Raw genomic sequence first — 57671 nt, forward strand, 5'->3', positions numbered from 1 at the left:
TAACATCAATAAAATTGCAGGAAGTACAATGTCGCCAGGAAATCATGAAATGATCAGGTTTGAAAGACTCTCATCTTTGAACGGTTTGCCAATCAACGAACCGGGGTATTGGGGCCATAACGGTTATGTTTCAGGATCAGTTTTCGAAGTAACTTCCCGGAGCGCCGGCGAAGGAGCTTCTTTTGAACTTAAGCTGCTTCCATTGCCGTCTGTTTTCCGGAAAGACTGGACAATAACGGAAGAAGATTGGGAAGAATATGCAACTTTGATAGCGGAGGGTTATTCTTTTGCTGCATACGATGGAACCAGGGTAGCCGGAATGATCATCTGCGCGGCGCAACAATGGAATAATACCTTGCATATTGAGAACCTGTTGGTGGCCAGTCAATACCGGAAAAAGGGAATTGGCGGCGCGCTGATAAACAGGGTTATAAAGGAGGCTTCGCAAAGTAAATTCAGACAGGTAACGCTGGAGACGCAGAACACCAATGTACCGGCGGTCGCTTTTTACCGGAAACAGGGTTTCCGCATAGATGGTCTGCGCCTGGGACTTTACGACCCTTCGGAAAACCCGGGAGAAATTGCCATATTTATGGCATACAGGATCGGATAAAAACATTATTTTGCTGAAATACCGGGAAGGGCAGATAAATCGGCAAATTTTCTCCTAATATTTCCTCAATGTTATATTTTTATATCCTGGTATAATTGCGCGATTAATTTTCTATTCTTGCGGTCGTATTTTCATAGCATGAATCAGTATTGTCAATATTCCGATGCAGACTTATTGGCGTTCCTCAGGGAGGACAGTAAGGAGGCGTTTACTGAGATCTATGACCGTTACTGGAAGAAATTACTTGCCATCGCATATATGCACAGCCGTGACAAGATCATGGCCGAGGAAATTGTGCAGGATATATTCATCAGTCTATGGAACAGGCGTAACGACCTGTTTATTGACAATGTAAGCGCTTACCTGGCTACAGCCGTCAGGTTATCTGTTTTCAAACAGTATGTCCGGCAGAAACGAAGAAGCGAACTTGCAGAACAGGCAGCCGATCCTCTACTGGCATCCTGGGACGAGGAAAAGATCTTTTCCCGCTTCATGCAGCAATATATTAACGGGATCGTGGAAGAACTGCCGGAAAAATGCCGCCTGGTCTTTAAACTGAGCAGGGAAGAGGGGCTTACCATCCCTGAAATTGCCCGGCGCATGGAGATAGCCGAAAAAACGGCGGAAGCTCATCTTACCAAAGCGCTGAAAGTACTTAAAGTTAACCTTGGCCGCCCATACATCTGGATCTTGATCCTCCTGTTCTTTTCTCAGCGTTAAAATCAAAAAAAAATCATTGGCCCCACTAAGGGTAATTAGGTCTCTTATGGTACATATTACCGTAAGATCCATGTTATGAAGGGTAAAGAACGGAAACACGTTTACCCAACTACCTGTAAAATGAAAGGGCGCCGGCAAGAACCTGATACAGCTTTACTATTGTCTCTACGCGGAGACAGCAGGGAGGCGTTTGCCGAAATCTATGAACGTTATTGGAAACCTATGCTGGCCATCGCCTACCTGCATAGTCGTGATAAGACCATTGCCGAGGAAATTGTACAGGAAGTATTTATCAGCCTGTGGAACAGGAGAAAAGATATATTAATAGATAATATCAGCGCTTACCTGGCAACCGCTGTACGATTGTCGGTATTTAAACAATACGTCAGGCAGCAAAGAAGATCCGAACTTGCGGGGCAGGTGGCTGCTCCGGCAGTGACAACTTGGGATGAGGAAAAAATACATACCAGGTTCCTGCAACAGCAGATCAATGGGATCGTGGAGCGGCTGCCGGAAAAATGCCGGATGGTTTTTAAACTAAGCAGGACAGAGGGACTCACGACCCGCGAAATCGCCCGCCGTATGGGCATTGCGGAGAAAACAGCGGAAGCGCATCTCACGAAAGCATTAAAAGAATTGAAGTTAAAACTCCGCTAAAAAAAATTTCTGTTAACACTAAGGGTAACGATATAATTAAGGAACATATCACTGTAACGATAAAATACATCCGTTGAAAAACAACATCATTCAACTCATTGAAAAATACCTGGATGGCGCCATCACACCTGCCGAAGAAGAGCAGCTGATGGCCTGGTACCAGGAATACAACGAAGCTGATGCCGAATGGTTATCGGAAAATGCCGACGAGGAAGAGCAGGTTCGTTTGCGCATGTTTGCACAGTTGCAACGGCATATAACTGTTTCTTCCGGGAAACCGGCTACGAACAGGCGCTGGTATTATTTCGCGGCAGCGGCATCTGTATTGCTGATAGTAGGACTGGCAGGATATTTTTATTTCCCGGCGAAGCAGCAACCGCGGAATAAAGGCAATGTTCAATTTGCACACGATGTTGGACCTGGCAGCAACAAAGCTATCCTGACGCTGGGCAATGGAGAAAAAGTTGTGCTGGAAGACGCCAAAGACGGCGTGATCACAGAGCAGGGCAATGCGGCGGTAAATAAAACAGACAGCGGTCGTCTTCAATACAATAACATCAGCCAGGCCGAAGGCGCACCGATCGTCTATAACACGCTTGTTACGCCTTATGGCGGCCAATACCAGCTTACGCTGCAGGATGGAACGAACGTTTGGCTGAATGCAGGATCTTCCCTGCGCTTCCCTGCTTCCTTTCCCCGTAACGAAAGAAAAGTGGTGCTCAGCGGGGAAGCTTATTTCGAAGTAAGCAAAGATGCGAAAAGACCTTTCTATGTCAGCATCAATTCCGGCACCGATACCGCTATGGACATCCGGGTATTGGGTACGCATTTCAATATCAAAGCGTATCCTGACGAACAGCAAAGCGTGGTGACCTTGCTGGAAGGCGCTGTGAATGTGAATTACCGGAAGGCCAGCGCCCTGCTGACCCCGGGCAAGGAAGTGGTACTGAACAAAACTTCAGGCAAAATGAATATAAGCGAAGTAGATACAGAAGGAGCAGTTGCCTGGAAGAATGGCTATTTCTTATTTGATAATGAAAAAATAGAAGACATCATGCGCCAGGTGAGCCGGTGGTATGACGTGGAGATCCGCTACCAGGGCAACCTTTCAGGCAAAGCTATTGCAGGTAGTTTGTCGCGCTACAAGAATGTATCAGAAGTATTAAATATGTTGGAATTAACAGGTACCGTTCACTTTAAACTAGAAGGAAGGAGGATTACAGTTATGCCTTAAAAAAAATTAAAGAACAGGGACCAAAAAAACCGGGAGCGTTCCAGCGCCCCCGGCAACAATTTGAGCTACCCTGTGAAAGACAAATTCTTGCTTATCGTAGTCACAGTTATTAGATTTTTAACTCAAACATCCAAATGTAATGAAATTTTACATACCTGTCGTACGCCAGGTGAAGGCCGGCGCTACGCGCAAAAAAATCCTGTTGGTTATGAAACTGACCGTTGTTTTAATGATCGCAGCATTAATGGAAGTCAGCGCCACCGGCTTTGCACAGAAAGTAACATTATCGGCAAAACAGATCACATTAAAAGATGTATTCCGCCAGATCAGGAAGCAGACCGGCTATAACGTTTTGTGGAATGTAGATATACTGAAAGATGCCAGGCCGGTAGCATTGGAAGTAACCGATGCCAGCGTGGAAGAAGTGCTTAGAAAAAGTTTTGCAAACCAGCCTTTCACATATACTATTCGTCAGAATACCATTGTAGTGACCCGTACTTCAGAACAGGCCAGGGCAGCTGTTACCATTAAGGGCCGGGTTACCGACACAGAAAAGAACCCCTTGCCGGGAGTAGCGGTAAGGTTAAAGAATACACAAACCGGAACTGCTACATTACCCGACGGTACTTACTCTCTCAACGTTCCCGACGGAACTGGGGTACTGGAATTCAGGCTCCTGGGATATACTCCTAAAGAAGTGTCTATCAACGGGCAAACCGTGATCAATGTACAACTGGAAAAAGCATCTTCCCAGTTGGGAGAAATAGTAGTGGCCTACGGCAGGCAGAACGCCCGCGAGATCGTAGGTTCAGTGAGCAAACTGAATGCCTCTGAAATGAAAGACCAGCCTACAGGTACTTTTGCTGAAAGGCTGCAGGGTAAATTGCCAGGCGCACAGGTAGCGCAAACAACAGGAAGGCCAGGCCAGGGAATGGACCTGCGTATCCGCGGCGCTGCTTCCCTGACTTCAAAAGTTCGTCCTTTGGTGGTGGTAGACGGGCAGCCGATGATAGGCGACCCGGATAATATCAACAACATCAACCCGGATGAAATAGAAACATTTACCATCCTGAAAGATGCGGCAGCTACCTCCTTATATGGTTCAAGAGCGGCCAACGGGGTGATCATCATCACTACCAAACGTGGTAAGGCCGGCGCTACTCAGATCAATTTCAACTCGTATTATGGTACCGCCTCGCTGATGCGTGAACTGATCCCTCCTGTAATGAACGCCCGTCAACTGGCTACTTACATGAAAGGGTTTTATGAAGATAAGATCAAATATGAAGGCTATACAGGCGGCATACCAGCCGTTTACCAGAATCCTGAACAGTATGGAGAAGGTACCGACTGGTTCAGCGAACTTACCAGAACAGCGCCTGTGCAGAATTACAGCATCGCTATCAACGCCGGTACCGAAAAAGCTGCGTATAGCGTTATAGGCGGGTTTTTCGACCAGCAGGGAATCCTTAAGAACACAGGCTATAAACGTTTTTCGCTGCGTGTAAACGGTGATTTCAATCCTGGCAAAAGGGTGAAGATCGGTGTTGGCGTAGCGCCATCACTGCAACTGGAACATAATAACAGGCAGGGTACAGGATTTAATGTTGATGGACAACGGGCTATTTTCGCTTCTGCATCCATGATCCCTACTATGGGTTCTCCTTACAACCCGGATGGCTCGCTGGCCCTGGGCATTACAGGGTTTACCAACCAGTTTGTTTGGGCTAATCCTTTGCGTCAGTTGCTGGAAGTAAGCGATGATGCCAACCGTTTGCGTGTATTGGCTAACGTGTTCGCGGAAGTGAAGCTGACAGATAACCTGACTTTCCGTACTTCCGGAAGTACAGATCTCGCTAACATGAACAGGAAAAGGTTCATTCCTTCTACTTCCATGGGAGGTTTCAACGCATTGCCAATGGAAAATCCTCCTCCGGGAAATAACTCCGCTTACGGGCAGTCTACTGTAAACAACGACAACACATGGCTGAACGAAAATACATTGAACTACCAGCAGCAATTTGGGAAAGATCATTCGTTGAGCGCCTTGGCCGGCTTCACTATTCAGCGGTCTACAGGTTATTTCAGTGATATGGTTGGCCGCGACTATCCCGACAACAGCGTTCCTTATCTCAGTGCCGCTACCCGCTTTACTACCAATACTTCCAACTTTAACGCCTGGTCTATGGTTTCATTACTGGGAAGGGTGAACTACAGCTTTAAAGACAGGTACCTGGTACAGGCAGCGGTAAGACGCGATGGTTCTTCCAGGTTCGGCGACAATAACAAATGGGGAACATTCCCTTCCATTGGCGCAAGCTGGATCGCCAGCGACGAGCCATTCCTGAAAAATATCAAACAACTCAGCTTCCTGAAACTGAGAGCATCTTACGGTTTAACAGGTATGAATGAAATCGGCAACTATACCCCCGCCGCCAGGATCGACAATGCCAACTATACTTTCTCCGGAAGTCTTGCGCCCGGTAAGGTACAGAGCACCTTTGGCAACGCTGACCTGGCCTGGGAACGCAACCGCCAGTTCGATGCCGGTATCGATATCGGGTTGCTCGATGGTCGCCTCACCCTGACCTACGACTACTATAACAAACTCACAGAAGGGCTGTTATATGAGCTTCCTCTGCCTCAGAGTTCTGGTTTCAATAAAGTACAGGACAACCTGGGCGATATTCGCCAGTGGGGCCATGAGATCACCGTTAGCAGCAAAAATATGGTTGGAAAATTCAAATGGAACACTGACTTCAATATTTCCTTCAACCGGAATATCGTGAAACGTATAGGCCTGAACAATATTCCTTTTGCTGCAGATCCTACTATCACATTATCAGAGTTTACAGATTTCCGTACCCTGGTGGGCAAGCCTATCGGCCAGTTCTATGGATATATATTCGACGGTATATTCAAAAACCAGGCGGAAGCAGATGCTGGACCTAAATATTATGGCACCGGTTCTACCACTACCTCCCAGGCCGGAACTGTACGGTTCAAGGACCTGAACGGCGATGGCAAGATCACTTTCCCTGAAGATCAGACAGTGATCGGCGATCCTAATCCTAAATTCATTTTCGGTTTAACCAACAGTTTTCAATACCAGCACTTCGACCTGAGCATCACCATGTCTGGTACCTATGGCAACAAACTTAAGAATGGAATGCAGGAAAGTACCTATAACCTGGATGGCGTGTTCAACGGACCTCCTGAACTGCTGGAACGCTGGCGTTCAGAATCCGATCCCGGTAATGGCAGGGTAGCCCGTACTTTAGCCGGTACAACAGCAGCCTATCGTACAGATAACACCCTGTTTGTTCATGACGCTTCCCACCTTACCATCAACAATATCACCCTGGGTTATATGCTGAGGAAATTCAGGACTCCATACATCAAAAGCTTAAGGATATATGCGTCAGCACAGAACGTATACATCTTTACCAGCTACCCGGGCAACCCTGAAGTTAGCGCAGGCGGCGGCCTGGCATACGTGGCACAGCAGGGACAAGACCTTGGCGCTTACCCGCTGCAGAGAACATTTACGTTTGGTTTGAACCTTGGCCTCTAAATCCAGTAAAAATGAAAAAGATTGTTTTTTTAATATTATCAATAGTTAGTTTGGCAACGGTCTCCTGTAAGAAATTTCTCAACGAGATCGATCCAAACAGAGTCAACCTGAATAGCTATTTCAAAAACCAGAATGATTTCGATCTGGCGGTTAGCGGCGCCTATAACCAGTTGCGCGGCTTATATAACAATAAAAGCGCCTGGGCAATGGGTGAAATGCGTTCAGACAATACGCATTATGATTATAAATCTTCCGACCAGGCGGTTGCTACGGTAAACCGTAACGCCATTGCCGACTTCCTGGATGATAAATACAACAACCAAACGCCTCCTAAATGGAACGCGGCTTTCGGCGCTATTTCGGCAGTTAACATTATCATAGATCATATCGACGACATCAAACTGGCAGAAGCCAGCCGCAACTCCATCCTGGGCCAGGCGAAGTTTATCCGCGCCCTTGCATACTTCGACCTGGTGCGATTCTACGGCGGCGTACCTATTTACAAACGCGCCCCGCTCACCCGTGAAGAAACATATATTCCCCGTGCTTCTGCACAGGAAGTATATGACTTCATCATTGCGGATGCCTCAGATGCTGCCGCTAAACTGGATGCAACTACTTTCCCGCAGACCGGCCGCGCTACCCAAGGCGCTGCATTAACCCTGCTGGGCGATGTATACCTGACATTGAAAAAATACGACCTGGCAGAAAAAGCATTGAAAGATGTAACTAAAATGGGTTACTCCCTTTACCAGAACTATAGCGATGCTTTTGAGCCGGGCAACAAGAACGGAAAAGAATCGGTTTTCGAGATACAGTTCAATACAGGCCTGGCAGTGCCGCAGGCGAATACAGATGCTTCTGTTTACAACTTCCTGCCAAGAATGGCTAATACTTCAATAGTGACCGGCGTAAACTATAACAACATTACAACGGTAGGAGGATTTAATACCCCAACGCAGGACCTGATAGATGCTTATGAAAACGGCGATCGTCGCCTGGATGCCTCAATTGCTATCGTGGAAGGTACTTTTAATGCCAGCGATGATTTTACCGCCAGCGCTGTTAAATCGGTAGTTAACTATACGCCGGCTCCCGGCAAAGTTGGCCGCCCTTTTCCTAAAAAATACCTGCATGCGCATACTATCGGTAACCAAACGAACGACAACTGGCCGGTTTACCGTTATGCAGAAGTGTTGTTGCTGCTGGCAGAAAGCCTGAATGAACAGGGGAAATCCGGGGAGGCTTTACCATACCTGAACGCGGTAAGAGAACGCGCTTTCGGCGATGCGACACACAACATTACCAGCACAGATAAAACAGTTTTACAGGCGGCTATACTGAAAGAAAGAAGAGTAGAGCTGGCGTTCGAGAACAAACGCTGGCTGGACCTTGTTCGCACAGGCAAAGCCATTACCGTAATGACGGCATTTGGAGTAAAACAGAAAGCGCAATATAGTTACCTGCTGCCTGGCAGTTACAATGTTACCGAGAACAGGCTGCTGTTCCCGATTCCTAACGCAGAAATATTGCTGAACGAAAAACTGACACAAAATCCTGGCTACTAAATAAATCTTTTTACCATGAAGAATTGTATGCTTAGGGTAGGTATATCCTGCCGGCGGGCGATCCATGCCTCCTGGTTGCTGGTAGCAACAGTATTGATCGTTTCCTGTAAAAGGGAGGCCAACAATGTACAGGTAGAAAAACCGGTACCCGAAATAGCAGGAACTGTGCAGGCAGAAACAGCAGCAAGCTGCTGCTGGGTAGCGATCACCAACCAGGCTACCAGGAAGATCGAAGTATATGATCCGGCGGATGCATCGTGGAACAGCTCTACCATCAAATGGAGCTGGATGCCTACCACTGCGTTGTCGTACAATGCGTCCAGCGAACTTCCCCTGTGGGAAACGCCTACCGATATTAAGGTACGCAACAATACGGTATTTGCATCCACTGCCCAGGTGATCACGGCTACCTCTTACAGGCTGGCCACGATTGCCCGGTATACGGGAACGGGCACACGAGGACAGAAACTTTGGGTAATGGGATTTAATGATACCACCAGCCTGCATGCCATGGAAATACTGCCGGATGGCAACTGCGTAGTGGCCAGTGCCGGCAAAGCATGGCCACAGGGTTGGATTCGCGTATATTCTTCTTCCCAGCCTTCTCCCAACCACGGTGTAAATACCCAGTATTATTTTCCCTCTGCACATGCAGTGCTATGGGATCAGACGCACCAGGTGCTTTGGGCGCTTGGTAATGAACTGAGAAAATACGGGTACAACACTGCTGTTTCCGGCGGAACTATTACCAACCCTAAGCTGCAATTACTGGGTACTTATTCCGTGTTGCCAACGCCATGGGGGCACGACTTGTCGGCGGATGTAAATAACCCCGACCAACTGTTGTTGTCTACTAACGGTGGCGTATATGTTTTCAAGATTTCTACCGGTACTTTCACCAGCATTCCGGGCGCTGCGCAACAAACCTTTGTAAAGGCGGTCAGCAGTCAACCGGCGCAGAATACCCTGGTGGAAACCATCCCCAGCACCGGCTGTCCTCTTTATCCCGCCAATACCTGGTGTACCTCCGTTGTGAATTTTTATAACGCCACAACCGGTGCAGCAGCCGGCTCCCGCACTGTCAGCGGCGCCGCTATCTATAAAGGCAAAACATTCGACCCAAACTATTATTGATACCATGAGGAAAATAATTCTAGGTTTGTTAGTAATGCTGACTGCATGCAGTAAGAACCCGGGAGCTGATACAGCTCCCGATCCTACTCCCGATCCGCCCGCCGTGAAAGATCCGGAACCCTATCCCGGCAACCCGCTTGCGCTGACGAACAATTCTACCAGGCAGATAGAGATCTATGATCCTGCGAAGGTTGACTGGAATACGGCAGAAGCAAAAAAATGGCGTTGGTCGCCGTTGCCTTCACAAGGCTTTACCACGGAGGAAGCGAATAAATTCGGAGGAGGAACAGATTTTAAGGTAAGAAAGATGAGCGTCTGGCAAAACGCTACCTATGCCGCGATCAGCGACAACAGTTTCGCCGCCATTATCGCTTATCCATCCGGTGAACGCAAATGGTCTAAGATCCTTTCCGGTAACCTGCACTCGGCGGAGCTGCTTCCAAACGGCAACCTGGCGCTGGCGGCTTCCGATGGCAACTGGATCAGGGTGTATGCTACCTCGCAGGGCGCCAACAACAACACGTATGCGGAGTTCCCGCTTGGCGCGGCTCATGCAGTCCTGTGGGACCCTAAGCTCAATTGCCTGTGGGTAACAGGGCAGGATCAATCCAATAACGCGCATATTCTCACAGCCCTCGCTGTAGGAGGTACAGATGCACAGCCGGAACTGACGGAGTTGAAAGCATACAGGGTAACCCTGCCAACGCCATGGGGGCACGAGATCAGCGCCTATTATGGCAATACTAACCTGCTTTGGGTAACGACCAACGGCGGTGAATATGTCTTCAACAAAACCACCAAATCCCTTTATGTTTCTCCAACCAACAACCTGACCTTTGTAAAGGGAATAGGCAACCAACCCAGCGGGCAGATAGTACTGGTACGGCCAGATACGAATAAGAACCCAAGGCCGTCGGCCTACTGCTCCCTCAATGGCTGGGCTACCAGCTGGGTAGATTTCTATACGGCAGGCGGAGAACTGCAGGGGTCCAGGTTAGTGAAAGGAGCCTGCTTTTATAAAGTGAAAATAGTTTACGACAATTACCAGTAATGTGCTTTAGCAAAAAAATTATCATACCTATTCTATCCCTGGCGCTGTCAGTTAGCACCGGGGATGCCGTGGCGCAGCAAACTATCATACCTATGCCACAGGTATTGCAAACCGGTACGGGGAATTTTGTTTTCAATTCCAATACCCTGATCCGTACAGATGGAACGGAGCAACCAGCCCTGGCTTATTTCCGGGAGCAATTGCTGCGTACAGGCAGGATCAAAAACCGGGTGGCGATTGATACAAAGGCCACAACAGCGGGAAGATCCGAATTGCTCGTTACCTCCAGGGGGGCGGAAGATCTCCCGGCGGAAGGATATCGTTTAACCGTTACCCCTTCAGGCATCCGCCTGATCGGCAAGGGAGCAGGATTGTTCTATGGATTGCAGACATTATTACAACTTTTGCCGGCATCGGCCAACGGAAGTGCGGTAATCCCCTGTGTTGCGATTGAAGATGCACCCCGCTTCAGGTACCGCGGATTAATGCTGGATGTTTCCCGGCATTTCTTTACCGTTGAACAGGTGAAAGACCTGTTGGACCTGATGGCCCGTTATAAATTGAATCGTTTCCATTGGCACCTCACAGACGACCAGGGATGGCGGCTGGAGATCAAAAGTTATCCTGAACTTACAAGGGTAGGAGCCTGGCGCGTGCCGCGCATTGAGTTCAGCGGCAATACCCTGCCTCCTCAACCCGGCGAAAAGGCCACCGATGGAGGATTTTATACACAGGAACAGGTGAAAGAAGTTATCCGGTATGCGGCAGACAGGCATATAGAGATCCTGCCGGAAATAGATGTACCTGGCCATTCTATGGCTGCTATCGCCGCCTATCCTGAACTTTGCGTTACACGCGACACCTCGATCAAAGTAAGCCCCGGAAGCAGCTTCGCTAAATGGTTTCCCGGCGGAGGTTACGAAATGTATGTAGATAATTCACTCAATCCCACTTCCGAAAAAGTTTATGAATTCCTCGACAAAGTATTTGGCGAAGTAGCGGCATTATTCCCTTATCCCTACATCCATATCGGGGGAGATGAGTGCTTTAAAGGATTTTGGGAGAAAGACCCGGCAGTGAAGCGGTTCATGGAGCAACACCAGATCAAAGACGCCCACGAATTGCAGGGGTATTTTATTTCCAGGCTGAATAAGATCATTCTCTCCAAAAACAAAAAGCTGATCGGCTGGGATGAAATAACAGAAGGAAACCTGAAAGATAATGTAGCGGTGATGAACCGGTTTGGAGAAAAGGGAGCGAAGGAGCAAACCGAAAAAGGAATGGATATCGTGTTGGCGCCTGGCGGCAATGGTTTATATTTCGACTATGCACAAAGCGCTTCCGACCAGGAACCTTCCAGTCATGGCGGTGATGCGCCTGCCTGGAAAGCCTATGAATACAACCCTGAATACCCGTCTTTATCGGCGGACCAACGCAAGCATATTATGGGAGTGGAAGGTTGTGTGTGGACAGAAAATATCCCGGGCATTTCCAAGCTGCAGTATATGATTCTGCCGCGGATGCTGGCCCTGGCCGAAACTGCCTGGACCAACCCGGAGAATAAGGATTACCGGCGTTTTGCCCAAACAGCGTTGCCGGCGCATTTGGCGGATTTTGACAGGAAAGGAATGAATTACCGGGTGCCTACCGGATTCAGTTATATCGATACCACAATAACAACGGAACAGTTTACATTGACTATACCCCAAACCCCGGTGCCGGGATCTAAGGTATTTTTTACCTTAAATAACCGGCCACCGGGTGATTTTGATCATGAGTACAAAGGTCCTGTTACCATAGATGTACCTAAAGGCAAAAGCATCCCGCTTAAAACCATTGTAATTACTCCTGCTGGCCGCAGAAGTATTATTACACGTACACTCCTTGATAACAGCGATAAACCAAAAAAATAGGATCAGCTATGCGAAAGAAGATTTATAAGGCGCTGCTCATGGGCATATTGATGACTGGCAGTGTTCGCGCACAGCAGCAGCAACGGTTCGAGGATATTGCTGCCGGCTTTAGTGCGCCGGGCAAAGATTTTGGAACCGTACCATTCTGGGTATGGAATGCCAGGGTGACAAAGCCGGTTATTGATTCTATGTTGAATGATTACCGGAAGAATGATTTCGGGGGAATAATCATTCATCCCCGCCCGGGACTGATCACAGAGTACTTGTCCAAAGAGTGGTTCGACCTGTTCAAATATGCTATGGAGCAGGGAAAGAAACTGGGACTGGATATCTGGATCTATGATGAGAATTCATATCCTACCGGTTTTGCCGGCGGATTATTGGGCGATCAGATGCCGGAGGCCTATAACCAGGGACAGATGTTGTACATGGAGGAAGCCAGCAGGTTGCCGGCAGATGTTTCGCCTTATTTCCTGGTCCTTAAATCCGTGAATGGACAGTATGCAGATATTACCGGCAACCTGGCAGCGGAGAAAGATAAGGAGGGTGTTTACCGGTTATTCAGGAAGGTAAATTACCAGCGTTCGAACCGCGGTTCTGTAGCCGGCCCTATTGGCGTATCGTATGTAGACCTGATGGCGAAAGGGGTTACCGAGAAATTCATTGATATTACTTACAGGGGATATGAAAAAGTAGTGGGTAAAGAGTTTGGAAAAACGATCAAAGGCGTATTTTCAGATGAACCAACCATTATTAACGAAGGACGTAATTGCGTGCGCTGGACCCCCGACCTGTTCAACGTATTTTCCAGGACCTGGGGCTATGATCTTCGTTTGCATCTGCCATCGTTGTTTAAAGAAACGGGCGACTGGAAACGGGTACGTCATAATTATTACGAGGTGCTGCTGCAGTTGTTTATTGACCGCTGGTCTAAGCCCGTGGCGGCTTATATGAAAGAGAAGCGCCTGACCTGGACGGGGCATTATTGGGAGCATGGATGGCCCAGTCCATACCATGGGCCGGACAATATGGCCATGTATGCCTGGCACCAGATGCCGGGTATTGATATGCTGTTTAACCAGTTCAATGAGGAAAAGCCGGTACAATTCGGGAATATACGTGCGGTGAAGGAACTTGGCAGCGTAGCTAACCAGTTGGGTAAAACGCGCACTTTATCCGAAACTTATGGAGGCGCAGGATGGGAGCTGACATTTAAGGACATGAAGCGGCTGGCCGACTGGCAATATGTGCTGGGCGTCAACTTTATGAACCAGCATTTGTCGTTTATGACATTGCAGGGGGCCAGGAAATATGACTACCCGCCAAGTTATTCCTATCACGAACCATGGTGGCCCTATTACAGGGATATGAACCATTACTTCGCCAGGCTGCAATACCTGTTGTCCAAGGGCCGGCAATTCAATAACATCCTGGTTATTGAACCGACTACATCGGCCTGGATGTATTATGCCCGTGATGCGGAGAACAAACGCTTCTTCGACATCACGAAAGACTTCAACAACTTTGTAACAGCCATGCAGAAGGCGCACCTGGAATATGACCTGGGTTCTGAGAATATAATCAAAGATCATGGCCGGGTTAGGGCAAAAGAATTTGTGATCGGCCAGCGGGGTTATAAAGTAGTGGTTATACCTCCGGGTATGGAAAGTATCGATAGCCCAACTTTCCGTTTGCTGAAACAGTTTATGGCGGCAGGCGGCAAAGTGATCTGTTTTGAACAGCTTCAGTTGGTAGACGGCGCTGCAAATAGCGAACTGGCAGCTATGAAACTGCCGGTGATTACTAACGTTAACAGGCAAACGTTGTTGCAGGAACTGCACAATGAAGGGTTCAGTATACAGCCTTCACAGGGCGACAGCATCGGCGGTAATATTTATCACCAGCGCCGCAAACTGGCGAACGGGGAATTATTGCTGCTTACCAATGCCAGTATGACGGATGCTTCGCGGGGCAGGATCAATATGCCGGGGAAAGATGTGTTGGAACTGGATTTAAAGAATGGCAGTATTGTACGTTATGCACATCGTACTGAAAATAAAGATGTAACTATTGACTTTAACGTACCTCCGGCAGGAAGCCTGATGTTGTTCGTTGCCGACAGGAAGATGGAGGGATACAGGGAGCCGGTTAATTCCAACCAGTGGAAGCCTGTTAATACTTCTGCAACGGTGGTGAACAGGCCGCAGTTCAATACCCTGACCATCGATTTTTGCGACCTGCAATTGCATAAGCCGGATACAAGCTATGCTCATCTGCATGTAGGCGCCGCATCGAATATGGCGTTCAGGCATTTTGGGTTTACCGATGGCGTAGGCAATCCCTGGAACAACCGTACCCAATATAAAAATGCCATTGTAAGCCGGGATACTTTCTCTGTTGGCACCGGCTATACCGCAGTTTACCATTTTAACATAGGGGCAGGCGCAGATAGGCGCAATTTCCAGGCGGTGATCGAGCAGCCTGGCCTCTGGCAGCATGTAAAAATTAATGGTGTTGAAATTAAAAACGAACCAGGCAAATGGTGGCTGGACCGTTCATTCGGGGTTTACAAACTAGGCAACTACCTGAAGACCGGCGACAATGAACTGGCTGTAACCGTATCGCCAATGAGCGTATTTGCAGAAATAGAGCCGGTTTACATCCTCGGCGATTTTAACCTTGAATCGGCCCCGCAAGGCTGGAATATTGTTGCACCCCAACCTTTACAGCTTGGGTACTGGAATAAACAAGGTTTGCCGCTGTATGGAGAGGGCATTACTTACAGTAAAGCATTTGATGCTGATCCGGGTAAATCCTATGCTGTAGAAACAGGAGCCTGGAAAGGAACTGTGGTTGCGGTAAGGGTTAATGGCGTACTGGCCGGAACCATCGTTTATGAACGAGGCAGGCTCGACATCAGCAAATTTGTAAAAAAAGGAGCTAATCATATAACCCTGACCGTTATAGGCAGTCTGAAGAATGTGCTCGGGCCATTCTACAACAAACCGGTTCCTGGATTGGTTGATCCGGGTAAGTGGTATAACATCAAAACACAGCCGCCGGGCAAGCAGTATGATCTGTATGATTATGGATTGACAGAAGATTATAAGATCGTAACTATGCCTGAATAAAAGATGCAGGTCATTGTACTTGCCTGAAGGCCTCAACCTGGTTGGGGCCTTTTGTTATTATTTCTCATCCAGGCGCTGCAACCCTTTAATAAATGTAGGCAGCTGGGTATCCATATGATCGAGGTTGGAATAAATATCAGCTTTGAAATTTACCTGGCCGGAAGACAGGCTTGTAGATAGTTGTTTGATAAGATCCGGTAGTTTGATTGAAGTAGAATCTGTGTTGGCCGGTTCTTCCAGGCCCCCGAATGTGATGTACGAACTGACCTTCTGGGGCGAGGGATTGGCGTAGTTTAATTTCGCCAACTCGTTTAACAGGTAATAGTTATTGTAATGGAATGAGGGACTTGCAGCTATGTAATGAGTGAATGAACTGCCCGCGCCTTTAAGTTGTTGAAGCATTGCATACATAGTAAAATAACCGCCAAGGGAGTGCCCCATCAATACACGTTTGGTAGTATCCGGATGATAGTTGTGATTGATGAACGGGACCAGGTCTTTGTTGATAAATGACAGGAACTTATCAGCTCCGCCGCTTGTACTCATTTCGTATTCGGGGATGGCAACAGGGTATGTATAATCCCGGTTCCGGAGCGAATCCATTGCAGGGAAGTCCTTGTACCCGATACCTACCAATATAACATCGGGCGCCAGTCCCACTCCCGAATAACTTCGGATCGTTGTTGCCATAATGTCAAAATACAGGTTGGCATCCAACAGGTATGCAACCGGGTATGAGTGTTTGGGAGAGGTATAGTATTCGTCTGGCAGGCTAACAGAAATATAAAAGCTATCTGCCACGGCTGCGGAATATAACTTCGTGGTAACAACGTGCGGATGGCCTGTTATTATCTGGGTTTCTTTTTGATGGTTGTTGCAACTGGTTTGCATAAAACCAAGAAAGGTGATGAGAAACAGGGACCTGATCATAGAAAGGAGGTTTGGTATATTTTGAATATACATTTATTTTTTGCCTGTGCCGGCTGCGCTGAAAAGCTTTAACAAAATCTTTTATTTACACAGCCAGGTAATGGTACAAAAAAATATTTTTGAGGCCGGGAACTAACCTAGTACTGTATTTTACCAGGAAACCGGATACTGCCAATGTTAAGTTCCATATCAACGAATAGGGGTAGATAACCTGCTGCGTGTCGAAAGTTAAATCTGACTTTAAATCATGCAGCCGTTTATTTATAAAAAGAAACCGCAACAAATCCTTTTTCTGCTATTGGTATTATTCACCGGGGGCAAAACTTATGCGCAGCTGGGGGCTTCATCTCTCAACGGCCCGGGGATAGCCGTGAGTGCAGATTACCTGCCAGCCTCGCATTACATAAGGCCTGAAGACAGCGTTAAAACAAAGTCGACCACCAGCCAGCAACGCTATAACTTCGGTGCAGCGTTTCTGCTGTTCAACAGGGTAGATACTGCCACAAAAAAAGCCCGCTCACTCACGTTTGGATTGAGCGGAACATACACCCGCCTGTCTAACAAAGATTACGATCAGCAAATATTTCCGAAAGAATTACTCAATGCAAATGCGGGATTCCTCTATACCCAGAGTATGCGGAACCGTTGGAGCTTGATGGCAATTGCGGCCGTCTCCCTGGGAACGGACCTGGAAGAGATCAACGGGCAAGATCTTTTCCTGCAGGGAGGCGTGCTGTTTATCAAACAGCATAGCAGGAGGTTCTCTTACGGGATAGGGGGCGTGTTTACAAATTCTTTTGGCACCCCCATGATCCTGCCTGCTATTTTGGTTAGATGGAAGACGGAGAGCCGGTTTGCCGTGGATATTAATTTCCCTGAAAAAGCAAGCGTATCTACTGCGCTAAACAAATATACTGATCTTGCGCTCGCCGTGAGGGTAGACGGCAATACCTACGATGTAACACATGGCGTAAACGGGAAAAGGTTAATGGGGTATATGCAGATAAATGCCGGTTTGGAAAACACCTGGCATTTGGGAAAACATCTGGACCTGGTAGTAGCTGCCGGCAGTAGTTTATTGAATAATGCCACATTCTCTGACAAAAAGCTTTCAGAAATGTTCAAGGAAAAACCTAACTACCGCCTGGGTACCAACTATTACCTGAGTACAGGGCTGCGCTGGAATTTTATTCCGCGGAGGTAGGAGTAGCTATTAAAAAGAAAACAGGTATACCGGCTGTTAATGGCAGCGCGTATACCCGTTTTCGTTTTATTGTCCTGCGCGGTTAGTCCTGTTTTTGCTGCTTATTCTCTAACTCCTGTATCCTCTTTTCCATTTCTATCATATGTAATGTCATCTCCTCTATTTTTTGCAGCAACTTTTTATTCATCTCTCCAAGATCAATTCCATTTTCTGCCACTTCTTTTTCAGAAGGAATTTCGGGAAGATGTTTATTGAGTTTAATAAACTTTTCAACTTCCTGTAAAGAAGGGAGTTTGTAGTCATCATGGAATACAAAATCGGCCCATGCCCCTTGTGTTACTTTTACTTTTCTGGCGCCTACAGTACCGTCTACCGCCAATTTGAAACCGGTTGCCGGAGCTGTTCCGATTCCGATCTCGCCATTTGCATTCATTATCATCCTGTAAGTGGCCGGTTGGCTCTGATCTTCTACTCCTGTTGTGAATAAGTAAAAGAAAGAGTTGGAAGTAGCGCCCATGCCAAATTTTGTGGCGCCGGCATCTAACTCTAACGCATGCCCGGAGCCTAGTTTAATAGCCTGTCCCCAATTATTGCTTGTCCATCTTTTTACTCCGGTAAAATAAGCCGATCCGTAAGTTTTACCTTGTTCATTTACGTAACTGTCGATTGTTGTTTTAAAGCTATGTTGAGGGCCGTTAAGCTCAGCATACGGCAAAGCGTTGATAACGCCGTCATATATTTGCGGCGTAACAGGGTATTTTGAAACAAAGTCGTAAGAGGTACTTCCCCTTAACCAGATTATGATCGTTTTGCTGCTGTTCAATGCGCTACCTTCCCTCCAGCCGGCGATAAATTTGTCTCTTGAACTTTGAACAAGGTAGTTGTATTGTCGTATGTCGGCATCGATAAATTCTGACCCATGTCCCCAGTTCGAGGAGTGATACCGGAATTTTGCAATTAACGAACCTCTCCAGACACTGTCCTTATGTATATTAGAACGCCCTATTTCCAGCTCTGATGCTGTACTATAGCTCCATCCTGCATCCTGGAAAACAACCGGATAAAATTTATCAATGTCGCCATTTACGGTAAAGGAACCGCTGGTCTGCGAACTGGCTGTCAATGTTAAACCAAGAAATACCAAAAGAAAAAGGAATTTTTTAACTCGAAAGTTCATAGATATAAGATTTAAATTTTTATTATGGAAAGATGTGGGCCAACTTTTCACGGGTTACTAAATATAGGGCTCTTAAAATTCAATACAAGATAGCAATTTTTTTACCCGGGGGTTCAAAAAATGCATTTAATTTATCTTGTTATACTATCTCATCCACCATTGATGAAACGGCAGGTATCCGTCGTTGTTCGCTTCGTGCAGCGCTATATTAGCCTGTATCTCTTTCTTCCTGGCAAGATAAGTTTTCAGATCAATGGCTTTACCTGCCTTTGCTTTCTCGATGGTATTCAACTCCAGTTGCAGTTCACCGGCCCGCTGATGCCACAGGTAATCCGGTGTTAAACGATATGCTTCCATCGCTGCTTCCCGCTGCCGCGTATATGGACTCGGTTCTATAACTTCTTCACTGTCGCAGGGGTAGCCCCGCTCCGCCCAGGTGGCAATTGAATGATCCAGTATGGCAGTGTCATCAACCGATAAAACTCCCAGTCCCGCCAGGTAAATGCGTGGATCATTTGTTACCGCATCCCTGACAAGGATGCCATAATCTCCGCTGTCATTGCCGATCATAATATAGCCCGGCATCCAACGCTGGATTTCATAGTCCCTGTTTCTCTGTACAACGTCTTCTACGCCCAGCAGGGATGTGAGGTCATTAAAATTGCGGGTGTGTTCCAGCGCATGCTGCTGCAGGAATTCGATATAGAATGCAGGAAGGGTAACATCAAGCGCCTGTTGGATAGCCTCGATTGCCGGATCGGTCATTGCACAACAAATTGTTCCGCTCAATATTACGGAATTTATCAGTGAAGTAAAAAGAGAAGAGATTGTCTTAAAAGTAACCCCGGGCAGCGTATGAGTGAGTTTCCTCTTCTCAAATCTCCGGTTACCCATAAGACAATCTCTTCTTCCGTAAACAAGCTTTATAACAATGTAAAGCTGCTTTCCTTAACATCGCGGCTGTTGCCACCTATAAAGAGCCTGAACTCTCCCGGTTCCGCCGCATATTTTAATTCGCTGTTATAGAATTTCAGATCATTTTCCGTAATGGTAAATGTCACCTGTTTTGATTCGCCGGCTTTCAGCGCGATTCGTTGGAATCCTTTCAGTTCTTTTACAGGCCTTGTGATACTGCCCACCATGTCGCGGGTGTAAAGTTGCACAACTTCATACCCATCGTATTTGCCGGTATTCGTAACGGTTACAGTTGCTGTTATTTGCCCGCCCCGTTTAAACTGGTTCGCGGATAAACGGATATCGCTATACGAAAACGTTGTATAACTGAGCCCATACCCGAATGGATACAGCGGATCATTAGATGCATCCAGGTAGTTGGACCTGAACTTGGTAAACCATTTATCGTTGCCGGCCAGCGGGCGGCCTGTGTTTTTTTGGCTGTAGTATAAAGGCAGTTGACCTACATTCTGAGGGAAACTGGTTGTTAATTTACCGGAAGGATTCACATCCCCAAATAATACATCTACGATAGCAGGACCGGCTTCGCAACCGCCAAACCATACATCCAGGATCGCCGGTACATGTTCATTTTCCCATGTCAGCGTCATTGGACGACCGGCAAAAAGTACCAGCACCACCGGTTTGCCAGTTGCCACCAGGGCTGCAAGCAACTCCTTCTGCGTATCAGGAATACCTATGTCTGTGCGGCTGGCCGATTCTCCGCTCATTTCCGACGACTCGCCTAATGCAGCAACAATGATGTCGGACTTCGCGGCAGCATCCAGCGCTTCCCGCCTGAGGGCTTCTGCACTGCGCCCGTCGCGGTTCAGCGAACGGCCAAACATAGTGCTGTTTATTTCCAGTATTGAATCGGCAGTCAGGTTGGCGCCTTTTGCATAGTTGATCTTCACCTGCGAGCCCACCTGCTGTTGCAGCGCTTCCAGCAGCGACGGGTGTTGGGTAAGATCTGCAGACACCGACCAGGTACCTGTCATATTCGCCCTTGAATTGGCAAGTGGTCCTACCAGGGCAATGGAACCCTGTTTTTTCAGCGGCAATAACTGCTGCTGGTTTTTTAACAATACGAAGCTCTCTGTAGCTGCCTTTCTTGCTTCCATTCGCTTTTCCGGCGTGAATATTTCCGCGCTGCGGTCGCCTTTACAATTGCGGTAGGGATCAGCGAAGAGGCCCAGTTTGTATTTTGCTTCCAGGATGCGGCGGCAGGCGGTATTGATAGCATTGATGGTTACCTTTCCTTCTTTCACAGATTTGGCTAATGTTCCTGTAAATCCTTCTCCCACCATATCCATATCGGTACCGGCGTTCAATGCCAGCGCCGACACCGTTTGCAGGTCGCCCATCCCATGTGCGGTCATTTCGTTGATGGCGGTGTAGTCGGTAACCACGAATCCTTTAAAACCCCATTGTTTACGAAGCACATCCGTCATTAACCATTTGTTGGCGGTAGCCGGTATGCCATCTACTTCGTTGAAGGAGGTCATTACCGTTGCCACGCCGGCATCTACCGCTGCTTTGTAAGGAGGGAAATATTCGTTGTACATCCTTACCCGGCTCATATCCGTGGTATTGTAATCTCTCCCTGCTTCCGCGGCGCCATAAAGTGCGAAGTGTTTCACACAGGCGAGGATGTTGGTTTTATCAGCGAACGTAGTGCCCTGGTAGCCGCGTACCATAGCTTCAGCGATCCGGGAGCCCAGGTATGGATCTTCGCCTGATCCTTCTGCGATCCGTCCCCAGCGGGCATCGCGGGCGATATCCACCATGGGCGAAAACGTCCAGTTGATGCCGTCGGCGCTCGCCTCAATAGCCGCTACACGGGCGCTCCTTTCTATCATTTCCAGGTCCCAGGAGCAGGAGAGCGCCAACGGGATAGGAAAGGTGGTTTTATAACCATGTACCACATCCAGCCCGAAGAGTAACGGGATGTGCAGCCTGGACTGCTCTACAGCTATCTGCTGGGCTTTGCGTATATCGGCTACTTTTGTCATATTAAGCAACGCGCCCACCTGGCCTGACTTGATCTTGGCTTCAACGCCGGTGCTTACAGCAGAACCGGTCACCACTTCGCCGGAAGTCAGCAGGTTCAGTTGCCCTATTTTTTCTTCCAGGGTCATTTTCTGTATCAACCCGTCTACAAATGTTTTCATTTGCAGGTCTGTTTGTTTCTGTGCGGCGGCTGCCTGGAAGAACAGGCTGCAGGCCAATAGCAGCGGTAATTTTAAATACTTCATATCAATTACGTGGTTAAAAGCGGATGGTACAAACTACAGGGAAATGGTCTGATGGAAAACGCAGATCCCTGGAATCAGTCAACACCGCGTAGTTGAGTACCTCGATATTGTCATTAACGAAAACAAAATCTATGCGCCCTTCTTTCACAACTTTAGTCCAGTTATGATATTTGAAATCCTGGAAGGTGCTGTCGGGGCCATAAGGCGGTGTTTTAGATACCAGTTTCGCATCCCGGAACTGTTTTACGATGGCGCCGTAGGCGCTGGTTTCTGGGCTTGAGTTGAAATCGCCTGTAATAACCACCGGAACCCGGTTACCCGTTAGCTGTTGTATCTTTTCAAGGATCATCCTGGCAGCGTTTTCCCTGGCCTGTACACCTTCGTTATCGAAATGTGTGTTGAAGAAGTAAAATTCCTTCCCAGTTGTCTTTTCTGTCAGGTGCGCCCATGTACAGATCCGGATGTAGGCGGCGTCCCAGCCTTTGGATGGGATTTCAGGAGTTGGCGACAGCCAGAAATTACCGGACTTTACCAGTTCATATTTTTCTTTGTTGTAGAAAATTGCAGAAAATTCGCCGCCTTCTTTCCCGTCATTTCTTCCAACACCAACATGCGCATAGGTTCCCATGGCATCCAGGTCGTGCATCTGGTCGATGAGGGCTTCCTGTACGCCGAATATATCGAACCCATGGTACCTGATCAGGTCTTTTACCATTTCCTTCCTGTGAGGCCATGCGTTGGCGCTGTCGTAGGCTATATTGAGCCGCAGGTTGAAAGTGGCCACCTTCATGGTAGTAATTGCCTGGTCTGCCAGGTGAGGCGCAATAGCCTTTTGCCAGATGCGGTAGCCCGCAGGTTTCATATGCAGCTGGTCTTCCCTGAAAATGGCCGTGTCGATGCTCCCATCTGCTTTTAGCATTTTACTGAATACATCTACAAAAGAAGTATTACGCTGTTTGGCCAGGAATTGTTGAATCGCTTTGTTACTTTTTCGCATTTCAGGTAAAAGCCTGGCCCGGCTTGGGCTCGGCTTGATGGAAATATAGGTAACAGGAACATCCGGCATTTTATCCCGGATCATCGTGTACAACGTCCGGAAGCGTTTCAACAGCACCGGCGCTTTTACCGTATCAGACGCGAGGTCGTTTTCCCCGCAATAGATAACGATCTGTTTAGGACGATAGGCAAAGATGACATCATCCGCATAATGGATCACGTCGAGCAGGTTAGAGCCGCCAAAACCGCGGTTAATGATGCGATGGCCGGGGAAATAATTATTCACATCCTGCCAGTAGGTAAAAGAAGAGCTACCAATGAAAAGGATTTCATTGCCGGCAGGGGCGTGGATAGAATCCTGCTTTTTGAAGGCCCGGATATCGTTGAAGTAGGGATATTGTTGCTGGGCATAGCCGTTGCTGAATGCGCAGATGCAAATAATTGCAGCTAAGATTTTTCTCATGGAATATTGATTAATTGCGTCATTTTGGTATATAGTGCCGGAACGCTATCATCTTACCCCATCTGGTACAGAAAAAAATTACCTGGCATCGCGCGGCCGCATGATAATAGTGGTACTGTCCTGTTTCACCACTTCGGTGTTCAGTACGGTAGAAAGTACGAAGAGCGCGTCGTCCAGCGAGGAGATAAGGATTGGCCCGTTCACCGTCCTGTTGCCTAATTCAGGGTCGTCTATAATTATTTTCTTCCCGAAATTATCTTCCAGGTAAACGAGGATCTCATTCACTTTAGGGTCCTGCAATATCAGCTTCTGGTTTTTCCAGGCGCTGAATTTTTCAGGAGAGATATTGCCGGTAGAAGATTTTTTTTCCTGGCCATCGTACGATACGATCTGCCCAGGGTTCATAATGATATCCTGTTCTTTCCCGTTGGCGAAAGAAAGTTTTATTTTACCGCTTTGCAGTACTACCTCGGTTTTCAGGCGTCGTTGCCGGATATCGAATATAGTTCCCAGTACGGTTACCGTGAGGTCTTTGGTATGTACCTGGAAGCTTTCATCGGCCTGTACCTGGTTAGTGTTTTTGTTGAGATGGGTGACATTGAAAAGGGCTTCTCCCTCCAGCCAAACTTCCCTGCTATGGCCCTTTTTCCAGTTTTTGCTATAGGTGATCCTGGAATTGGCGTTCAGATCTACCTGCGAACCATCGGGGAGGATCACCCGCTTCATTTCGCCGAAACCGGTGCTGGCAATGATTTGCGGGTTACTCCTGCTTTTCAGGAAAAATACCGCGCCGGTAATGAGTATGGCTCCTGCCAGTACAGCGGCTGCCTGCAGCCAGCGGCGGCGGAGCGAATGTACCCGGCCTGTGGGCTGGGGCAAGGCTTGTATGAGTTGTAAATGCCGGTTCCACGACATTTCTACTTCTTCGTCTGTTGGGGTGTGGGTCACAAACGTTATGCTCTTCAGGTACAGGCGGGCATTTTCTATGGTTCCCTTTTGCTGCGGAACAGTGTTGATCACCTGTTGCCAGAACGCGTCGTGATCCGGCGAGGGCTGGTACACCCATTCCTGGAAATAGGAATCCGTAAGAAAATCGCTTTCCTTATAGTGAACATATTTTTTTGCTATGGATTCTTTTTTCATTCTATTATATATAGTATCCCGGTTGACCGGTTTTACCCCATACTGTTTTATAAAATTTATGCAAAAAGCATAAGCAACAAATATTCAAATAATAACAACAACATCATAACCTTTTCTTTTAATGCTAAAAGGCTCCTCGCCATTATTTTATATGTGGCTTTTACTGAGATATTAAGAATAGACGCCACTTCTTTATAGGAAAGGCCTTCATAAAATTTCAGGAAAATCGCTTCCAGCTGACGGCCTGTCAGTGTTTTAATTGCTTTTTGTAGTTTAACTTGCAGCTCCTCGTTCAGCTCTTTGCTGACGATCACATTCTCGATAGAAAATTCATAATCTTCTTCTGCAGACTGGTTAAATACAATTTTATCGTGCTGCCTGATTTTTTTTATGAGAACGTAACGGAATGATGAATAAAGATAAAAATTGGGTGAATCTACATGCGATAGCTTCTCACGCCTTTTCCAAAGATCAAGGAACACTTCCTGGATACTGTCTTCTATCAGATGAGTATTGCTGGTGAACTTCCGGCCGTAGTTATAGAATCGCCTGTAATATTCCTTGTACAATCCGGAATAGGCCTCAACGTCGCCATTCCTGATATGCTGAAAAACCGGATTGTCCATTTTTTAAGGTAAGTGATTAGTGGAATAAGGATGCAAAATTATTGAAAAAAGAATACCGCCCACGGGCTGTTCCCATTAAAGATAGCTGTTTATGTTAAGTTATTATTACCAGGGGGTATAAAGAAAGTGAACATTATAGATTTAATTATTTGATTGTCATTGTTTTAAAAAGATGTTGTCAACAGAAAGAACTGCAAGCGTATCCGGTACGCCCGTTAGTGCTGAGAAAAAAGTTGCCAGGCAGTGGGGTAATTTTTTCGGTATCCAACACTTTATCTGCAAACGGAACAAATTCCACATTAACTAAACGAAAAAAAATTCGCCTACTATGACGCTGCGCTATTTTAAGCGGTTGCTTGTGGTGCTTTTACTGGCTGCCACCGGCCAGGTGTATGCACAAAAAGCTGTCCCTGTAATTGATGCCTTGAAAGCTATTACCCGCGAGTACAAAGCCGATTTTGTCTACGATCCGCAGGTAGTAAAGAAAAAGACCACCACCTACAACATCAGCAACTTTTCCGGGAAGAAGCTGGAAGACGTATTGAAAGGAGTATTATATCCTAACGACCTGGTATTCCTTTACGTTAAACCTAACTACTATACGATAGTAGAAAAAGACAGGGTAGGAGAATACCAGACGCCTGTTAAAAAATTAAATGAAGAAGAAAACCAGGCTAACCAGGTTGCCCGGAAAATTAAGGTAAGCGGGGTTGTGACAGATGGCACACAAGCCATTCCCAACGCCATGGTACTGGAAAAAGGTACCAGCAATGGCGTAATGACAAGGCCCGATGGCGCTTATACCATTACCGTTTCCGGCCCGGCTGCCACGCTGGTTTTTTCCCTCATCGGTTTTGCGCCGCACGAGGAAATTGTGGGCGAGCGCAGTAGCATTGACGTAACGCTGGAAGAATCTACCAAACAACTGGGCGAGGTTGTAGTTACAGCGCTTGGCGTAAAGCGCGATGAAAAAGCGCTGGGCTACGCCGTACAATCCGTAAAAGGCAGCACCATGCAAACAGTGAAAGGAGTGGACCTTGGTACTTCCCTTACAGGGCAGGTTTCGGGCCTGACAGTTAAAAACTCCACCGAGTTCAATGGCACTCCGAAACTGGAGATGCGCGGCGAAACCCCGCTGCTGGTAATAGACGGAGTACCGTATGGCAACATGACGCTGCGCGATATCCCCACCGACGATATAGAAAGCATTAACATGCTGAAAGGGCCTACTGCAGCGGCTTTATACGGCGCCCGCGGCGCTGCCGGCGCGGTGATGATCACCACCAAACGCAGCAAGGAAGACCGCCTCACCGTAGATGTGAACAGCAATACCATGTTTAACCTTGGTTACCTGGCCATCCCCAAAGTTCAAACCTCGTATGGTCACGGCCTGGATGGTAAGATCAACACCGATTATGTATGGGGGCCCAAGCTGGATATAGGTCAGACTGCCCTGCAATGGAATCCTGTTACCAAACAGAATGAAGAAATGCCGCTGGTATCGAGCGGGAAAGATAACCTGAAGAATTTCATGGAAACAGGCCTGATCACGAACAACAGCATCAGCGTAACGAAAGGAGGGCAGAATGGCTTCTTCAGGGCCGGTCTTAACCACATCTACAACAAAGGCCAGTTCCCTAACCAGAAACTCAATATCATTAACTATACCATGAGCGGCGAACTGAAAGCAGGTGAAAAATTCTCCCTGGAAAGCCACATGGGATATACCCGTACCACCGCTCCTCAACTCTGGGGCAGCGCATACGACCAGCAGGGTTACATCTACCAGATATTAATGTGGACAGGCCCGGATTATGACATCCGGCAGTATAAAGATTACTGGGTTACTCCCAACCAGAAACAAAACTGGCTGTATACCGCCTGGTACGATAACCCTTACCTCATTGCTTACGAAAAACTGAGAAGCACCGAGCAAAATAAACTGAATGCAAGCCTGACCATGAACTACAACTTCACTAAAGATCTGAAGCTGATGTTCAGGAACGGTTATGATTATTACAAGAATGAAGATGTTATCCGCAACCCCGCAGGTATCAATTCTACCAGGGGTATGACCATTGGGAATACCTTCGGATTTGATTTCAGCGGTAAAGGGTTATATGGACAGAACCAAAGCTGGGGTAACAGTATCAACAGCGACCTGTTACTGACCTATAACAAACAGGCAGGAAAATGGAACTTCGACGCGTTAGGCGGCGCCAGTATCTTCTACTACAAACAGCGGGAGCAGGGCGCCAAAACCAGGAACGGGCTGGCAGTTCCGGGCTGGTATTCGCTCGCTAACGCAGTGCCTTCCACAACCGCAGGGGTAGATGGTATCGTGAATAACTATGGTACCTGGGCTAAACAAACCAACTCCCTCTATGCCAAAGCAACGGTTTCCTGGAACAGCGCCGTGTTTGTGGATATCACCGGCCGAAATGACTGGAGCTCTACCCAGGCAGAAAACCAGCGCTCTTATTTCTATCCTTCCGTTGCAACCAGCGTGCTGATGTCTGAATTCCTGAAAATGCCCCGCTGGATCGATATGTGGAAGGTGAGAGGTTCGTGGACTATGACCAAAACCCCGCTGGATGTTTACGCCAACAACCTGGCCTACACCATCAACAACAGTTGGGGTACGCTCAGCGCAACTACGCCAGATAACCTGACAGGAAGCAACCTGCTGCCAACCACTACAAGAACCTGGGAATTCGGTACCGCAGCTTACCTGTTCAGCAAACGCCTGCATGTAGATGTGGCTTACTTCACCAAGCTGTACTACAACAACCAGATTAAGCAAACCCTGGCTCCATCTTCCGGCTACGCAACGACGCTGATCAATACAGGAGAAACCTATGCACGTCGCGGCGTGGAAGTGACCCTGGATGGTACGGTCATGAAAAGAGGCCGGTTCCAGTGGAATTCCATGGTGAACTTCTCTACCCAGAACAGGTATTTTGTAGACATAGATCCTGTATATTCTGCCAAGAACCTGTGGACCCAACCTGGCGGTCGTGTGGATGTACTGGCATATACCCAGAAAGCGCTCAGGGATCCTGACGGTAACGTGATCCACCAGGCAGGTTTGCCTATGCTGAGCAACTACACCCAACAATTCGGCTACACTGATCCGAATTTCGTATTCGGTTTTATCAACAACTTCTCCTACGGTAACTGGAACCTTGGCATCAGTATCGATGGCCGTATTGGCGGTATGATGTACGACTACATCTATGCGAAGATGTTTGATACAGGTTCTAACCCCGAAACAGATAACAACTGGCGCTATGATGAAGTAGTGAATGGCTTGAAGAACTATATCGGTAAAGGCGTAAAAGTGATCAGCGGTGAAGTGACCTACGACAACAACGGAAAGATTGTTACCGATACCCGCCAGTATGCACCAAACGATGTTCCTGTAAGCTACCAGGCATATACGCGTAAATGGGGCAACTCTTACGAAAATGGGGTAATGAGCAAAAGCTTCGTGAAAGTCCGCGAAATCTCTCTCGGCTACCGTTTCCCGCAGGCATGGTTCGGAAAATCGGGTATCAAGAATGCTTCCGTAGCGCTGACAGGCCAGAACCTGTTCCTGTTCACTAAGTTCAAGTATTCTGACCCGGATGTGGATACAGAAAATATGAATGCGCCTGCACAGCGTATGGTAGGTTTTAACGTTAAGGTTGGCTTCTAAAAAATACAAACATGACTAAGCTTATATCAAAAATATCAGTTATCGCGCTGGCTGCCGGCCTCGGCTTCAGCGGCTGTACAAATAAGTTCGATAATATCAACACCAATCCGGATAAAGCATCTTCTGCTTCATCAGAATGGCTGGCTACCAATATTCTTACTGCCGTTACATCAAAGGATATTTCCCAGGGAACGAACTTCCGTCAGCCTTTCACGCTGGGTAAATACATCGGCTGGACAGAAATGGTGAGCGACTACCAGTACAACAGGATGGTAAGGGTCGATTTTGGAAGATTGCTGGTGCTGCGGGATATAGATCCGATGATCAAAAACGCATCAACAGCCGATCTGAAAAACACCTTCGAAGGATTTGGCCACTTTATCCGTGCCTGGCAGTTCTTCCAAACTACCATGCAGGTAGGCGATATTCCTTACACCGAAGCTATACAGGGCGCGTCAGGGCTTATCAAAGCGAAATACAATACGCAGAAAGAAGTGTTCCAGGGCATATTGAGTGAACTGGATCAGGCAGACCAGTTGTTGGCGAAAGGGGTTAATTTCTCCGGCGATTTTATTTACCAGGGAAATGTTGATAAATGGAGAAGACTGGCCAATAGTTTCCAGTTGTATGTGCTGATCAATCTTTATAAGAAAACAGCGGACGCAGACCTGGATGTGATCAATAAATTCAAGGCCGTAGCAGCCCGCCCGCTGATGAGGGATATCAATGATAACTTCGCGGTCACTTATACGGCTTCCGCAGGCTATTGCTACCCGTGGAGCAGCACCCCTGCGCAGTTGAATTCGTTCCTGGATTACCCGGTGCTTTCCAGCTACCTGCTGGACCCCATGAAGGCAACGCAGGACAGGCGCCTGTTTTACATGGCGGAACCATCTCCGGCCCAGCTTTCCGCAGGTAAAGCGGCTTCCGATTACAGCGCTTACCTGGGTATTGACCCGGCCGATGAATTAGGCGTGATCGTAACCAACAAGAAAGCCGGTAAATCCTGTGCCGTGAATAAACGTTACGAGGAAATGTACAATGCAGAACCTGTTGGTTTGCTGAACTACTGGGATATCCAGTTTATCCTCGCGGAAGCTACCGTACGCGGCTGGATCACCGGTACAGATGCACAAACCTATTATGCCAACGGTATCAAAAGTCATATGAACTTTATTGCGAAGTATGCGCCCGCCTCATATGCGCATGGTATGGCAATGGACGATGCCTATATCAACGCGTTCCCTGCTTCTGTTGCATTGAGCGGATCTGCCGGGGACCAGATCAAACAGATCATCACGCAGAAGTATATTGCAGGCTTCTTCCAGAACGCCGATTTTACTGCCTGGTATGAGAACAGGCGTACAGGATACCCGGTGTTTACGCTTAACAAGAACACCAACCTGAATACCCCCGCTTCGGTATTGCCGTTAAGATGGATGTATCCGCAGAAAGAACTGGACTATAATGCCGATAATGTTACCAAAGCGCTGAAGGATCAATACAATGGTAATGATGATCCCAGCAACGCGATGTGGTTGTTGAAATAGGATTTTTATTAAATGAATGATGAAGCCGTGTAGATCCTCTATGCGGCTTCGTTGTTTAAACAACTGCCGGTTAAGTATTTTGTTAAGGGGCCTGGTAATTATCTCTAATTAGCTATCTTTAGACTATGCCTTCCTGGGATAGCTTTATGCTTGATAATTTTAGATGGCAATTGTTAACACTTATCGATCAACATGGCAAGACTTATTGCGTATAATAAGAAAGTAAAGATGGAACCTATAGAAGATTATAAAATGGTTATTTATGGCAATGGGAAACTGGTTACCCTGGAACGTAACCCTGTCGCCGAAATAGCCGGCTACAGGAAGACCGGCAACTTTGCTCACTGGAGTGCATTGATCGGTCATTTTGATGACGGGAACGGGCTTTACCAGGTACCTGTCCTGTTATACAGGCCCAAAGCCGGTGCCGCCCTTGAAAGGATCAGGTGACCCATTGTATTTTAACCATAATCATTTTGCTACATGCACTTCCGGATTATCTTGCTATTGTTGTTCTTGACCCTGCGCAGCGTAGGGCAGGTAAAACCGCCGGACCTGCTGCAAACCGGCAGGCAATTTCAACACAACCGGTACCTGCGGCACTGGGCTGCTACTATCCCGGGGTTTAAACTGGATGAATTTAAATACCAGGACGAGGCGAAGTTTGAAGAGGTAGGTTGCGGACCCATAGACGCTGGGTCGGCTGATTTCAGGGAATACATTAGTTTATACCAGCCGCTGCTCAGTTACAGTGCAGACAGCGCCCGGTTCCTGGATTTTTATAGCGGTGAAGTGGCGTTAAAACGAACGCCTGGTAAAAAACAGTTGGAAGTCCTGAGAGACGTTGATCAAACGCTGCTCCTGACAGACATGAAGCGTAAGAACAGTTGCCGCATTGCATTTCTCGGCTCCCGAACGCGTATAGAAGAGGCGGAATGGATTTCAGACAGTCGCTTTATATGCGTTGGTACCAGTTACGATGGAGAATCATTTCACCCGTTTATTTATCTCTCAGATATAAAAGCAAAACAAATATTTCATTACCTGCCAGAAGGTAAGGCGAATGACAGGAAAGTGAAATACATTTCTCCGAAGTGGACGAAGCTGCATGTGCCAAGGGAGGAGCTTTAAACGCTGCTGCGTATCATTAAGGTAGAACAGGTAGTACTCCTATAGAGAAACCGCCCGGAACAACTCATCCCGGGCGGTTTTGTATTTTAAAACATTGGCGGAGCCGTATTCAGATCCGAATCCAGGAAATCGGTCACCATAGGTATCAGTATATCTGTATGCTGCATCATACCAATATGCGTGGTACCCGGCAGGATGGCTAACCTGGATTTTGGCAAGCCATAAATATCCCCCATTTTACCGCCACCTTTGGCCCTGAATAATTCCAGTGCGTGTTCATACCTGACGCCGTCTGCATCGCCTATTGCCATCAGAATAGGAGCTTTAATGTTTTTAGCCTCTTTGGTCCAGTCGTAAGGCTTAATATCAATACTTAGCACTTTTGTTACGAATTCCGGGAAGTGTGCAGGGTCCTGTCCCAGGCTGTCATACATTTTTTCGATAGGGCTGCCTTTGAACATATCGGGAGTCATCTTGGCGAAACTGGCTTCCACATCAGGGTACCAGCCGTTATGCGCATAGGTGCCTGATAATACTATCAGCCGTCTTACCTGCTCAGGGTGCCGTATGGCCATCTGGAAAGCGATGCCGCCTCCCATGCTGTATCCGAGGATGTCTGCACTGTCAATTTTCAGGTGTTTCAGCAAACCTGATACATCATCTGCCATGTTTTCATAGCTAAATTCCCGGTCAATATCTTTGGTCCGGCCATGACCCTGCATTTCGGCAACTATTACTTTGTGATCTTTCGCCAGCAGCGGTATGATATGCGCCCAGTTTAAAGGGATGTTCATAAAAGAGCCATGCAACAGTACAACTGGCTTGCCCTGCCCGTATACTTCATAATACATTTTTAAACTGTCTATATCTGCGTACCCGCTTTCAGCAGGTTTGATGCTTGCGTTGGCGGCAGTGTCTTTAGGCGCCGTTACAGTGTTGGAGGTCTTGGTGGCGGGCGACTGACAGCCGATAACGAAAATGGTTACAATAGAAATACAAGTTAATAAATGCTTATTCATGATGTGCTGTTTTATTACACCACAAATCTCCGGAACCTTGTTGTTTAACAGGATACATGTATGCGACAATAGAGGGGAAATATGCGACATAACCGATCAGCGGGGTTAGGTGTCCTTTTGGGGGAGGGAATAAAGGCCATTCGCGCCGGGACTTTCGATTATTAAATGTCTGTTTTTTGTTATAGTTTGCAGCGGATACCAAAATACAAGTCTAATTGGCCGGCGACGACAGAAATAATGTGAATGAATTGCTGTTGCAGACTGCAGAGGGGGATGTACATGCGTTTACCTCCTTGTTTGATATTTTTTGGCCGGGAGTATATGCACATATCCTCAGTTTCCTGAAACAGGCTGCATTGTCGGAAGAAGTAAGCCAGGATATCTTTGTCAGTTTATGGAACAACCGCGCCAGGCTTGCCTCCGTGAAAGACTTTAAAAGCTACCTTTTTATTATTACCAGGAACAGGATCTTTTCCGAGCTCCGGAAAAAGCAGGAACTGATGGACGAATCGGCCCTGGAACACCTTAGAGAACCTGGTTCCCAGCCAGATGAACAACTGAAATACAAGGAATTTTTCAACCAGGTGATGGATGCTATCGAGCAACTGCCTCCCCGGAAAAAAGAAGTTTTCAAACTTAGCCGGCTGGAAAACCTCAGCAGGAAGGAAATAGCGGAACGTACAGGCTTAACCTACGGAACAGTAAATCAATATCTCATAGACGCCACAGTGCTGATCCGTACCCGTTTGCAGGCGATTGCCGGCAAAGAGCTGATGGTACTGCTGGTTTTTATCCTGGAAGGCCCGGTAAAAAATTTTTTTTAAAAGGGACTACATATTGGTTTTTTACTGCGTCTTTACTACTGAATAACGTTTATGATTAATAAACAAGATATCCGGGTATTGCTGGAACAGTACCTGACAGGTACGATCAACCGGGAAGATCTGGTCCGGTTGAAACAGGTAATAGACGATCCGTCGTACAGCGAGGTGCTGGACGAATTGTCGGACGAGCTGATGGAGCTTCGCCTGAAGGAAACCTACTCCTTCCCGGAGGCCCAGCAGCGTGTAAAACAACAGGTATTGCAACAAATAAGGCCTGCATTGCGCCCGGTACGCCGGTCTGCAATCCTGGTCCGCGCTGCCGCTGTATTGCTGCTATTGGGAGGAGGGGTTACCTGGTGGTATATGAACAGCAGGCAGCAGGCTGCTCCGTCATCAGTAGCCGTGAATTCTGAAAAAGATATCAGCGCCGGCAGGAACGGCGCCCTGCTCACCCTGGCAGATGGCAAAGTCATTTCTCTCGACAGCCTGGCCAATGGTATAGTAGCTACCCAAAAAGGCGCTAATGCTGTGCTGAAAGATGGAAGCCTGTCTTATGAAGGCACAGCCGCCAGCGGGAATACCGACCTGGTTTACAATACCGTAACTACTCCTAAAGGACGGCAGTTTCAACTGGTATTGCCCGACGGAACGCACGTATGGCTGAACGCAGGCAGCAGTATCCGCTACCCGACCGCTTTTGCCGCCAACGAACGAAAAGTGAGCATCACAGGAGAAGCATATTTTGAAGTAACCGGTAACGCGTTGGCCCCTTTCAGGGTGTCGACGAAAGAACATGATGAAGTACAGGTTTTAGGAACAAGTTTTAATATCAGCGCGTATGAAGATGATAACGATTCAAAGACTACGTTGCTGGAAGGAGCTATCAGGGTATCCGCCAACCAAAAGAGCCTCTTATTGCAACCTGGCCAACAGGCAAAGATCGACAGGAACAAAAACGGGGACCTGCAATTAATTGCCAATCCCGATCTGGGTAAAGTAATCGCCTGGAAAAACGGTTATTTCAATTTCGAGAATACCAACCTGAAAGACGCCATGCGGGAGCTTGCCCGCTGGTACGACCTGGAAGTAGTGTATGAAGGCGAGGCGCCGGATATTGAATTTGTGGGTAAAATAAGCAGGAGCCTTTCCCTGAAATCAGCATTGAAAGTGCTGGAAAGGGCAGGCGTACATTTCAGGCTGGAAGGCAGGAAACTGGTTGTCCTGGCCGCCTGATTCAAAAAAAATGATTAGCAGACTATGATAAAAATGAACGCAGCTTTTATAAGCCGTAACAGGCCTCATATTGCCTGATCCGCCGGGGAAAACAAAAAACCGGAAGTGTTGGAGCCACTCCCGGTACGCCTTTGATGATCCGGATTAATAACAAAGCAGGAGAGCTTTATTTCTAAACAAATCAACCAAAAAGCAATGCAATTTATGAAAAAAAACTGCATGCGGCTGCCGTCGTGCCTCTACGGAAGCCATGCATTGACCAAAATCTTAAGGGTTATGAAACTAACCGCCTTTTTATTAACTGTTGCTTTGTTGCAGGTGTATGCCGGCGCCAATTCACAATCAATCACCTATGCAGGTAACAATATACCGTTGAAACAGGTTTTCAGCATCATCGAAAAACAAACAGGTTATGTGGTATTCAGCAATAAATCAGATCTCTTCCTCGGCAAACCTGTTTCTTTTTCAGTAAAGGATACCCCCCTGAAAGACTTCCTGGATATGATCCTCAAAGATCAGCCCCTGAATTATATCATTGAAGATAAAACCATCTCCTTATCCCGCAAACCTACCTATTACCTTAAACTGGAGGAACCAGCCCAGGAGAAAAAAGAATTCAGGGTCTCCGGCAGCGTGAAGTCCGTGACCGGGGAGGTGTTGCCGGGAACTTCCGTGCGGATAAAAGGACTGACGCAGGGCGCCTTTACTACCTCGCAGGGTGTATATTCCATCGACCATATTACAGAAAATACGGTATTGCAGTTTACCATGGTTGGCTATGCTTCTGTAGAAGTTGGGTTTCATAAGAACGGCAATAACGTCTCCGCCTATACGCTGAATAAGGCGCAGGCAGATCTCCTGGAACAGGTTCCATTGCCAGGTATAGGCGGCATTTTTGTAGGCATTAAGCTGGAAAGATCTGCTTCAAGGCTGGACGAAGTGCAGGTGAAGGCCTACAGCAATACCAGCCAGCGCTATTCTACCGGCAGCATCACTACCATCACCGCAGAAGAAATTGCCAGGAACCCGGTGCCTAATGTGCTGGAAGCCCTGCAGGGTAAAGTGCCGGGTATGTTTATTCAGCAATACAGCGGCCGCCCAAACTCTGCATTCAGCGTAGAAGTCCGCGGGCGCAATTCTATTTCCAACGGCAACTCAGGCCGCGGTACCTCTCCGCTCTTTATAGTAGACGGAGTGGCATACCCTTTCGATAACCTTCCTATTCTCAATCCCGGTTCCCTGCCTAATATACTGGCCGGCGGTAACGGCCTGGATTTCCTGGACCCCGCGCAGATAGAATCGGTGAATGTACTGAAAGATGCAGATGCCACGGCTATCTATGGTTCGCGTGGCGCCTACGGAGTAGTGGTGATCACCACCAAAAAAGGGAAACCGGGTGTTCCAAGCTTAAACCTTAATACCAGGTTCGGTTTCAGCAAACGGGGCATAACTCCTAAAATGCTGGGGACCGAAGATTACCTGATGTTGCGTAAAGAGGCGTTTGCAAACGACAATGCAACGCCTAAACCAACCGACCTGGATGTAAACGGCGCATGGCCTGCCGACAGGTATACCAACTGGTATAGCGAACTGGCCGGCAATACCGCTTTCAGAACACAGAATAACATCAGCTATTCCGGCGGTACTGAATTGTTCTCTTATCGCCTGGGGGGTAATTATAATGTGCAGAACGATATACAAACGGCTAAAGGAACAGTTAACAACGGGGGAGTTAATTTCAATGTGAACACACATTCAAAGAATAACAAACTGAATGTAAGTCTTACCGGCAGCTATAGCGCTAACAAAAACGATATGGTGCCATATGATTTCTCTACAGCTAATTCATCATCGTACCTTGCCCAGGCGCCTAACGCCCCTGCATTGTATAACGCAGACGGCACATTGAATTGGGAAACCGGCGATAACGCCGCCAAAGTGTTCAACACTATTTATAAGTCAAATACCAACAATTTGCTCAGCAACCTGGATATCAGGTTCACTCCTGTAAAAGGTCTGAACGTCAATGCAACGCTGGGTTATAACGTATTGTCGGGCAAGGAGATCAGCGGGCAGCCAAGCAGCTATTTTAATCCTAAAACGGTTTTCACAACCAACAGTACCCTGAACCTTTTCAACATCCGCACCCTGACGTTCGATCCGAATATCAGCTACCAGCGCGGTTTGTTCAGGAAAAGCACCGTAACGGCAACAGTAGGTATGACCTTGCAGGACAAGCTGCAGTATTATGACCGCACTACCGGCAGCGGCTTCCTGTCGGACGACCTGTTGTATAACCCTTCCTTTGCAGACAGGGACAAGATCACAACCAACTATAACCAGTTCCCCGGCCGTTACGTGGGGTATTTTGCGATCCTGAATTATAGCTGGAATGACAAGTACCAGGTAAATTTCTCCGGGCGCAGGGACGGTTCTACCAGGTTTGGGCCGAATAACCGTTATGGCAATTTCGGCTCCATAGGCGCTTTCTGGATCATGAGCGAAGAACCCTGGTTCAGGAATGCGCTTCCGTTTATATCGTTTGCAAAATTGCGGGCCAGTATCGGAACAGCCGGCGGCGACAACATAGGCGATTATGGTTACCTGAGCACATACTCGAACGGGGGCAACTACCAGGGTAATGTTGCGCTGATACCAACCAGCCTGGCAAATCCTTATTTGCAATGGGAAGTAAGCAAGAAACAGGACCTCAACCTCCTGCTGGAATTCCTGGATGGCCGTGTCAGCGTAGATGCGACTTATTATAAGAACATCACTTCCAACCAGCTTGTTCCTCAATTTCTTTCAGTAGTTACGGGATTTGCGGGACTGACGGTTAACTCACCCGCCATTATTCATAACTGGGGGTACGAGATCAACCTGAATACCATCAACATAAAAACAAAAGATTTCAGCTGGAACTCTAATTTCAATATCACTTTGCCAAAGAACAAGCTGGTATCCTACCCGAACCTGGATGTGATCACCAACCTAAATTATGTTGTGGGCAAGCCGGTAACGGGAATCAAACTGGTTAAGTATGCCGGCGTAAACCCGGAAACCGGTGTTTATAATTTTTACAAGAATGGAGAGAAAGGGGAGTGGACGCTCTTTTCGGGGGGCAGCCTGGACCCGAATAAAGACAGGACAGAGTTCATAGACCTCAGCCCGAAATACTACGGCGGTTTTACCAATAATTTCAAGTATAAGCGTTTTGCCCTGGATGTGCTGTTCAGTTTCACGAATCGTATGGGCAAGAATTTTCTTGGCTCCCAAACCTTTGGCGCTGGCGGATTTAACCAGAATACTTCTGTAGAATACCTTCAACGCTGGCAGAAAAAAGGAGATATAACGGATGTTCCGAAAATGAGCCAGAACGCAGCTATTACCTTCTTCTCCCAGTCCAATTTTACCAATAGTACAGGCGCTTATACCCGGGCAACATATGCACGGCTTCAGAACCTGAATATCTCCTACACCCTGAACCCCAAGTGGCTTAACAGGGCAAAGATCAAATCGTTGCAGGTATTTGCCCAGGGACAGAACCTTCTGACCTTCTCCAAGTTCGGGCAACTGGACCCTGAGAATCTCGGTATTGGCACTGCTCCCCTGCGTACTTACGTGTTTGGCTTAAACTTAAACTTATAACAGCAACAAAAATCAGCAGATCATGCGTTCATATAAATCAATTATCATCGCTCTTGGTTTCGTTGCCGGCATAACGGGCAGCGGCTGTAAAAACTACCTGGATATACCGTTGCCGGTAGACAGGATTTCCAACCAGAGCGCCTTTACCAACGATAAAAGTTGTGCCGCCACCCTGAACGGGATTTTCGGTACTTTGTCAGGCGGTAGCTTGTTTGACGGCCAGGGAATTGGTTACAAAGGAGGATTGTATACAGATGAACTTACCAATTACTCTATTTCCGAATTGAATACTTCCATCTATTCAAGTGTAGTGGCGCCTGGTCAGGTATCTGATTTGTGGACCACTTTCTATGCGCAGATATATCGTGTTAATGCAGCGCTGGAAGGAATTGCAGCCAGCAAATCGGTTTTGAATCATCGTGCCCAGTGGATGGGCGAAGCCTATTTTTTAAGAGCGCTTTTACACCTGTACCTGGCCGGAATTTATGGAGATGTGCCTGTCGTAGTAACCTCGGATTATGCGAAAAACAACGTGCTGCCAAGAAGTCCGCTGGCTGATGTTTACAAACAGGTGATCGATGACCTTTTACAGGCAGAGAAGCTGTTGCCTGAATCTTATGCAGATGTGAACGGAAATACAACACCCGACCGGGGGCGTCCGAACCGCGGCGCTGCAACTGCATTGCTGGCAAGGGTATATCTCTACACCCGGCAGTACCAGCTGGCTGCAGATAAGGCATCTGATGTGATCAGCCAAAATACTTTATACAGCCTGGCGCCACTGGCAAATACTTTCACTGTTGCCGGCAATAAGGAAACAATTGCAGCATTGGCCCCACTGGCTACCAATACGTTGTCGCCCTATGTGAAAGACAGGTATATATACCTTAGTGCGATCACATCGCCTGAGATCCCTGCCGGTAATACTATATCCTCGTATGGCGTCAATGGAGTGCTGAGCCAGTCGCTGGTAAAAAGTTTTGAAACCGGCGATCAGCGCTTCACCCAATGGACCTACGGCATTTACCAGGTAAAGAATGGAGATACCTCCAGGTATTATATTCCCAATAAGTATAAATCCAAGACTACGAATGATGAATACGTGGTGTTGATAAGGCTTGCAGAAGTTTACCTGGTCAGGGCGGAAGCCCTGGCTCAACTGGGCAATACCGGCGCCGCAGCCCGCGACCTGGATGCAATCCGCCTGCGGGCAGGATTAAAGGAAACAACAGCAAATACAAAGGAAACATTGATGACGGCTATTGTACAGGAAAGGAGGACAGAATTCTTCACCGAGGAAGCGCACAGGCTGATGGACCTTCGTCGTTTAGGCTTGCTGGATGAAGTAATGACAAAAGAAGTAAAAGTGAAGAATGGTACCTGGCAAAGCTTCCAGCAATATTGGCCTATATCGCCAACCGAAATACAGGCAAACCCGAATTTAAAACAAACCTTGGGCTACTAGGATAATCATGGCGCCGCAGTAAACGGCGCCCGGTTTCAAACAATCAATTATGCATTTAATACTGAAAGCTACCGCTGTCAGCGGCCTGCTGGCTATTGCCATGCTTGGCGCCAGCGCCCGGCAGAAAGACAGCGTACGGAAAGCCATGCCTTTGCCGTTGCCGGCAAACGGTCTGAAACCTTATAAAGATATTGTAAACGCCAGGACGACTACCTATAACGGCTATATGAAGATCCACAGGTCTGATAGCCGTTATTACCTGGAGATACCCGATTCTGCCCTGGGAAGGGAGATGATGATCATTAACCGTGTTGCCGCCGCCCCGGCCGATTTCAGGTCGGCAGATAACAGCTACGGCTATGCAGGCGACCTGGTGGGGCAAAGCATGTTCCACTTCGAAAAAGGAGAAGGGAATAAAATCTTTATACAGTCGAAGTCCTACAAAGAAAGGTCGGCTGATACCTCCGCCAACGGGTTGGCCAGATCGCTGGACCGTAACAACGCACAGCCGCTGGTACAGCAATTCCCGGTTAAGGCAGTTAGCGATAGTTTGCATTGCTCCCTTGTTGATATTACCGATTACCTGAACCAGGACAACGGGCTTTTTAGTTTCGATCCCGCTATAAAGCAACAAGCCGGTTTAGGCCCTATAGCTGCCGACAGGTCATTTATCGAATCCGTTTCGGCTAACGCCGCACAACTCGATTTTACCTTTACCCGTACTTATAACAAGCCGCAAAGTAAAGGATCAACGGCTATGGTACCGGTTACTTTCCGGATCAACAGCCTGGTGGTAATGTTGCCTGCAATACCCATGCAGGGCAGGTTGGCCGACAACCGCACGGGCTACCAGCAAACCACGTTCATTGATTTCGATAAAAATCCTTTGGGGGTAATAAACCAGGGATACATTTATCGTTGGCGGCTTACGCCTGCTAATAACGGCGCCCCGGTACAACCGGTTACCTGGTATGTAGACAGCCTCTTTCCCCCGAAATGGATACCTGCTGTGAAAGCAGGTATTGAAGCCTGGAATGCTGCGTTTGAAAAGGCCGGCTATAAACAGGCGATACAGGTAGTAACCGACAAAGGAGGGCCAAAGCAATTGCCTTATGCCATGGTGAGTTTCCGACCCGGCAATGGCAGTTTGCAGGAACAGCTGATCGCGGACCCAAGAAGCGGGGAGATCATACAGGCGCAGTTGAACTTCTATCTCTCAACCCTCCAGGACCTGTACAGACGCTATTTCGTACAGGCGGGAGCGTTGGATAAGAATGCGAACCGCCCCGGCCTCGACGATGCTACCATGGGCAGATTGATCCAGGCCTGGTTTACCCAGCAAACCGGCCGCTTATTAGGACTGAAGCCTAACGCCGGCGCATCGTGGATGAACTCACTGCCCGATATCAGGAATAACGCCTGGCTGAAACAACATGCCTTCAACAGTTCGGCGATGGATGAAGCGCTGATCAACTATGCGGTGCAACCGGAAGACAAAGTGGACCCGGAAAATTTATTGGCGAAAGTGGGCGAGGCAGACGCACTGCTGATAAACTGGGGGTATGCCACACCGGCGCCGGCTGCAACCACTGTTGCCGGGAAGGTGATCATACCTGATGAAACGCCAAAAGCGGACAACCGCCAGATCGCCGATCCGCGCAATCAATGGGGGGATGTGAGCAACGATGCTGTTAAATCAACGGCCCTGGGTATACGTAACCTGAAACTGGTGGCGCCTCATTTACTGGAATGGACATGGGAGCCTTTAAGTACTTACGAGAAAGCCGGGGTAATGTACAATACGCTGGTAGATCAGCATAAAAAATACATTCGGCTGCTGGTAAACCAGATTGGCGGCGTTTATATAGACGCCAGGAACAGCGACCAGCCAGGGCCAAGGTTCAGTTTTGTACCGGTTGCAACACAGCAGGCAGCGTTACAGCTGATACGCAAAGAGTTGCTGGAAACCCCAATGTGGCTGGAAAACCGGCCGCTGTATGCCAAGACGGCTACAAGTTTTGATACCGTTGCCCGGGTGCAGCAGGAAATACTGGGCGACCTGCTGGATCTTAATACCCTGGGCAAGTTGCTGGTAGCGAGAGATAACGCGGGTCCCGGTTGGGAACCGGCCGCTTACCTGCAACAGTTAAGCAACGCGGTATTCTCGGAGTTGGACGCCTCCGCTGCTATTTCCATTTACCGCCGCGAACTGCAAAAAGCTTATATAGCCAAACTGTTAGCGATGTTGCCAACCGCCGAGCGATTGGATAACGATATTCCTTCTATCCTGAAACAACATGCCAAAACGCTTGCGGTAAAACTAAAACAATCGGCTGCCGCGTATACAGGGATCAATAAAGCCCATCTGGCTGATATTTACGAGCGATTATATATTGGCCTCAACTTCCCGGCGTCACCAGATAAACCAACAAGACTAACACGATGAAGAAGATAATCGGAACGCTGCTTCTGTTGGCAGCATTGTGCAACGCCTATGCATTGCCATCTGCCGACTCGCTGAAACCGTACAAAGAGATCGTACCTGCAACGGCGGTTACGGGCAAAAGCTTTATTACCGTTCACCAGGTGAATAACCGCTACCTGTTTGAAATACCGGATAGCATATTGGGTCGCGACCTGTTCACGGTAAACAGGATCATCCAGTCGCCGCAGGACTGGCGAAATCCCTTCTCCGGTTTATGCAGTTACGGTAACGACTGGATAGGGCAGTCGATGTTCCGTTTCCGCAGGGCGGAAAACAACAGGATCATGCTGCAGGTGGTAAGTACGTCGGAGCGCACCTCCGGCAATGACCTGAGCGCTTCGCTTGAACGAAACAACACAGATCCATTGTATGCGATCTTTCCCGTGCTTGCAAAAAGCCCGGAAGGCGCATGGGTGATCGATATGACAGACTTCCTGAATTCCGATAACAGCGTATTCGGTTACATGGCAGCTATTAAAATGCTGGCGATGCCGGGTACCTTCGCTGCGGATCGTTCTTTCCTCAACAGCGTAAAAGCATTTCCCGCCAATATTGAAATAGCCAGCACCCGGAGCTATAGCGCCGGCAATACAACGTTGACAGGCCTATACAACAGCAGCCTGATATTGCTGCCTAAAGAGCCAATGAAAGGGCGCCTGACAGACGAGCGGGTAGGGTTCTTCGGTATTGTGCCAACAGATTTCCGGCAGTGGAACGATGACGGTACGGTGAAGATGGCAGCCAATATCTGGCGGTGGAAACTGGAGCCCCGAAAAGAAGACATGGAAAAATACTTCCGGGGTGAGCTGGTAGAACCTGAGAAACCTATTGTATTCTACATAGATCCTGCAACCCCGAAAAAATGGGTGCCCTACCTGGTTGCAGGAGTGAACGACTGGCAGGCGGCGTTTGAGAAAGCAGGATTCAGGAATGCCATTTTCGCGAAAGAAGTGCCGGAAGGAGATACGACATTCGATATCAACGATGCCCGTCACAATGTTATAGTTTACAAAGCCTCGGCTATAGGTAACGCTATGGGACATTCGTTGCAGGACCCGCGCAGCGGCGAGATCATCGAGTCGCATATCCAGTGGTATCACAGCGTGCAGGAGATCCTCTATAAATGGTATCTCACCCAGGCTGGCGCGGTTGATACCGCCGCGCAGAAGCCCTATTTCAGCGATGAGTTGATGGGGCAACTGATCCGCTTTGTATCCAGTCATGAAGTCGGCCATGCAGTAGGGTTACGGCATAACTGGGGTGCTTCTTCAACCACTACTATTGCGCAGCTGCGCGACAAGAAATGGGTAGAAGCCAATGGCCATACCCCGTCAATCATGGACTATGCACGTTTCAATTACGTTGCGCAACCGGAAGACAGTATTGGAGAAGCGGGGCTGTTCCCACGGATCGGCGACTACGACAAATGGGCGGTAGAATGGGGATACAAGCTGCTGCCGCCGGGAACTGCCGCCGGCGCGGAAGCTCCGATACTTGATAAATGGATCGTTGATAAACTGAAGGAGAGCAAACGTTTTCGTTTTGGAATTGGCGATGATCCAAGCGCTAAGTTTCCTGATAACCAGCGGGAAGATATGGGAGATGATGCCATGGAAGCGGGAAAATATGGCATCAAAAACCTGCAGCGTATTGCGCCGCAGCTATTCAACTGGGTACAAACCCCCGGCGCCACGTACAACAGGGTAGAAGATGTTTACAAGGCGCTGGTTGCACAGTACGAGTGGTATATCAAACATGTAACCGCTAACGTTGGGGGAGTACAGTTTACACCACTTACTACCTCGCAGAATGGAGATGTATACGCCTTCTTTCCCCGCAGCAAACAGCGGCGGGCCGTCGAATTCCTGAACAAAGAACTGTTCGCTACGCCTGAATGGCTGCGCAACCGCAGGCTGTATGAACTGACAACCACAGATTTCACGATTGTTACCGACCTTCAGAAGCGGACATTGAAGCAACTGATGGATGCAAAGGAATTTGATAAGCTCCGGGAAGCGCAGATCAGCGGCGATGCAGACGTTTACCAGGCGGGCGATCTGCTGAACGATCTTTATAAGGGTATCTTTGAAGAATTGCAATCAGGGGCGGACATAAGCCCCGAAAGGCGCGCATTGCAGCGGGCATATGTAAGCAACCTGCTTGGGCTGTTGGAGGAATATAAAGACAAAGAACAAGATGCAGGATCTGTTGTGAAAGATCATGCAAAGCAGGTTATGGCGGCATGCAAGGCAGTTGCCAATAAAACAGCGAACCAGGGTAATAAACTGCATCTTGGCCCGCTGGCTGAAATGTTGTCTGCCAGGCTGGAGAAGCCTATGGAAATGGCTAAACAGCGCGCTTCGCAGATGCAGTGACGATATGCTGAACAATAGTCAAGGGAGGTGTCTGACGGCGCCTCCTTTTAAGATACCCCACCTTCAACGCCTTATTTGAACACTTCGACTCCCATTTTGAACGCCCCGATAGTTTTCAACTTTCCTGTCGCCTTCGCTGTTGATACCTTTGATAAAAACTGTTGCAATGAGATTAAACAAGAAAACAAAAATAGTAGTGGCTTTGCTGCTGTTGGCGTTTTTAGCCGCACAATTCTACAGGCCCACCATAGCTGTAGAAAAGCCTGATGAGAAAAGGCTGGCGCATTTCTCGCCCGAGGTGGATGCAATCCTGAGAAGGGCATGCTTCGACTGCCATTCTAACCAGACGGCGCTCAGATGGTTTGATAAGATCACCCCGGCCAACTGGCTGGTGGCGGACCATATTGCCAAAGGAAGAGCGGTGCTGAACTTTTCTACCTGGAACGATATGGCCAAACCAGACAGGAATGCAAAGCTATGGGAAGCGGTGAACCAGGCGATACAGGGTGCAATGCCTTTAAAAAGCTATGCCCTGGTGCATGGAGCAGCCAGGTTATCGGTGAATGATATACAGGTACTGAAGAATTATGTTAAAGAGCTGGCGCCCAAACAGGAAGCGGATACCGCTAAGGAGGCGGCGCTGGCCAGCCAGTATGCTTCTTTGGTAGAGGAGAAGGCGAGGCCGGATACATTGCCGGCAGATGTTAACGGGATCGCCTATATCCCCGAATACAAAGACTGGACGCCGATCAGCACTACGCAACGTGTAGATAACGGTACCATCAGGATCATTTTTGGCAACGAGGTAGCAGTGAAGGCCATCAGGGAGCATCATACCAATCCATGGCCTAACGGAACAATAATCGCAAAAGTAGCCTGGGACCAGTTAACGGATAAACAGGGCAATATTACCACCGGCGCATTCAAACAGGTGGAGTATATGATCAAAGATGACAGCAAATATAAAGCTACCGCCGGTTGGGCATGGGCCAGGTTTAAAACGCCGGCGTTAGTGCCATACGGTAAAACCTCCACATTCACGATGGAATGCGTTAACTGCCATCGCCCGATGAAAGACAATGATTTTGTTTTCACCGCACCAATTCAACACTAACATGAAAAATATACTTGCTTATTTGCTGCCTGTAATATTGCTGGCTGCCTGCGGCAGGGCCGACAACAGGAACGATGCCGCTTCACTGCCCCGCACTTTTAATTTTGAAAAGCTCCAATTGAAAACCATCAGTACTGTCATTAACCCCGCAAAGGGCACTACCAGCACCCTGTATGGAAATGCCAATGCTTTGTTGGCACTCCGGGTGCCAGATTCGGCCCGGGCGGGAGAAAAGACCCTGGTGCTTGTAACCTGGAAACAACAGGAAGATGCCCGGTGGTTCGGCGCCCGGATCCCGGCAGGACTGGAAATGATAGAAGTAGTAAAGACCGGTACAGCCTTTAAAGATCCGGCCCAGGCTCAGTACCAGCGATACAATGAAAAAGGAACAGCCGTATCCGCAACCAATGATGAACAGCAACAGCGGATCGGTTTTATCACATCCATCAAGCCGGCGGTAATGCCTTAAGGGCTTTATTTCACCGGCAGATTAACCTAAGTTTGCAAAAACGGGGTACTTTATTATGCACCTTTCGAAGTATATAGAGCTGAAAACAAACGGCGTTTTCCACGTTTCGAAGAAGATCGTCTGGTTTAGCTCCCTCTTTATTGGCATACTGGCTTCTATTCCGAAGATCATGCAGCTGCATATCACGCTGGTGGAACTGAGTGTAGATGCTTCTATCGCTTTCCTGTATGCATTGTTCGTCTGGTATTACAACCTGCATATCCTGCCTGCATACTCTGTACAGGCGCCCAATACGGATTTTTTCGGGAAACGGTTGCTGAAGAGCAACCTGTCAGGCATCGTTATAATGATCCTGCTGGTGACCCTGCACCAGTTGCTGTTCCCGAAATACCAGTTCGGTTCCATGATGCTCATGTACCAGTTCAGGGGAGTACTGATTAACCTGACTATCTTCATGTTCATCAATTTCCTGTATCAAAGCTATAATGCGCAGCAGATTTCATTGCAATATGAACGAATCAAAGCCGATAACCTGAACGCACAATATGAACTGTTAAAACAGCAGGTAAACCCGCATTTCCTGTTTAACAGTCTTAATACCCTGCAGGCGATGATCGATATCCAGGACAAGGGGGCTTCTGAATTTGTGAGAAATCTTTCAGGTTTTTACAGGTACTCGCTGGAAAGCCGCCAGGACGACCTGATCCTGCTGAAAGATGAAATAAATATCCTGGAATCTTTTATCTTTCTTTTGCGTTCCAGGTTTGAAGAAGGTATAGATATCAGGATCTCCCTGGATGAACAGGCGGGCAATACTTATATTCCTCCTTTTACCCTGCAGCTGCTTGTGGAAAACTGTATCAAGCATAATATCCTGGCATTAGACAGTCCATTACGGATAGAGATCTCCAGGGAAGGCGATTTCCTGGTTGTCAGGAACAACAAACAGCTTAAAAACAACCCGGCATCTGTTGGCATAGGGTTGTCGAATATCAAAGGAAGATATGGCTATATCAGCAACCAGGAGATCAGGATTGATAATACGGAACACGAGTTTACGATAAAACTGCCGCTTATTTATGAAAGTGCTGGTTATAGAAGATGAGATAAAAACTGCCAGGGCGTTGGCGCGATTAATCCAGGAGGTAAGCCCGGATGCGCACGTGCCGGACATATTGCAAAGCGTGAAAAGCGCCGTTGACTGGTTAGGGAGAAATGGCAACCCCGATATTATATTCCTGGATATACAGCTGGCAGACGGGCTCAGTTTCGAGATCTTTGAGAAGGTGGAGATCACGGCCCCGGTGATTTTCTGCACTGCGTTCAATGAGTATGCCATACAGGCATTCAGGAATAACGGGATCGCCTATATCCTGAAGCCTTTTGATGTGAAGGATATAGAACAGGCATTGAATAAGGTGAAGAAGCTGAAAGATTATTTTCAGAAAGATAGTTTGCCGGCAGAGCAGGTTTCGCGGGTACTCCGGTCTTTGGCCGCAGAAGAAACCAAGAAGAGTTTTCTCGTTTATAACCATAACGCCTATATCAATATTCCAACTTCTTCCATCGCTTATTTCTACAAAGGAATGAGCGGGATAAACCTGGTTACAGACGAAAAGAAGCGGTTCGGCATCAATGAATCGCTGGACGAAATACACCGGCTTGTGGGGAAGCAATCCTTTTACCGCATTAACAGGCAATACCTGGTTGCATTCAGGTGCATTACAGAAGTACAGCATTATTTCGACAGGAAGCTGCTGGTAAAGTTGAATATAGAAACAGATGAAAAGCTGGTGGTGGGCAGGGAGAAAGCGGCGGAGTTCCTGGACTGGCTTGGCAACAGGTAAATTTAGTATGCAGGAAATGGCAGGTTTCTTGCATTCCCGTATGTTTGCAAAAGATTCAAGCAAAAAAATATGAAACAAACAATGATAGCAACCGCATTGGCTGTAAGTTTATTAGGCGCAACAAGCTGTTCGTCAACCAGGAAAGCCGGGTCGGTCATCGAAAATGATCACATGGAACTATCGGTAGCCGGAGAGATCACCGCTATTGAAAATGGAAAAGACGGTTATACGGCAACTATTAAAGAAGCATCCGGCAAAGAATACCTGGCCACTATCAGTATTGTAAACCTGCAAAAACACGGGGGCCAATATAAGAGATATAACGTGGGAGATAAGATCAGTGTAAAAGGTCCTTTATGGAAAGACCAGGAAGGTAAACTTCATATTACCGTACACGAAATGAAATAAGTTCATGAAAGGATGCCAGGGTTTACCGGGCATCCTTTTCTAAAAATAGCTCCATTCTTTCCGCCAGGTCTTCAATCTCATTTTTCCTGGCAAGTTTTTCCACCCAACCGGCGGGAATATTTTTCCATCCGTACAACAGTCCGGCCAGGCCGCCTGTTACAGCGCCCGTCGTATCTGTATCAGATCCCAGGTTCACTGCTTTTAATGTGGCGTCGCTATAACTGCCTGTTGTTAATAAACACCAGGTGCTGGCTTCCAGCGTATGCAGTACATACCCGCTGCTATGGATCTGGCTTTCCTTTAATTCAAAAATATCCTGTTCCAGCAGTCGCTGGAAAATCCTGATCTCTTCCGGGTTAATGGAAATGCTGCGAAGAAACGCGGGAATTTCTTTTTTCAATGTCTGGTATACCTGGAACTTATCTTGTCCTTGCAGCAGGTACCGGGCAAATTCGAGGTAATAAAAACAGGCGATCACAGAACGTATATGCCCGTGCGTGATGGCCGAAACCTTTTTTGCAAGTTCATATCGTTCCTGCACCGGTTTGTCTTTAATATACATCAGCAATGGAAGTATGCGCATTAAAGACCCGTTGCCGTTTTCAGAAACGTCCATGCCTCCCGCCAGTTCTGGCTTGCAGCCTCTGGCCAGGTGTTGTATGGCCTGGTGAGTAGCGATGCCAATATCAAAAACTGACCCCCTGGCGGTCCAGTAGGCCTCATTTAGCCATTTCACAAAATTATCAGCTGTTGTTTGCAGGTCGAATGGTTGTGTGAGAGCTTCTGCGAGGCAAAAGGCCAGCGAACTGTCGTCAGAAAACGTACCGGGCGGCTGATTGTGGGTGCCAAAACCTCTCATGTCGGTAACGGGGTCTTTTGCAATTGCCTCCCGGCTCATGAATTCTACCGGTACTCCCAGCGCATCTCCAATAGCAATTCCGAAAAGTATGTCTTTGTATGGGTTCTTATCTGCCGATCTTTCTTTCATATAAAAAAGCTATAAACGGGTTGTAAACAATTTCTTTTGGCGGTACAAAGGTACTTAACAATTGCTAAAGACAGGTGACCGACGCGACGGATCACCTGTGGTCTTTTTCATTATTCCTCAATCCATCCGTCAGTATCTGTACCAGTTCCTGCTGCAGCGATACCGGTTCAATGATGGTGGCAATATCCACAAACCTCATCAGCCACCTGGCAAAAGATACCGGGTGGGTAGGGCAATCAAAATACATGATCAACCTGCCATTTGTTTCTTTTTCTTTTTTAAATCCATATTCCATCCTTTCCCAGAACATATAATGCGCATGCTCTTTTTCTACGCTGATAACAATTGGAGTGATCTGCGTGGCCGATATTTTGGTTCGCAGTTCCTTTAAAGGCAGGTGCTCCTGTGTAAATTGTTTTTCCAGCAGTTGTACGCTGCTGACCCTGTCTATCCTGAAATTCCTGTATTCCCCGCGCAAATGGCAATACGCCAGCAGGTACCAGAAATAGTTTTCGAAATACAGGCCTACCGGTTCTATCTCTCTTGGTATTGGTTCAGTGTCTGTTCGTTTCTGGTACGAGATCAGCGCAATATGCTTTGTCAGAAGGCTGTTCACCAACACGTCTATAACGTTGGGCAGGTAGTTGCCGGATTTGATATCCCGGTTAAAAGAGACCCTGCCTTCCATCTGGAGCAGGTGGTATTTCTGTTGCAGGAGAAAAGAACTTTTTATTTTGATTAGCGCAGATTCGAAATGCTGTTTAATAAACGCGGTCTCCTGCTGCTGCATGACTTTTTCAGCCACCATCAATCCCAGTGTTTCTTCCTGCGTAAACCTGAGTGGAGGGATCCTGAATCCTTCCATGATCGAATAACCTTCTCCTGCTTCGTTAACGATGGGAATACCCGCCGATTCAAGGGCTTTCAGATCCCTGTAGATGGTTCTGCGCCCTATGCCAAAGCGGCGTTGCAACTCTTCGTTCGTGAGTACGTAATTGGATTGCAACAGGAAAAAGATCTTTAGTATCCTGTCAAATCGTTTCAGATCGTCCATCTTCCGTCCCGGTTAATTGTTTGCAAAAAGCCCGGGGGGACCGGGCTGTATATTAACTGCTATTTTACCGCAGTAGCTTCCATTTCTACGGATAAACCGGCAAACAGGCCTTTTACTTCCAGTAATGTTGCGGCTTGCCTGAGGCCGTTCCTGCTGATCCAGTCCTGGTATCGGTCTGCGCAGGTGGTAAAAAATTCGGTGGTAGAAGTGGTGAAAACGTTCAGCCTTACGATATCGCTGCATTGATAGCCGGCTTCAGTTATAAGTTGTTCCAGGTTAGCGAAGGTCTGGATCAATTGCTCTCTCATACTGCCGGTACTGGGTTGCCCGTTGCTGTCGATGGCTACCAGGCCTGAACAATAAAGGGTTGCGGAGGCCTGTTTTACTTCTACGGCTTGCACAGAATTGGTTCTTTTGCCCCATTCCCATGGGTCGATGGTTCTTTTTTCCATTTTTTATGTGATTTAATACTACAAAGTAACGAGGGGGGTATGACAGCCCTATGTCACCAGTTTTTGGAGTTTTTAAAAAAAATGGAGCTTGGGGGAAGAAAAGCAGTGGTACTGATGCCCCCCGGAAATCCGGCAGGTTAATTTCTTATTTAGCATGATAAACAAAACGTTACAAGCAGGCAGGAATCTCTTAATATAAACTTCATCGTCTTTATTTTACCCGGTAACAGGAAAGGTATAATTTCCTGTTAAAATAACCTGTGTGCAATCCTTTGTTAAAGTACTTTCCCCGTTTATTGTTTTGTTAATGCTCAGCAGCTGCAGCAAAAAAGACGCCTTGCCGGAACCTTATCCCACAGATAGTTTAGGGAAGATCAACAGGTGGGTGCTCGACAGCATGCGACGATTTTATTACTGGAGTGGCGAAATACCCGCCAAGCCGGATTATTCCCTGAGTCCCGAACTCTTTTTTAAGTCGTTGTTATCGGTCAACGACCGTTTCTCTCATATCAGCGGGCCAAATGTGCCTCCTGCCAGCAACGCTTATTTTACGTATGGATTGCAATATGCTTTTTTACAGGTGCCGGATCTGGATCATTATATCGGTGTAGTAACCCTGGTAAATAAAGGAGGAGGAGCTGAGCAGGCAGGTTTTAAACGCGGCAGTTATTTTACGAAGGTGAATGGAGAATATGTTACTGACAAGAACATGCAGAAAGTAAACCAGCTTTTAAATAACCGCGGTTCACTTCAGCTGACAGTTGCCAGTTATACAGGTAACAGTTGGAGAGATGGAGACAGCAAACCTGTTTCTCCGGGATTCAGGAATGAAGATCCTGTTTATTATACAAGGGTGTTTTCAGGAACGGCGGGAAAAACCGGTTACCTGTATTACAGCAGTTTTAACGAGGCATATGATGGCAGTTTGCTGGCTGCATTTACGAAGTTCAAAAATGAAGGCATCAACGACCTGATTGTGGACCTCCGTTACAATGCAGGGGGGAGTGTAGCTTCCTGTGCTAAACTGGCCGGAATGATAGCTTCCGGGCTGAATGGGGGAGAAGTATTTGCCATCTTCCAGGGAAATAGCGGGGAAGGGAGGAGTTCACATAGCCTTCAAAATATACTCAATACCTCGGGCAACCCGGCGGGCCGGCAGTTTGCCGACCTGCAAAGCAGGCAATTACAACTGAACAGGATATTTATCTTAACTACCAATGCCACGGTTTCGGCGGCGGAGATGCTGGTAAATAACCTGAAACCATTTATAAACGTGATCCAGGTGGGCGAAAAAACAACAGGTAAAGACGAAGCCAGTTTCACGATTGCAGACGGGCGTGTTCCCCGGCAGGTGGATTGGGTGATACAGCCTATTGTTTACAAGCTTTTTAACAGGAATAACGAAGGAAATTATGCAGGAGGGCTGGTACCACAACAGGTAGTAGATGAAACTTCCCAGCTGCCGCTTGAAGACATCGGCACAGGTAAAGACGCACTTATTCGCAAGGCCCTTGAGATGATCTACGGCGCCGGGTATACCGGAGAACCTGCAGATCTCAGGATGGCTCCCTTGCACCCGGCTATCCGTGCCCGTGCTGTTTACCGGTCGGCCGTTGAACAGGCCGCAAATGCCGCCCCTGTGTTATTACGCCAATAACGGACCTGAATTAACCTTTTGATAATATTGAATAGCTGGACGGTTGAAATATATTTGTCCGGCTGCTAAAAAACCCAGGTAGCATATGGATTCCCTCGCACTCAAAATAAAGAATGGTAATGAGTTGGCCTTCAGAGAGTTTTTCAATAAAACTTATGGCAGGGTGCATGCTTATTTGCTGAAAGCATTCCATGACAACATCCATATCGATGATATTGCCCAGGAAGTGTATGTAAAATTGTGGCAGAACAGGGCGAATATAGACGAACAGCAGTCGCTGGATGGTTACCTTTTTACAATCCTCAGGAATACAGTTATCTCCCATTTCAGGACACTGGCAAAAGACAAAAAACATAACAGCGGCTATACCCAGTCAGTACAGGATACTTATAACAAGCAGCCCTATATGGATACGCTGAACGGCATCCAGGAAAAAGAAAACAACCAGTTCTATGAACAGGTGATGCAGGAGATCAGCCCTTTGAAACAACAATGTTTCCGCCTGCATCGGGAGTTTGGGTTAACCTATCGCCAGATCTCGGCTAAAGAGGGGATCGCGGTTAAAACGGTGGAGAAGTATATACGCCAGACATCAAGGATACTGGAGTCGAAGCTATTGACCAGGATCCAGTATGTATTGATATATTTTATGTTGATGAATTCGTAGTTGTTCCCTTTCTCTATCTATGACGCTTTTCCCCAAAAAACACTTTCTCTTAACGATTCCTTAATACACTTCCGGGAGGGTAGACGGATTTATTCAGCGTACTTCTTATATGGACATCAGAAAAATACGAGAACTCCTGGTTGGGCTTAAAGCCGGTACCCTGACTAAAGAAGAAGAGGTATGGATACTGCATTTCCTGGAAAGTGCAACGGAGGAAGAGATGTCGGCGGTATTTCCGGATGAAGAATGGAAAGAGCAGCAGCCTATGCTGGTTGGAAGTCATGAATTGGACCGGGTATATGAAAGTATTGTACCACAAATAAGCGAAGAACCGGCAACGCGCATTGCCTGGTGGAAAAAACCGGTGATCAGGATCACCGCAGCAGCGGCAACGGTATTGGGAATGGGTGTTGCCGTTTGGCAGCTGGCTAATCCCGGATATCAACAGTATAATAATAATGCAACAGCCGGTATCGAATGGAAACTGATCACAACACAGGCCGGAGAAAATCTGATCATTTATTTACCGGATAACTCGAAGATCTTTGTAAATGGCGCTACAAAAGTGATGTATCCAGAGAAGTTCGATGGGCCTATCAGGCAGATCAAACTGGTAGAGGGTGAAATTTTCCTGGATGTAGCAAAAAACGAACAGGCGCCGTTTAAGGTAACGACAGGTCAGGTTAATATTAACGTATTGGGTACATCTTTCAATGTACGCAACTATAAAGTGGAAGGATTAACTGAAGTAGCAGTAAAGAGTGGAAAAATAGCGGTAAGTAACAGCGGGAACCCGGACAGCGTTTTACTCACCCCCGGTAAAAGAATAGTCATCTCTGAAACGTCGGGAAATTCGTTGTTGACAGAAACGGATCTCAGATCTATAGATGGATGGACACAAAATGAATTTGTATTTAATAATGTAACGTTGGGAGACGTATTCCGCAACCTGGAATATAAATATGGGTTAAGGTTTGAAGTAGCTGACACCAAAATTTTAAACAAACATATCAGAGCCACGTTCAGAGACAAGAGCAGATGGGAGATTTTAGACCTGTTAAGCAAGATGTTGCACTTTAAGTACCAGGTAAAGGATTCGTTGGTTGTAATCCGATAAATGGACTTCTGTTTCTATCAATTTTAGCATACTAAAAAAAGTAAAAAGTACAAGAATGCACAATTTTACGACAAATGCCTCCGGAAGGGGGGACAGGCGGAGCCATGCCTGGAGGTTTGCAAAAGGGCTACTTATCGGTTTGGTGGTAATTGTTTTTTTTACAAATCCATTATTGGCACAAAATGGTATCGAAAAAATGAGTGTTTCGTTAAGCCAGGTACCATTAAGCGGCTTGATCAGGCAGATTGAAACACAAAGCAGCTATGTAGTGAACCTGGTGAAAGAAGAGGTAGATTTATCAACAAAGGTTACAGTTAATATAAAGGATGGTAGCGTGCAGGAAGTGTTGTCACAAGCGCTTAGAAGTACGCCATATCATTTTAAGGTAGAAAAAGATGTTATTACTATTCAGCGCAAACCTGCTGGTAAACCGGAAAAAGGCAGGGTTATAGGCCAGGTGCTGGATGCAAAGGATGGGACGCCGGTAATTGGCGCTACAATTCAAATAGGTAGTGGTGGCACCATTACGGACATTGATGGAAAATATGCGATGGATATTACTCCTGGTACTTACTCCTTACAAGTTAGTTCAACAGGATATGTGACAAAAAAAATAAACCAGGTAATTGTTAACAGCGCAATACCAACGCAACTGGACATTACATTGAATATCCAGAAAGGTACACTGAAAGGAGTAGAAGTAGTAGCGTCGGCTAAAAGAGAAAGTATTGCTTCTTTATATCTCCGTCAGAAAAATAGCGCATCCATCTCGGATGGTATCAGCCTGGAACAGATTACCCGTACGCCTGATAAAAACCTTGGAGAAACGCTGAAGCGGATCAGCGGCGTTACGACGGTTGACAACAAATTTGTAGTAGTGCGTGGACTGAGTGAACGCTACAATCAATCGGTGTTGAACGGCCAGGTAATGCCCAGTACGGAATTAAACAGGAGAAATTTCAGTTTTGATATAATCCCGTCAAATATTGTCGAAAATATTACGGTCGTCAAAACACTGACGCCGGATCGCAGCGCCGAATTTGGCGGAGGCCTGGTAGAGGTGAATACCGTGGATATTCCCACGCAGAATTTCCTGAATGTTAGCGTTGGTGGTGGGTTTAATAACCAGACAACAGGAAAAGATTTTGTTTCCATGAAGCTCGAAGGACGTGAATACCTGGCGCAACCGGCGAAGCACAGGGATTTGTATGGCAGGCTTGATTGGAAGAGTAGTAATGACGTTCTGGAGGCATACAAACTGCATAACGGTGATCCAACAGCATTGAGTAATAACTGGGGATTGACAAAAATGAAAGCGCAGCCCAATACTAATTACCAGCTTGCAGGAGGACATGTATTTAAATATAAGAATGGAGGGCAACTGGGGGTAATGGCATCTGCCAGCTATAGGAATACATTGTTAACACAAGAGATCAGGATGAGCCGTGATGGTTATGATCCGGGACTTGATTTATCCGGTGATAATGTTGGGTACATTGGCAAACGTTACGGGTTTACTACTAATCTGGGGGGAATAGCGGGGATAGGATATACCAATAAGCACAGCAAAATAAGTTTTCAAAGTCTTTATTTAAGGTCACTGGATCAGCAATTACAACTGGGAGGGCCAGAGGACAGATGGGGTTATTATGATCTTACAACACAAACAACTTTATGGCAGAATCAATTACGAGGAGAACATGCGCTTGGATCTAAAGGAATAAAGTTGAAATGGATGGGCAGTTATATCCGGCTTGATCGCAAACGCCCGGATAATCATCAGCTTACTACTGGCATTGTTCAGGTCAAACCTGAAGATCCAGCGGATTATAATGTGGGAGCTCCCGGCAGCACAGGGATAAGTGCAGGGGCATTACGTTGGTGGAGCAGGGCATACGAAAATAATTATACCTGGGATCTCGCTTTGTCGGCTCCTTTCAACTTTGATCTCGGCAGCATATCACTCAATAATACAGTTAAAGTTGGTTATGCAGGTTGGAGTAAAGACCGGTCGTTTTATGTGATCAACACCGGTTCTACAAATGAAAACAAGATTTATGCTTCACCTTTATCACAGGCTTTCTCTCCTGAAAACGGTGTGTCAACCTTTATTGACAGGTTTGGCGATAATTTTCATCGGACTATGGATTTGCATGCAGGCTACCTGATGCTGGATGATAAAATTGCGGATCGTTGGAGACTGGTGTGGGGTGTAAGGGCTGAGTATTATAATCTTAATAATGCCAATGCCAACTTAGACCAGGTAATTAAGGATGTAAACACGGCGCATCCTGATCAACAGTTCGACTTTTCTGCTGTAAGGAGCAGGGAGCCTAACCTAAGGTTCTTCCCCTCGGCTAACCTGACTTATAGCCTGAATACTGCAATGAATCTCCGTTTGGCCTATTCGCAAAGTATTATAAGACCTGATCTGAGGGAACTATCTTTTTTCCGCGAATATGATTTTGAGTTGGGAGGAAATTATTCTGCGACTTTGGTTAGATCTACGCTGCTTAAGCATCTTGATTTTCGTTATGAATGGTACCCGGCGGCGGGAGAGGTGTTGTCATTGTCTTTATTCTACAAGAAGATAGACTACCCGATGGAGATATACAAGCAGGGTGACTTTAGAGAATTCGAATTGCTGAATAATCGCTGGGCAAAGAATTACGGAATTGAGGCAGAGATTAGAAAATCATTTGCTTTTACTAAAGTACCTGTGTTACAAAATCTAACCGTTTTTGGAAACTTTACCAGGTTGTTCGCGGAAGTACTGGCAATGAGGAGCTCTGTTAATACTACAGATCCGAATAATCCAAATAAGATTGTTCCGGTGGAGGTTCTGGGAAGCGTGCAAAAAAGGCCCCAGTCCGGAGCGAGCAATATGATGTTGAACGCGGGACTATATTATGATACTAAACCTGTTTCACTTAGCGTAAGCTATAACTACATTTCCAATAGAATGTTCCGTCCTACGGAGATATACCAGGAGTCGTTGTTTGAGCGGCCTATAGAAAGCCTTGATGCACAGTTGGCAATACACCTGTTGAAAAACCGATTAGAATTTAAGATCAATGTTGCTAATTTATTAAACAGCTATTCCTTAGTGTATTATAACAAATTCAGTG

General features: G+C 47.3%; 41 protein-coding genes (1 of these 41 only partly in view). 30 read left to right on the plus strand and 11 right to left on the minus strand.

The features are described from left to right. Positions 1–28: 28 nt before the first annotated feature. From BLV62_RS19375 to BLV62_RS19420, 10 genes are all read left to right on the plus strand, one after another. Positions 29–613, plus strand: coding sequence for a GNAT family N-acetyltransferase (locus BLV62_RS19375; RefSeq protein WP_168927915.1), 585 nt, complete (start codon positions 29–31; stop codon positions 611–613). A gap of 138 nt (positions 614–751) precedes the next feature. Then, positions 752–1333, plus strand: a complete 582-nt coding sequence (locus tag BLV62_RS19380) for an RNA polymerase sigma-70 factor (protein WP_089763624.1) — start codon at positions 752–754, stop codon at positions 1331–1333. Positions 1334–1408: 75 nt separating this feature from the next. Beyond that, positions 1409–1990: an RNA polymerase sigma-70 factor gene (locus tag BLV62_RS19385; RefSeq protein ID WP_225889638.1), complete on the plus strand. Its 582-nt coding sequence runs from the start codon at positions 1409–1411 to the stop codon at positions 1988–1990. 73 nt (positions 1991–2063) lie between these two features. Continuing rightward, on the plus strand, positions 2064–3224 hold the full coding sequence (locus BLV62_RS19390) for a FecR domain-containing protein (RefSeq protein WP_089763625.1): 1161 nt from the start codon (positions 2064–2066) through the stop codon (positions 3222–3224). A gap of 139 nt (positions 3225–3363) precedes the next feature. Beyond that, on the plus strand, positions 3364–6798 hold the full coding sequence (locus BLV62_RS19395) for a TonB-dependent receptor (protein ID WP_089763626.1): 3435 nt from the start codon (positions 3364–3366) through the stop codon (positions 6796–6798). A gap of 11 nt (positions 6799–6809) precedes the next feature. Then, a complete protein-coding gene (locus tag BLV62_RS19400) occupies positions 6810–8366 on the plus strand; it encodes a RagB/SusD family nutrient uptake outer membrane protein (RefSeq protein ID WP_089763627.1) in 1557 nt (518 codons plus the stop codon). 15 nt (positions 8367–8381) lie between these two features. Continuing rightward, a complete protein-coding gene (locus tag BLV62_RS19405) occupies positions 8382–9500 on the plus strand; it encodes a DUF6528 family protein (RefSeq protein ID WP_139170294.1) in 1119 nt (372 codons plus the stop codon). A gap of 4 nt (positions 9501–9504) precedes the next feature. After that, complete coding sequence (locus BLV62_RS19410) at positions 9505–10551, plus strand: DUF6528 family protein (RefSeq protein WP_139170296.1); 1047 nt, start codon at positions 9505–9507, stop codon at positions 10549–10551. Next, a complete protein-coding gene (locus BLV62_RS19415) occupies positions 10551–12464 on the plus strand; it encodes a beta-N-acetylhexosaminidase (protein ID WP_089763630.1) in 1914 nt (637 codons plus the stop codon). The genes BLV62_RS19410 and BLV62_RS19415 overlap by 1 nt, the downstream gene beginning before the upstream one ends. Before the next feature lie 8 nt (positions 12465–12472). Next, positions 12473–15595 (plus strand): glycosyl hydrolase, encoded by a 3123-nt coding sequence (locus BLV62_RS19420; RefSeq protein WP_089763631.1) that lies wholly within the window; start codon positions 12473–12475, stop codon positions 15593–15595. Positions 15596–15652: 57 nt separating this feature from the next. Here the strand turns inward: BLV62_RS19420 and BLV62_RS19425 are convergent, their stop codons facing one another. Next, positions 15653–16525 (minus strand): alpha/beta hydrolase, encoded by an 873-nt coding sequence (locus BLV62_RS19425; protein ID WP_168927916.1) that lies wholly within the window; start codon positions 16523–16525, stop codon positions 15653–15655. 247 nt (positions 16526–16772) lie between these two features. Between BLV62_RS19425 and BLV62_RS19430 the strand changes: the two genes are divergently transcribed. Then, positions 16773–17729 (plus strand): DUF6268 family outer membrane beta-barrel protein, encoded by a 957-nt coding sequence (locus tag BLV62_RS19430; protein ID WP_089763633.1) that lies wholly within the window; start codon positions 16773–16775, stop codon positions 17727–17729. Between the two features lie 82 nt (positions 17730–17811). Here BLV62_RS19430 and BLV62_RS19435 read toward each other — a convergent pair whose 3' ends face one another. The 6 genes from BLV62_RS19435 to BLV62_RS19460 form a co-directional block, all read right to left on the minus strand. Further along, positions 17812–18906, minus strand: a complete 1095-nt coding sequence (locus BLV62_RS19435) for a hypothetical protein (protein WP_139170298.1) — start codon at positions 18904–18906, stop codon at positions 17812–17814. A gap of 144 nt (positions 18907–19050) precedes the next feature. After that, positions 19051–19671 (minus strand): SMI1/KNR4 family protein, encoded by a 621-nt coding sequence (locus tag BLV62_RS19440; RefSeq protein ID WP_089763635.1) that lies wholly within the window; start codon positions 19669–19671, stop codon positions 19051–19053. Between the two features lie 158 nt (positions 19672–19829). Beyond that, positions 19830–22115, minus strand: coding sequence for a beta-glucosidase BglX (bglX, locus tag BLV62_RS19445; RefSeq protein ID WP_089763636.1), 2286 nt, complete (start codon positions 22113–22115; stop codon positions 19830–19832). Between the two features lie 13 nt (positions 22116–22128). After that, a complete protein-coding gene (locus BLV62_RS28610; RefSeq protein WP_211117867.1) occupies positions 22129–23574 on the minus strand; it encodes an endonuclease/exonuclease/phosphatase family protein in 1446 nt (481 codons plus the stop codon). Between the two features lie 78 nt (positions 23575–23652). Next, complete coding sequence (locus tag BLV62_RS19455; RefSeq protein ID WP_089763637.1) at positions 23653–24717, minus strand: FecR family protein; 1065 nt, start codon at positions 24715–24717, stop codon at positions 23653–23655. A gap of 56 nt (positions 24718–24773) precedes the next feature. Then, positions 24774–25343, minus strand: coding sequence for an RNA polymerase sigma factor (locus tag BLV62_RS19460; RefSeq protein ID WP_089763638.1), 570 nt, complete (start codon positions 25341–25343; stop codon positions 24774–24776). Between the two features lie 328 nt (positions 25344–25671). On the opposite strand from BLV62_RS19460, the gene BLV62_RS19465 reads away from it, so the two are divergent. From BLV62_RS19465 to BLV62_RS19480, 4 genes are all read left to right on the plus strand, one after another. Continuing rightward, positions 25672–29040, plus strand: coding sequence for a SusC/RagA family TonB-linked outer membrane protein (locus BLV62_RS19465; RefSeq protein WP_089763639.1), 3369 nt, complete (start codon positions 25672–25674; stop codon positions 29038–29040). A gap of 11 nt (positions 29041–29051) precedes the next feature. Next, positions 29052–30590, plus strand: a complete 1539-nt coding sequence (locus tag BLV62_RS19470; protein WP_089763640.1) for a SusD/RagB family nutrient-binding outer membrane lipoprotein — start codon at positions 29052–29054, stop codon at positions 30588–30590. 192 nt (positions 30591–30782) lie between these two features. Beyond that, complete coding sequence (locus tag BLV62_RS19475) at positions 30783–31040, plus strand: hypothetical protein (protein ID WP_089763641.1); 258 nt, start codon at positions 30783–30785, stop codon at positions 31038–31040. A gap of 33 nt (positions 31041–31073) precedes the next feature. Continuing rightward, positions 31074–31721: a hypothetical protein gene (locus tag BLV62_RS19480; RefSeq protein ID WP_089763642.1), complete on the plus strand. Its 648-nt coding sequence runs from the start codon at positions 31074–31076 to the stop codon at positions 31719–31721. 86 nt (positions 31722–31807) lie between these two features. Here BLV62_RS19480 and BLV62_RS19485 read toward each other — a convergent pair whose 3' ends face one another. Then, on the minus strand, positions 31808–32740 hold the full coding sequence (locus BLV62_RS19485; protein WP_089763643.1) for an alpha/beta fold hydrolase: 933 nt from the start codon (positions 32738–32740) through the stop codon (positions 31808–31810). 215 nt (positions 32741–32955) lie between these two features. Between BLV62_RS19485 and BLV62_RS19490 the strand changes: the two genes are divergently transcribed. The 11 genes from BLV62_RS19490 (at position 32956) to BLV62_RS19540 (ending at position 48608) form a co-directional block, all read left to right on the plus strand. Beyond that, positions 32956–33564 (plus strand): RNA polymerase sigma factor, encoded by a 609-nt coding sequence (locus BLV62_RS19490; protein ID WP_089763644.1) that lies wholly within the window; start codon positions 32956–32958, stop codon positions 33562–33564. A 51-nt stretch (positions 33565–33615) separates the two neighbouring features. Next, positions 33616–34797: a FecR family protein gene (locus BLV62_RS19495; RefSeq protein ID WP_089763645.1), complete on the plus strand. Its 1182-nt coding sequence runs from the start codon at positions 33616–33618 to the stop codon at positions 34795–34797. Positions 34798–35073: 276 nt separating this feature from the next. Beyond that, positions 35074–38445, plus strand: coding sequence for a SusC/RagA family TonB-linked outer membrane protein (locus BLV62_RS19500; RefSeq protein ID WP_168927917.1), 3372 nt, complete (start codon positions 35074–35076; stop codon positions 38443–38445). Between the two features lie 22 nt (positions 38446–38467). Then, a complete protein-coding gene (locus BLV62_RS19505; RefSeq protein ID WP_089763647.1) occupies positions 38468–39910 on the plus strand; it encodes a RagB/SusD family nutrient uptake outer membrane protein in 1443 nt (480 codons plus the stop codon). A gap of 49 nt (positions 39911–39959) precedes the next feature. After that, entirely contained in the window at positions 39960–42356 is a 2397-nt protein-coding gene (locus BLV62_RS19510) for a zinc-dependent metalloprotease (protein WP_089763648.1), read from the plus strand. Then, positions 42353–44770, plus strand: coding sequence for a zinc-dependent metalloprotease (locus BLV62_RS19515; protein WP_089763649.1), 2418 nt, complete (start codon positions 42353–42355; stop codon positions 44768–44770). The genes BLV62_RS19510 and BLV62_RS19515 overlap by 4 nt, the downstream gene beginning before the upstream one ends. A 166-nt stretch (positions 44771–44936) precedes the next feature. Further along, positions 44937–45884 (plus strand): heme-binding domain-containing protein, encoded by a 948-nt coding sequence (locus BLV62_RS19520; protein ID WP_089763650.1) that lies wholly within the window; start codon positions 44937–44939, stop codon positions 45882–45884. A 1-nt stretch (position 45885) separates the two neighbouring features. After that, a complete protein-coding gene (locus tag BLV62_RS19525) occupies positions 45886–46353 on the plus strand; it encodes a hypothetical protein (RefSeq protein ID WP_089763651.1) in 468 nt (155 codons plus the stop codon). A gap of 55 nt (positions 46354–46408) precedes the next feature. After that, positions 46409–47458, plus strand: a complete 1050-nt coding sequence (locus tag BLV62_RS19530) for a sensor histidine kinase (RefSeq protein ID WP_089763652.1) — start codon at positions 46409–46411, stop codon at positions 47456–47458. Further along, positions 47433–48200: a LytR/AlgR family response regulator transcription factor gene (locus BLV62_RS19535; RefSeq protein WP_089763653.1), complete on the plus strand. Its 768-nt coding sequence runs from the start codon at positions 47433–47435 to the stop codon at positions 48198–48200. Before BLV62_RS19530 ends, BLV62_RS19535 begins: the two co-directional genes overlap by 26 nt. Positions 48201–48269: 69 nt before the next feature. Beyond that, positions 48270–48608 carry a hypothetical protein gene (locus tag BLV62_RS19540; RefSeq protein WP_089763654.1) on the plus strand — a complete coding sequence of 113 codons (339 nt, stop codon included), beginning with the start codon at positions 48270–48272 and terminating at the stop codon, positions 48606–48608. Between the two features lie 22 nt (positions 48609–48630). On the opposite strand, the gene BLV62_RS19545 is transcribed toward BLV62_RS19540, so the two are convergent. The 3 genes from BLV62_RS19545 to BLV62_RS19555 form a co-directional block, all read right to left on the minus strand. Beyond that, a complete protein-coding gene (locus BLV62_RS19545; RefSeq protein ID WP_089763655.1) occupies positions 48631–49596 on the minus strand; it encodes an ADP-ribosylglycohydrolase family protein in 966 nt (321 codons plus the stop codon). A gap of 91 nt (positions 49597–49687) precedes the next feature. Beyond that, positions 49688–50650: a helix-turn-helix transcriptional regulator gene (locus BLV62_RS19550; RefSeq protein ID WP_089763656.1), complete on the minus strand. Its 963-nt coding sequence runs from the start codon at positions 50648–50650 to the stop codon at positions 49688–49690. 59 nt (positions 50651–50709) lie between these two features. Continuing rightward, positions 50710–51102, minus strand: a complete 393-nt coding sequence (locus BLV62_RS19555; protein ID WP_089763657.1) for a RidA family protein — start codon at positions 51100–51102, stop codon at positions 50710–50712. A gap of 262 nt (positions 51103–51364) precedes the next feature. Between BLV62_RS19555 and BLV62_RS19560 the strand changes: the two genes are divergently transcribed. The 4 genes from BLV62_RS19560 to BLV62_RS19575 all read left to right on the plus strand — a co-directional run. Then, positions 51365–52759: a S41 family peptidase gene (locus BLV62_RS19560; RefSeq protein ID WP_139170302.1), complete on the plus strand. Its 1395-nt coding sequence runs from the start codon at positions 51365–51367 to the stop codon at positions 52757–52759. 85 nt (positions 52760–52844) lie between these two features. Continuing rightward, positions 52845–53426, plus strand: a complete 582-nt coding sequence (locus BLV62_RS19565) for an RNA polymerase sigma factor (RefSeq protein WP_089763659.1) — start codon at positions 52845–52847, stop codon at positions 53424–53426. 109 nt (positions 53427–53535) lie between these two features. Next, a complete protein-coding gene (locus tag BLV62_RS19570; RefSeq protein WP_089763660.1) occupies positions 53536–54543 on the plus strand; it encodes a FecR family protein in 1008 nt (335 codons plus the stop codon). Positions 54544–54739: 196 nt separating this feature from the next. Further along, positions 54740–57671, plus strand: the 5' portion of a protein-coding gene (locus BLV62_RS19575; RefSeq protein WP_211117869.1) for a TonB-dependent receptor. The gene runs 134 nt beyond the window's last position; the window shows 2932 of its 3066 coding nt (coding positions 1–2932); it begins with the start codon at positions 54740–54742; its stop codon lies beyond the right edge, outside the window.

The organism is Chitinophaga terrae (ex Kim and Jung 2007), assembly GCF_900107795.1.
In the GTDB taxonomy this organism is placed as follows: domain Bacteria; phylum Bacteroidota; class Bacteroidia; order Chitinophagales; family Chitinophagaceae; genus Chitinophaga; species Chitinophaga terrae.

Excerpts from the sequence above, each read along its gene's own strand:
- BLV62_RS19375 (WP_168927915.1), top strand. The coding sequence starts at position 29 with ATGTCGCCAGGAAATCATGAAATGATCAGGTTTGAAAGACTCTCATCT.
- BLV62_RS19380 (WP_089763624.1), top strand. The coding sequence starts at position 752 with ATGAATCAGTATTGTCAATATTCCGATGCAGACTTATTGGCGTTCCTC.
- BLV62_RS19385 (WP_225889638.1), top strand. The coding sequence starts at position 1,409 with ATGAAGGGTAAAGAACGGAAACACGTTTACCCAACTACCTGTAAAATG.
- BLV62_RS19395 (WP_089763626.1), top strand. The coding sequence starts at position 3,364 with ATGAAATTTTACATACCTGTCGTACGCCAGGTGAAGGCCGGCGCTACG.
- BLV62_RS19400 (WP_089763627.1), top strand. The coding sequence starts at position 6,810 with ATGAAAAAGATTGTTTTTTTAATATTATCAATAGTTAGTTTGGCAACG.
- BLV62_RS19405 (WP_139170294.1), top strand. The coding sequence starts at position 8,382 with ATGAAGAATTGTATGCTTAGGGTAGGTATATCCTGCCGGCGGGCGATC.
- BLV62_RS19410 (WP_139170296.1), top strand. The coding sequence starts at position 9,505 with ATGAGGAAAATAATTCTAGGTTTGTTAGTAATGCTGACTGCATGCAGT.
- BLV62_RS19415 (WP_089763630.1), top strand. The coding sequence starts at position 10,551 with ATGTGCTTTAGCAAAAAAATTATCATACCTATTCTATCCCTGGCGCTG.
- BLV62_RS19420 (WP_089763631.1), top strand. The coding sequence starts at position 12,473 with ATGCGAAAGAAGATTTATAAGGCGCTGCTCATGGGCATATTGATGACT.
- BLV62_RS19425 (WP_168927916.1), bottom strand. The coding sequence starts at position 16,525 with ATGATCAGGTCCCTGTTTCTCATCACCTTTCTTGGTTTTATGCAAACC.
- BLV62_RS19430 (WP_089763633.1), top strand. The coding sequence starts at position 16,773 with ATGCAGCCGTTTATTTATAAAAAGAAACCGCAACAAATCCTTTTTCTG.
- BLV62_RS19435 (WP_139170298.1), bottom strand. The coding sequence starts at position 18,906 with ATGAACTTTCGAGTTAAAAAATTCCTTTTTCTTTTGGTATTTCTTGGT.
- BLV62_RS19440 (WP_089763635.1), bottom strand. The coding sequence starts at position 19,671 with ATGACCGATCCGGCAATCGAGGCTATCCAACAGGCGCTTGATGTTACC.
- bglX (WP_089763636.1), bottom strand. The coding sequence starts at position 22,115 with ATGAAGTATTTAAAATTACCGCTGCTATTGGCCTGCAGCCTGTTCTTC.
- BLV62_RS28610 (WP_211117867.1), bottom strand. The coding sequence starts at position 23,574 with ATGAGAAAAATCTTAGCTGCAATTATTTGCATCTGCGCATTCAGCAAC.
- BLV62_RS19455 (WP_089763637.1), bottom strand. The coding sequence starts at position 24,717 with ATGAAAAAAGAATCCATAGCAAAAAAATATGTTCACTATAAGGAAAGC.
- BLV62_RS19460 (WP_089763638.1), bottom strand. The coding sequence starts at position 25,343 with ATGGACAATCCGGTTTTTCAGCATATCAGGAATGGCGACGTTGAGGCC.
- BLV62_RS19465 (WP_089763639.1), top strand. The coding sequence starts at position 25,672 with ATGACGCTGCGCTATTTTAAGCGGTTGCTTGTGGTGCTTTTACTGGCT.
- BLV62_RS19470 (WP_089763640.1), top strand. The coding sequence starts at position 29,052 with ATGACTAAGCTTATATCAAAAATATCAGTTATCGCGCTGGCTGCCGGC.
- BLV62_RS19475 (WP_089763641.1), top strand. The coding sequence starts at position 30,783 with ATGGCAAGACTTATTGCGTATAATAAGAAAGTAAAGATGGAACCTATA.
- BLV62_RS19480 (WP_089763642.1), top strand. The coding sequence starts at position 31,074 with ATGCACTTCCGGATTATCTTGCTATTGTTGTTCTTGACCCTGCGCAGC.
- BLV62_RS19485 (WP_089763643.1), bottom strand. The coding sequence starts at position 32,740 with ATGAATAAGCATTTATTAACTTGTATTTCTATTGTAACCATTTTCGTT.
- BLV62_RS19495 (WP_089763645.1), top strand. The coding sequence starts at position 33,616 with ATGATTAATAAACAAGATATCCGGGTATTGCTGGAACAGTACCTGACA.
- BLV62_RS19500 (WP_168927917.1), top strand. The coding sequence starts at position 35,074 with ATGAAACTAACCGCCTTTTTATTAACTGTTGCTTTGTTGCAGGTGTAT.
- BLV62_RS19505 (WP_089763647.1), top strand. The coding sequence starts at position 38,468 with ATGCGTTCATATAAATCAATTATCATCGCTCTTGGTTTCGTTGCCGGC.
- BLV62_RS19510 (WP_089763648.1), top strand. The coding sequence starts at position 39,960 with ATGCATTTAATACTGAAAGCTACCGCTGTCAGCGGCCTGCTGGCTATT.
- BLV62_RS19515 (WP_089763649.1), top strand. The coding sequence starts at position 42,353 with ATGAAGAAGATAATCGGAACGCTGCTTCTGTTGGCAGCATTGTGCAAC.
- BLV62_RS19520 (WP_089763650.1), top strand. The coding sequence starts at position 44,937 with ATGAGATTAAACAAGAAAACAAAAATAGTAGTGGCTTTGCTGCTGTTG.
- BLV62_RS19525 (WP_089763651.1), top strand. The coding sequence starts at position 45,886 with ATGAAAAATATACTTGCTTATTTGCTGCCTGTAATATTGCTGGCTGCC.
- BLV62_RS19530 (WP_089763652.1), top strand. The coding sequence starts at position 46,409 with ATGCACCTTTCGAAGTATATAGAGCTGAAAACAAACGGCGTTTTCCAC.
- BLV62_RS19535 (WP_089763653.1), top strand. The coding sequence starts at position 47,433 with ATGAAAGTGCTGGTTATAGAAGATGAGATAAAAACTGCCAGGGCGTTG.
- BLV62_RS19540 (WP_089763654.1), top strand. The coding sequence starts at position 48,270 with ATGAAACAAACAATGATAGCAACCGCATTGGCTGTAAGTTTATTAGGC.
- BLV62_RS19545 (WP_089763655.1), bottom strand. The coding sequence starts at position 49,596 with ATGAAAGAAAGATCGGCAGATAAGAACCCATACAAAGACATACTTTTC.
- BLV62_RS19550 (WP_089763656.1), bottom strand. The coding sequence starts at position 50,650 with ATGGACGATCTGAAACGATTTGACAGGATACTAAAGATCTTTTTCCTG.
- BLV62_RS19555 (WP_089763657.1), bottom strand. The coding sequence starts at position 51,102 with ATGGAAAAAAGAACCATCGACCCATGGGAATGGGGCAAAAGAACCAAT.
- BLV62_RS19565 (WP_089763659.1), top strand. The coding sequence starts at position 52,845 with ATGGATTCCCTCGCACTCAAAATAAAGAATGGTAATGAGTTGGCCTTC.
- BLV62_RS19570 (WP_089763660.1), top strand. The coding sequence starts at position 53,536 with ATGGACATCAGAAAAATACGAGAACTCCTGGTTGGGCTTAAAGCCGGT.